Annotated in this window: 56 protein-coding genes and 2 tRNA genes (1 of these 58 running past the window's edge); 13 read left to right on the top strand and 45 right to left on the bottom strand. The window is 44.6% G+C overall.

Going from position 1 to position 57,671, the window contains the following annotated elements; genetic code table 11:
- Positions 1-157: 157 nt before the first annotated feature.
- From QZ998_RS15785 to QZ998_RS15795, 3 genes are all read right to left on the bottom strand, one after another.
- A complete protein-coding gene (locus QZ998_RS15785; protein ID WP_296561792.1) occupies positions 158-3,853 on the bottom strand; it encodes a hypothetical protein in 3,696 nt (1,231 codons plus the stop codon).
- 775 nt (positions 3,854-4,628) lie between these two features.
- Positions 4,629-5,768 carry a hypothetical protein gene (locus QZ998_RS15790; RefSeq protein WP_296561793.1) on the bottom strand — a complete coding sequence of 380 codons (1,140 nt, stop codon included), beginning with the start codon at positions 5,766-5,768 and terminating at the stop codon, positions 4,629-4,631.
- On the bottom strand, positions 5,765-6,358 hold the full coding sequence (locus tag QZ998_RS15795; protein WP_296561794.1) for an RNA polymerase sigma factor: 594 nt from the start codon (positions 6,356-6,358) through the stop codon (positions 5,765-5,767). The genes QZ998_RS15790 and QZ998_RS15795 overlap by 4 nt, the downstream gene beginning before the upstream one ends.
- 456 nt (positions 6,359-6,814) lie before the next feature.
- On the opposite strand from QZ998_RS15795, the gene QZ998_RS15800 reads away from it, so the two are divergent.
- The 5 genes from QZ998_RS15800 (at position 6,815) to QZ998_RS15820 (ending at position 9,838) form a co-directional block, all read left to right on the top strand.
- Positions 6,815-7,870: a PocR ligand-binding domain-containing protein gene (locus tag QZ998_RS15800; RefSeq protein ID WP_296561795.1), complete on the top strand. Its 1,056-nt coding sequence runs from the start codon at positions 6,815-6,817 to the stop codon at positions 7,868-7,870.
- A gap of 140 nt (positions 7,871-8,010) precedes the next feature.
- A complete protein-coding gene (locus QZ998_RS15805; RefSeq protein ID WP_296561796.1) occupies positions 8,011-8,406 on the top strand; it encodes a phage holin family protein in 396 nt (131 codons plus the stop codon).
- Between the two features lie 214 nt (positions 8,407-8,620).
- Complete coding sequence (locus QZ998_RS15810) at positions 8,621-8,845, top strand: DUF1659 domain-containing protein (protein ID WP_296561797.1); 225 nt, start codon at positions 8,621-8,623, stop codon at positions 8,843-8,845.
- Between the two features lie 45 nt (positions 8,846-8,890).
- On the top strand, positions 8,891-9,115 hold the full coding sequence (locus QZ998_RS15815) for a DUF2922 domain-containing protein (RefSeq protein ID WP_296561798.1): 225 nt from the start codon (positions 8,891-8,893) through the stop codon (positions 9,113-9,115).
- A 144-nt stretch (positions 9,116-9,259) separates the two neighbouring features.
- On the top strand, positions 9,260-9,838 hold the full coding sequence (locus QZ998_RS15820) for a sigma-70 family RNA polymerase sigma factor (RefSeq protein WP_296561799.1): 579 nt from the start codon (positions 9,260-9,262) through the stop codon (positions 9,836-9,838).
- A 113-nt stretch (positions 9,839-9,951) separates the two neighbouring features.
- Here the strand turns inward: QZ998_RS15820 and whiA are convergent, their stop codons facing one another.
- The 24 genes from whiA to QZ998_RS15940 form a co-directional block, all read right to left on the bottom strand.
- Positions 9,952-10,950, bottom strand: coding sequence for a DNA-binding protein WhiA (whiA, locus tag QZ998_RS15825; RefSeq protein ID WP_296561800.1), 999 nt, complete (start codon positions 10,948-10,950; stop codon positions 9,952-9,954).
- A 161-nt stretch (positions 10,951-11,111) separates the two neighbouring features.
- Entirely contained in the window at positions 11,112-12,122 is a 1,011-nt protein-coding gene (locus QZ998_RS15830; RefSeq protein ID WP_296561801.1) for a gluconeogenesis factor YvcK family protein, read from the bottom strand.
- Positions 12,123-12,248: 126 nt separating this feature from the next.
- On the bottom strand, positions 12,249-13,121 hold the full coding sequence (gene rapZ, locus QZ998_RS15835; protein WP_296561802.1) for an RNase adapter RapZ: 873 nt from the start codon (positions 13,119-13,121) through the stop codon (positions 12,249-12,251).
- A gap of 9 nt (positions 13,122-13,130) precedes the next feature.
- The gene (locus QZ998_RS15840; protein ID WP_296561803.1) at positions 13,131-13,862 is read right to left on the bottom strand and encodes a PHP domain-containing protein; all 732 of its coding nucleotides are present in this window, start codon (positions 13,860-13,862) and stop codon (positions 13,131-13,133) included.
- A gap of 29 nt (positions 13,863-13,891) precedes the next feature.
- Positions 13,892-14,200: a nucleotidyltransferase domain-containing protein gene (locus QZ998_RS15845; RefSeq protein WP_296561804.1), complete on the bottom strand. Its 309-nt coding sequence runs from the start codon at positions 14,198-14,200 to the stop codon at positions 13,892-13,894.
- 184 nt (positions 14,201-14,384) lie between these two features.
- Positions 14,385-15,299 (bottom strand): UDP-N-acetylmuramate dehydrogenase, encoded by a 915-nt coding sequence (gene murB, locus QZ998_RS15850; protein WP_296561805.1) that lies wholly within the window; start codon positions 15,297-15,299, stop codon positions 14,385-14,387.
- A 121-nt stretch (positions 15,300-15,420) separates the two neighbouring features.
- Positions 15,421-16,170: a ComF family protein gene (locus QZ998_RS15855; protein ID WP_296561806.1), complete on the bottom strand. Its 750-nt coding sequence runs from the start codon at positions 16,168-16,170 to the stop codon at positions 15,421-15,423.
- Between the two features lie 66 nt (positions 16,171-16,236).
- Entirely contained in the window at positions 16,237-18,450 is a 2,214-nt protein-coding gene (locus tag QZ998_RS15860) for an ATP-dependent RecD-like DNA helicase (RefSeq protein ID WP_296561807.1), read from the bottom strand.
- Between the two features lie 207 nt (positions 18,451-18,657).
- Positions 18,658-20,409: an NADH-dependent [FeFe] hydrogenase, group A6 gene (locus tag QZ998_RS15865; RefSeq protein WP_296561808.1), complete on the bottom strand. Its 1,752-nt coding sequence runs from the start codon at positions 20,407-20,409 to the stop codon at positions 18,658-18,660.
- Positions 20,410-20,428: 19 nt separating this feature from the next.
- Positions 20,429-22,228: an NADH-quinone oxidoreductase subunit NuoF gene (nuoF, locus tag QZ998_RS15870; RefSeq protein ID WP_296561809.1), complete on the bottom strand. Its 1,800-nt coding sequence runs from the start codon at positions 22,226-22,228 to the stop codon at positions 20,429-20,431.
- Positions 22,229-22,247: 19 nt separating this feature from the next.
- A complete protein-coding gene (locus QZ998_RS15875; RefSeq protein WP_296561810.1) occupies positions 22,248-22,646 on the bottom strand; it encodes a (2Fe-2S) ferredoxin domain-containing protein in 399 nt (132 codons plus the stop codon).
- The gene (locus QZ998_RS15880; protein WP_296561811.1) at positions 22,631-23,203 is read right to left on the bottom strand and encodes an ATP-binding protein; all 573 of its coding nucleotides are present in this window, start codon (positions 23,201-23,203) and stop codon (positions 22,631-22,633) included. Before QZ998_RS15880 ends, QZ998_RS15875 begins: the two co-directional genes overlap by 16 nt.
- A 9-nt stretch (positions 23,204-23,212) precedes the next feature.
- Positions 23,213-23,683 carry an NAD(P)H-dependent oxidoreductase subunit E gene (locus QZ998_RS15885; protein ID WP_296561812.1) on the bottom strand — a complete coding sequence of 157 codons (471 nt, stop codon included), beginning with the start codon at positions 23,681-23,683 and terminating at the stop codon, positions 23,213-23,215.
- Between the two features lie 268 nt (positions 23,684-23,951).
- Positions 23,952-24,680, bottom strand: a complete 729-nt coding sequence (locus tag QZ998_RS15890; RefSeq protein WP_296561813.1) for a PHP domain-containing protein — start codon at positions 24,678-24,680, stop codon at positions 23,952-23,954.
- Positions 24,681-25,013 carry an AraC family transcriptional regulator gene (locus tag QZ998_RS15895; protein WP_296561814.1) on the bottom strand — a complete coding sequence of 111 codons (333 nt, stop codon included), beginning with the start codon at positions 25,011-25,013 and terminating at the stop codon, positions 24,681-24,683. It abuts the gene before it with no gap.
- A gap of 116 nt (positions 25,014-25,129) precedes the next feature.
- On the bottom strand, positions 25,130-26,473 hold the full coding sequence (locus QZ998_RS15900) for a [Fe-Fe] hydrogenase large subunit C-terminal domain-containing protein (RefSeq protein WP_296561815.1): 1,344 nt from the start codon (positions 26,471-26,473) through the stop codon (positions 25,130-25,132).
- Between the two features lie 18 nt (positions 26,474-26,491).
- Positions 26,492-26,908, bottom strand: a complete 417-nt coding sequence (locus QZ998_RS15905) for an ATP-binding protein (protein WP_296561816.1) — start codon at positions 26,906-26,908, stop codon at positions 26,492-26,494.
- Entirely contained in the window at positions 26,905-27,255 is a 351-nt protein-coding gene (locus QZ998_RS15910) for a hypothetical protein (RefSeq protein ID WP_296561817.1), read from the bottom strand. Before QZ998_RS15910 ends, QZ998_RS15905 begins: the two co-directional genes overlap by 4 nt.
- 177 nt (positions 27,256-27,432) lie before the next feature.
- Positions 27,433-29,739, bottom strand: coding sequence for an AAA family ATPase (locus QZ998_RS15915; RefSeq protein ID WP_296561818.1), 2,307 nt, complete (start codon positions 29,737-29,739; stop codon positions 27,433-27,435).
- A complete protein-coding gene (locus tag QZ998_RS15920) occupies positions 29,739-30,854 on the bottom strand; it encodes a DNA repair exonuclease (RefSeq protein WP_296561819.1) in 1,116 nt (371 codons plus the stop codon). Before QZ998_RS15920 ends, QZ998_RS15915 begins: the two co-directional genes overlap by 1 nt.
- A 260-nt stretch (positions 30,855-31,114) precedes the next feature.
- Positions 31,115-32,284: an SAM-dependent methyltransferase gene (locus tag QZ998_RS15925; protein ID WP_296561820.1), complete on the bottom strand. Its 1,170-nt coding sequence runs from the start codon at positions 32,282-32,284 to the stop codon at positions 31,115-31,117.
- Positions 32,285-32,524: 240 nt separating this feature from the next.
- Positions 32,525-34,237 carry a hydroxylamine reductase gene (gene hcp / locus QZ998_RS15930; RefSeq protein WP_296561821.1) on the bottom strand — a complete coding sequence of 571 codons (1,713 nt, stop codon included), beginning with the start codon at positions 34,235-34,237 and terminating at the stop codon, positions 32,525-32,527.
- 380 nt (positions 34,238-34,617) lie between these two features.
- Complete coding sequence (locus tag QZ998_RS15935; RefSeq protein WP_296561822.1) at positions 34,618-34,845, bottom strand: hypothetical protein; 228 nt, start codon at positions 34,843-34,845, stop codon at positions 34,618-34,620.
- 213 nt (positions 34,846-35,058) lie between these two features.
- A complete protein-coding gene (locus tag QZ998_RS15940) occupies positions 35,059-36,141 on the bottom strand; it encodes a hypothetical protein (RefSeq protein WP_296561823.1) in 1,083 nt (360 codons plus the stop codon).
- A 487-nt stretch (positions 36,142-36,628) separates the two neighbouring features.
- On the opposite strand from QZ998_RS15940, the gene QZ998_RS15945 reads away from it, so the two are divergent.
- The 4 genes from QZ998_RS15945 to QZ998_RS15960 all read left to right on the top strand — a co-directional run bounded on the left by QZ998_RS15945 (position 36,629) and on the right by QZ998_RS15960 (position 38,078).
- A complete protein-coding gene (locus QZ998_RS15945; protein WP_296561824.1) occupies positions 36,629-36,796 on the top strand; it encodes a hypothetical protein in 168 nt (55 codons plus the stop codon).
- Positions 36,797-36,952: 156 nt separating this feature from the next.
- A complete protein-coding gene (locus QZ998_RS15950; protein ID WP_296561825.1) occupies positions 36,953-37,168 on the top strand; it encodes a hypothetical protein in 216 nt (71 codons plus the stop codon).
- A complete protein-coding gene (locus QZ998_RS15955) occupies positions 37,140-37,652 on the top strand; it encodes a DUF2335 domain-containing protein (RefSeq protein WP_296561826.1) in 513 nt (170 codons plus the stop codon). The genes QZ998_RS15950 and QZ998_RS15955 overlap by 29 nt, the downstream gene beginning before the upstream one ends.
- A gap of 225 nt (positions 37,653-37,877) precedes the next feature.
- Positions 37,878-38,078: a tyrosine-type recombinase/integrase gene (locus tag QZ998_RS15960; protein ID WP_296561827.1), complete on the top strand. Its 201-nt coding sequence runs from the start codon at positions 37,878-37,880 to the stop codon at positions 38,076-38,078.
- A 111-nt stretch (positions 38,079-38,189) separates the two neighbouring features.
- Here the strand turns inward: QZ998_RS15960 and QZ998_RS15965 are convergent.
- Both QZ998_RS15965 and QZ998_RS15970 read right to left on the bottom strand, forming a co-directional pair.
- Positions 38,190-38,266 (bottom strand) — tRNA-Lys (locus QZ998_RS15965).
- Between the two features lie 5 nt (positions 38,267-38,271).
- Positions 38,272-38,358: transfer RNA gene (locus QZ998_RS15970), tRNA-Leu, on the bottom strand.
- 650 nt (positions 38,359-39,008) lie between these two features.
- Between QZ998_RS15970 and QZ998_RS15975 the strand changes: the two genes are divergently transcribed.
- Complete coding sequence (locus QZ998_RS15975; protein ID WP_296561828.1) at positions 39,009-39,257, top strand: hypothetical protein; 249 nt, start codon at positions 39,009-39,011, stop codon at positions 39,255-39,257.
- 135 nt (positions 39,258-39,392) lie between these two features.
- Here QZ998_RS15975 and QZ998_RS15980 read toward each other — a convergent pair whose 3' ends face one another.
- Together QZ998_RS15980 and QZ998_RS15985 are read right to left on the bottom strand one after the other, a co-directional pair.
- Entirely contained in the window at positions 39,393-39,920 is a 528-nt protein-coding gene (locus QZ998_RS15980; RefSeq protein ID WP_296561829.1) for a shikimate kinase, read from the bottom strand.
- A gap of 1 nt (position 39,921) precedes the next feature.
- Positions 39,922-40,833 carry a shikimate dehydrogenase gene (locus tag QZ998_RS15985; RefSeq protein ID WP_296561830.1) on the bottom strand — a complete coding sequence of 304 codons (912 nt, stop codon included), beginning with the start codon at positions 40,831-40,833 and terminating at the stop codon, positions 39,922-39,924.
- A gap of 183 nt (positions 40,834-41,016) precedes the next feature.
- On the opposite strand from QZ998_RS15985, the gene uraA reads away from it, so the two are divergent.
- From uraA to QZ998_RS16000, 3 genes are all read left to right on the top strand, one after another.
- Positions 41,017-42,357 (top strand): uracil permease, encoded by a 1,341-nt coding sequence (gene uraA, locus QZ998_RS15990; RefSeq protein ID WP_296561831.1) that lies wholly within the window; start codon positions 41,017-41,019, stop codon positions 42,355-42,357.
- Between the two features lie 324 nt (positions 42,358-42,681).
- Complete coding sequence (locus tag QZ998_RS15995) at positions 42,682-43,452, top strand: NYN domain-containing protein (protein ID WP_296561832.1); 771 nt, start codon at positions 42,682-42,684, stop codon at positions 43,450-43,452.
- Positions 43,376-44,380 (top strand): CorA family divalent cation transporter, encoded by a 1,005-nt coding sequence (locus QZ998_RS16000; protein WP_296561833.1) that lies wholly within the window; start codon positions 43,376-43,378, stop codon positions 44,378-44,380. The genes QZ998_RS15995 and QZ998_RS16000 overlap by 77 nt, the downstream gene beginning before the upstream one ends.
- A 168-nt stretch (positions 44,381-44,548) precedes the next feature.
- Here QZ998_RS16000 and lpdA read toward each other — a convergent pair whose 3' ends face one another.
- From lpdA to amrS, 14 genes are all read right to left on the bottom strand, one after another.
- On the bottom strand, positions 44,549-45,952 hold the full coding sequence (lpdA, locus tag QZ998_RS16005; RefSeq protein WP_296561834.1) for a dihydrolipoyl dehydrogenase: 1,404 nt from the start codon (positions 45,950-45,952) through the stop codon (positions 44,549-44,551).
- A gap of 13 nt (positions 45,953-45,965) precedes the next feature.
- Positions 45,966-47,303 (bottom strand): dihydrolipoamide acetyltransferase family protein, encoded by a 1,338-nt coding sequence (locus tag QZ998_RS16010; protein ID WP_296561835.1) that lies wholly within the window; start codon positions 47,301-47,303, stop codon positions 45,966-45,968.
- Positions 47,304-47,323: 20 nt separating this feature from the next.
- Positions 47,324-48,322: an NAD(+)/NADH kinase gene (locus QZ998_RS16015; protein ID WP_296561836.1), complete on the bottom strand. Its 999-nt coding sequence runs from the start codon at positions 48,320-48,322 to the stop codon at positions 47,324-47,326.
- A 350-nt stretch (positions 48,323-48,672) separates the two neighbouring features.
- The gene (locus tag QZ998_RS16020; protein ID WP_296561837.1) at positions 48,673-49,644 is read right to left on the bottom strand and encodes an alpha-ketoacid dehydrogenase subunit beta; all 972 of its coding nucleotides are present in this window, start codon (positions 49,642-49,644) and stop codon (positions 48,673-48,675) included.
- The gene (locus QZ998_RS16025; protein WP_296561849.1) at positions 49,641-50,630 is read right to left on the bottom strand and encodes a thiamine pyrophosphate-dependent dehydrogenase E1 component subunit alpha; all 990 of its coding nucleotides are present in this window, start codon (positions 50,628-50,630) and stop codon (positions 49,641-49,643) included. The genes QZ998_RS16020 and QZ998_RS16025 overlap by 4 nt, the downstream gene beginning before the upstream one ends.
- Before the next feature lie 55 nt (positions 50,631-50,685).
- The gene (locus tag QZ998_RS16030; RefSeq protein WP_296561838.1) at positions 50,686-51,054 is read right to left on the bottom strand and encodes a Lin0512 family protein; all 369 of its coding nucleotides are present in this window, start codon (positions 51,052-51,054) and stop codon (positions 50,686-50,688) included.
- A gap of 49 nt (positions 51,055-51,103) precedes the next feature.
- Positions 51,104-51,406 carry a DUF6506 family protein gene (locus QZ998_RS16035; RefSeq protein WP_296561839.1) on the bottom strand — a complete coding sequence of 101 codons (303 nt, stop codon included), beginning with the start codon at positions 51,404-51,406 and terminating at the stop codon, positions 51,104-51,106.
- Between the two features lie 333 nt (positions 51,407-51,739).
- Positions 51,740-52,492, bottom strand: coding sequence for an ABC transporter ATP-binding protein (locus tag QZ998_RS16040; RefSeq protein ID WP_296561840.1), 753 nt, complete (start codon positions 52,490-52,492; stop codon positions 51,740-51,742).
- The gene (locus QZ998_RS16045) at positions 52,473-53,444 is read right to left on the bottom strand and encodes an ABC transporter substrate-binding protein (RefSeq protein ID WP_296561841.1); all 972 of its coding nucleotides are present in this window, start codon (positions 53,442-53,444) and stop codon (positions 52,473-52,475) included. The genes QZ998_RS16040 and QZ998_RS16045 overlap by 20 nt, the downstream gene beginning before the upstream one ends.
- Complete coding sequence (locus QZ998_RS16050; RefSeq protein ID WP_296561842.1) at positions 53,441-54,214, bottom strand: ABC transporter permease; 774 nt, start codon at positions 54,212-54,214, stop codon at positions 53,441-53,443. Before QZ998_RS16050 ends, QZ998_RS16045 begins: the two co-directional genes overlap by 4 nt.
- Positions 54,189-54,476 (bottom strand): thiamine-binding protein, encoded by a 288-nt coding sequence (locus QZ998_RS16055; RefSeq protein WP_296561843.1) that lies wholly within the window; start codon positions 54,474-54,476, stop codon positions 54,189-54,191. Before QZ998_RS16055 ends, QZ998_RS16050 begins: the two co-directional genes overlap by 26 nt.
- Positions 54,477-54,608: 132 nt before the next feature.
- Positions 54,609-56,000: a sigma 54-interacting transcriptional regulator gene (locus QZ998_RS16060; protein WP_296561844.1), complete on the bottom strand. Its 1,392-nt coding sequence runs from the start codon at positions 55,998-56,000 to the stop codon at positions 54,609-54,611.
- A 131-nt stretch (positions 56,001-56,131) separates the two neighbouring features.
- A complete protein-coding gene (locus tag QZ998_RS16065) occupies positions 56,132-57,658 on the bottom strand; it encodes a metallophosphoesterase (RefSeq protein ID WP_296561845.1) in 1,527 nt (508 codons plus the stop codon).
- 9 nt (positions 57,659-57,667) lie between these two features.
- A protein-coding gene (gene amrS, locus QZ998_RS16070) for an AmmeMemoRadiSam system radical SAM enzyme (protein WP_296561846.1) crosses the window boundary here: on the bottom strand, positions 57,668-57,671 show its end. The gene runs 827 nt beyond the window's last position; the window shows 4 of its 831 coding nt (coding positions 828-831); the start codon falls outside the window, past its right edge; it ends in the stop codon at positions 57,668-57,670.

Below are 57,671 nucleotides of genomic sequence, written 5' to 3' on the forward strand. Positions count from 1 at the left end.
AGACAGATTCCTCCAGATTTTCCAGCCACTTCAAAAAACTAAAAAAGACGACCCGAGTCCCGAAGAACCCGAATCGTCTCTATTCTCTGTTTCTAAACCTTCCAGCTCAATAAGTTAAGTTGAATAAGTTAAGTGACAGGCTACTGTTTGTCTTCGTTTAGCTAACTACAATACCAGCTAGTGGAGCAGAAGCATAGTTTGAAAGTGTTGCTTTTACTCTTACTGAATAAGTATTAGCACCTGCGACAGTAATTACACCTGCACCATCAGAGGTTACAGTTGTCCATGTTGTACCATCAGTAGATACTTCATAATCAGTGGTGGCTACTCCACCAGTAATAGTAAATGAACCATCAGTTGTACCAGTTAAAACAGGTGTAGCAGCTCTAGCAGGAGCAGCTACTGTTGCTGATGCTACTGATGCGAATGCACTTGCAGTTGCTGTAGTTCTTACAGAGATAGCTTGTGCTGGTGTTAATGCTACACCCGCTCCTGTTCCTGTAGTCCAATCGCCTGCATCAATTTGGTATTCTTGTGTTGTGGCAACAACGCTTGATGTTTCAGTTGCGTTGTTGATAGTCAGAGCTGCTGGTGCTGCTGGTCGAGCTGCAACAACTAAAGTCTGTGTAGCACCTGGTACTGTAGTAGCTGTTTGCTTAACTCGGAAGTACATATCTGTACCTGGAGTTAATGCTACAGCTGCTCCTGTTCCATCAGTAGGAGTAGAGAATGCTGCGTTGTCATCATATTCTACAGTTGCAGGAACAGTTTGGGTAGTTTCTTCTGCAGTGTAGTTAATTGTGTATGTTGGTGCTGCAGCTTGTGTAATTGCTAATGTACCGTTAGTACCATCTTTGTCAGATGTTGTTGGTACATATAAGTTTTGGGTTTCAGCTGCGTCTTTAAGATCTTTAATATCTACTACGGAAGCCGCTTTAACAACAGTTGTTCCTGAAGTTAATGGTGTTCCTAAGTTAAGAACTAAAGTATCATTTGGAACAGTTGTCTGTGTAGCGGTTACAGAACTAATAGTATTAAGTGTACCACCAGACTGTACAGTAAAGTCATTAGCATATAAACCAAGGATAGTATCATCTAATGATTCTGAGAATACTACGTTAATCTGAGTTGTTGAACCATTAACTTTAGCGATTGATAATAATTCTGGTGCAATTAAATCTTCGTAAACAACCTGTCCTGGGATAGCCACGATTGGTGTACCATAAACGTTGGTTGAGGTTTCTGTAGCTGTTGCAAGTGTTGCTCCAACACCAGCAGCTTTAATTGCAGCCATTTTGCCTGCATTTGTGAATTCAAGAACTACTTTTTTACCTGACATATAAGCTGCATCAGCTTGTTGACCGGCAACAGTAAAGTCGGTTCTTACCAAAGTTGTAATTGCTTGATCCATTGAGAACTCAGCAGTTACTTTGCTTGAAGTAGCAGTTAATTTAAAGCTTTCTGCTACATAAGCAGGTCCTGTTGCTGTGTTAGGAGCTGTGATTGACAGTAAGCCTGTAGAGATATTCTGTAATACATTTCCACCAGCGTCTTTAACGTTTGATGTATTTAATAGAATTACTGAATATTGAGTAGTAGCGGTACCATTTACAACATATGATGTTGGGAATGTGATTTCTACTGATTTGTTATCAGCTCCGGCTACAAGAGTTGTACCTGATGGTAAGTTTCTAGTAACAGCTGGAGTTGCATTATCTTGATATTGGTAGTTAGCTGCGTTTGTGATAGTGCTAGCATCCATAGCTTCTGAGAAGTTTACGGCTACTTTTGTAGTAGAACCAGCTACTTCAATTCTAGATAATACTGTAGGTGCTACATCATCAATTCCGCTGAATGATGTTGTATAAGGATCCATAACATTAGGAACCTTAGCTAAGTCAACAACATTTTTAATTGTTAATGAGTAGTTAGATCCTACTAAAGGAGTTGTAAAGTTAATGTCATAGGTATCAGCTGAAGTCGTTGTTGCGATTGCATAATTTGTGTTAGAGATTGTCAAACCAGACGAATCTTTTACCACATAATTTGCTTTGTTTGTTGCGTAAGCAGAATTTACATCTTCACTGAATTTAACTCGTACTTGAGAATTAGTGATTGATGAAACACTGGTTACGGTTGGTTTAGTTGTATCCGTTGTCGCAGTAAAGGCTACTCGTGTATCAGCAGTAGCGTTTAATAAGTTACCATAGCTATCAGCCACAGTATTTTTTACTACAGTTAAAGTGTTAGCACCAGCAGAAACATTTGCAATACTAGCTAGTTTAACAACTGTATCGCCTGTGCCACTCTTGAATGTTCCAACTGTTGATAAAGTTACATCATTAACTTTATAGTTAGCTGCAGTCAAAGCACTTGTAGCCATTGCTCTGTCATATGTTACGTAAATAGTACCATTATCCTGGCCTGTTACGCTTACAATGGTAGGAGCATTAACAACACTTGCAATTGTAAAGCTATTTGCTTGTTCAACTAATGCAAAACCTGCTGCATCTTTAAGGTTGGTTCCATCGCTTGCTAATGTAGTAAGTGAATATGTACCAGCGTTTATTGCTGTTGCAAAGTCAAGAACAAGTTTGTTTGAGTAATTTGATGCTGTCAAGTTCTGCGCTGTTGCAGAAGAGAAACCATAGTTGGTTAAATATTGACCATCAATTTTAAATTTGCTACCAGCAGCTGTTACAAAACCTGGGTTCATAAATACTGGTTCTGAGAATACTACTGTAAGTTGTTTATTTCCTGTAACAGTAATAGATGATACTGTTGGCACTACTGTGTCAGAGAATGTCAAAGTTGTTTCATAAGTAGGTACTGTCTGAGTTGAGCTTCCGCCAAAGATCATATTTCCTTTTACTTTAAATGCAGCTTTAGCAAATTGTACTTGAGCTGTATTTAAATTAATTAAAACTGTTTTCTTATCAGACTGTAATTCTGCTTTATCAGATGCTGTTAAATCAACTCCAGCTAACACATAGTTAGTGATAGTTTCAGCAGAAGTTTTGTCAACTTCTCCAGCAAATGTTACTTTTACCTGATTAAGGTTAATAGCACTTACCGATTCAACCTTAAGCACTTTAACCAAGTTAGCTTGAGCTGCTGTAATAGCTGCTGTCGCTTCATCAACTTCTGTCTGTGTATTATCGACAGTAACAACATTAGCATCTACTACTGCTTTGTATGTTGTCCATGAAGCTGCTGTATAATCAGCTTGTTTTACTGCTGCTAAAGCTGCTTCATAAGCAGTTAAATCAGCTTCAGTCTGTACGATCTTAATCTCAAGCGCTTCTAATCGTAAACCAGAACCAGTGGTTCCTAACTGATCGCCATCAGCATACCATGCGGTATCGCCAATGTTTTGAACGTGTCCACGGTACTCTACTGAATAACCTTCAGCAACTTCGCCTTCATCGTCCACTAAAGCAATCTCAATCGCTTCGATTCTCAGGCCTTCGCCTTCAGTTCCAGCCATTGCACCGTCATTTACAAAGCCCATCCAGCCTTTGTTTTGAACATGTACTTGGTATTCGATGTTAAGTCCTTCTGGAGCATCGTCTGCTAATTTAATCCAGAATGCTTCAAGTCTTAGGCCTTCGCCTACGGTTCCTAATCGGTCAGGTCCTTGAATCCAAGTACCATCCAATGGAAAGTCACCCTTGTTTTCTACGTGACCACGGTACTCAACGCCTACATCAGATGTTTCAGTTGCTTTGACGCCGAATAATCCTAAAAACGAATCCCAAGCCGATACTTTTTCATTGGCTGCGAATACGCTTGAGGAAAATACCATGGAAAGCATTAACAATGTTGTTAAAATGCTAACTGTAATCTTCTTCATACTTTGTTTCCTCCGTTGTTAAATTTTGGTTTTTTATCCGGAACCCCCAGCAAAAACTATTACATTAATCGCCTGGAAATTCCAGAGCTTAATCATGCTCCTTATTTATGTTCTTGATTTACCTTCAACCGCCCCTCTTTCCTCCTTCCTAATATTAAGTTACGCATACCATCCTCCCCTTAAGAAAAGTCTGATCTGCCGATACAGTGAAACGGTAAACCGAGAAAGAGCGTTCTTGTATGATTTTACACCTTCTTCTGATCTTTTGCAATAAATATCGTTGTCAATTTGAATAAAAATCGGGATTTTAACATTTTTGAAATCCTAAAAACTGGTTTTGTCTCATATCTTTGACATATTCTAATCTTTTAGAATAACACGATCGCCAATACTTTCAATTGTGGCCATAGCAAGTGCCGATTTTCGGATAAATGAGGCTTAGTCATGCATGTGACGACCGCGATCAGCTCCCTTCTATCATATACCTTAATATACCTAGCTAAACTACTACATACCACCAATAGACCTTTTTAAACAGAAATTTTGGTACTACAACTGATTAACGTTTGGGGCGGCGGTTTTATTGCATCGGATTTTTATTTTTTTATTTTTATTTTTTTATTTTTACTTTTTTATCGAGTGGCTCGGGCATGACTTGGGGACATTGCGCCTTTTATCGCTTTTTGTTTATTACTGCCTGGCTCGGACATGACATGGGGACATTTCGCCTTTCATCCCTGGCGGGCTGACAGGCGTAACGTCCCCAAGTCATGCCCTACTTGATGTCTTCTTCCGGTTGATCCGGTTCTTTTGGCTCTGTTAGGTTGCTTTCAGCAAGGGGCTTTTTCTCGGCGTCAAGGGCTTCGGTTTCTTTTTCGGTGTCTTTTTCCGGCGGGGTTACTTCGGTCACTGGCGGTTCAGTTGGCGGGCTGGGTGGAACGACCGTAACGGCTGGTGTGACAATCGGAGCCGGGCTAGTGGCCTGCGTTCCCTTGGTTTGACTGTTCGATTCTGACGGCGTTTCTGATAGCGTTTCTGGTATTGTTTCAGTTGCCGGCGGGGTCACCGCTGGGCTTCCCTCATTTGGCGTGGTCGGCTTGCTGAGATCCTTGGTTTCTTTAGTGGGTTCATCGCTTTTGATCACCTTGCTGAGATCAACTGATTTTTCTTTAGAAACTTCAATCAGATCAGTCAGCGACATGGCTGCCAGGGCATCCATTTTCAGCGAGCTGTCGGCAATCACCAGTTCCTTCATGACATTAAACTTACCGGTCGAGACATTATATTGTCCGGCCTCGGTCAGTGCCTGGCTATCTGGGCTGACGGTTTGACTGACGACGGTGGCCGAAATATTTTCAGCGGTGGCGCTGTCCTTAATCACCTGATTTAAGGACGTGGCCAGATCATCGGCCTTGGCTGTGCTCTTATTTTCGACTGTCACCATCACCACACTTTTGCTGTCATCGAGATAACCGTTTTTGATCATCGCGGTGATGATCACCCCCACCGACGCTTCAAGGTTGCTCTGATCGAGGTCTTCTGCGTCTAGCAATGTCTGAACATTCTGATCATAGGCTTTGACCGTTAAGATCTGCCGCTGCTTGTTGGTAACAATCTCAACACTCTGCTTGGCATCCAGAGCGATAATGCTTTCCGGCGATTTAAACTGGCCAAACCAGGTGGTCACACAGACTAGCATCACCAGCGCGCCGGCAAAGGCGATCGAAAAGGGCTTGAAAGACCGCGCCATTTTGCCATTCTTTTTAGTCGAGGGGGCCTGTTGGCGGGTGATTGTGTCGTGTTCAGTCATTTTGATCACCGGGATGGCAGCCAGCTTTTCAAAATCCAGGCCGGGCGCCTGGCTGATGCTGCGCTTGAGGGAGGCTTCAATATTTAGTTTTTTATGATGACTCATTTAATCACCTCCTGTTCGGTGAGATGTTTTTTCAATTTTTTTAAGCCGCGATGGTATTTGGATAAAACCGTCGATAGGTTCATCTCAAGGCTCTTGGCAATTTCCCGGTGGGTAAAGCCAGAAATGGCGTGTAAAAGAATAATTTGGGTTTCTTCATTGTTTAAAATTTTCAGAGCCGTTTGCAGCACCAATCGGTCTTCCTTGTCACTGACATAGGAGAAATTTAGATCGTTTTCTAAATCGGTCAGTGTGAGGCTGTCGTTTTTTTGTTTGCTGCGGATCTTGCTAATGGCCAGATTCCGGGCGATGGTAAAGACCCAGGCCATCGGTTTGCCCATTGGCTGATAAAGATGGGCGGCCGCTCGGATCTTTAGGTAGGTGTCCTGAACGACATCCAGGGCATCGTCATGGTTTTTTAAGGTTGACAAGACAAAGGCGTAGACGGTGCGTTCGGTCAGGCGGTAAAATTCTTCGAAGGCGGCCATATCATTATCGGCAATTCGGGTGAAGATGGCTTCATCGATATTTAGTTTTTGTTTTTCTTCATTGCCGGTCTCAGCTGCTACCACCATAGCAAGGAATAGTTTCATCAGGTAACCCCCAACATTATATTAACGTTCTAAAATCACGTTTTATTGCATTATTTTTAAAATTTTTTTATGACCTGCTTATTATCATCGATAAATGGCGAAAAAGCAAGATGTGGCAGCTTGTGTGCCAGCTTTTTTTATCTTAATCGTTTTCTGCCTTGACATTCTTTTTTATGCTTCTTTAAAGGATAAGCGTATTATAACACAGGTTGATCTTTAGTTTGAATTATTATCGTTACTTTAAGGAAGGTTTTGGGTGAGGCACAGGGGTGAATTTTTATCCCAGGGCTATCACGGTTTATAGGTGACTTTTTTTTCTCCGCGTGATAGAATGTATCTATTATGGGAATAAAGAGATTAGACTTTTAAAATGCACACGATAACAACCCACAATTACAAACAAAGCTTCGTGTTTGAAGGATGACTTGGGATGATTTTTTATGAAGGAGTATTATAATGGAGAAAAATTTAAGCTTCACCGTCGATGAACTCATTGATTTAAATGTCTTGCAGCAGTTTCAGGATAGTTTTGCTAAGGCGCTGGGGATGGCCAGCGTTTCGGTGGACAATATTAAGGGTACCATTACTGAACCCAGTAATTTTACCGATTTTTGCATGAAATACACCCGCGGCTCGGCCGAGGGCAACAAGCGCTGTATTGCCTGTGATATTGATGGCGGAAAAAAATCCGGAAACACTGGTAAGCCGGCGGTTTATTCCTGCCATGCCGGACTGGTCGATTTCGCTGCCCCGATTGTCGTCGATGGCCAGCAGATTGGCGCCATCCTCGGTGGTCAGGTACTCGATGCGCCCCCGGATGAGGATAAGTTTCGCCGCATTGCCCGGGAGATCGGGGTCGATGAAGAAGAATACATTGCCGCCCTCCGTAAGATAACGATTGTGCCGCGGGAAAAAATTAATGCGGCGGCTGATATGCTTTACGTTTTTGCCAATTCAATTTCTAAAATGGGCCATCACAACCGCTTACTGGTTCACGAAACTGAAAAATTCCAGGATATTTCTGAAAATATGTTCGAAAATATCCGTTCGGTTACCGATGTCGTCAATAATTTCTCAGTGCAGATTGAGTCGCTGATTAAGGCCTCGGATGAGCTGCTGGAATCCTCGACCATTTCGAAGAACAAGGTTAAGGAAACCGATTCGATTCTTAAGTTTATTCGCGATGTTGCCACCCAAACCAATCTATTAGGACTCAATGCAGCGATTGAAGCCACCCGCGCCGGTGAATTTGGCCGCGGCTTTAATGTTGTTGCCGATGAGGTCCGGAAACTGGCGGTAATGAGTGTCGATTCCGCTAAGAAAATCGAGAGTATCCTCGACAGCATTGTTGTCAGTATGAACTCAGTCGAATCTCAGGCGGCTAAATCCTACAAGATCATTGGCGAGCATCAGGCGGCCATGGGCGAAATTAATGAAAAGCTCAGTTTGCTTAATGAGATATCCGATAAGCTCAAGGTTGAGGTTAAGAATTTGCAGAATAGTTTGTATTAGAATAGTTAGTACTAGATAAGAGGCGGGGGAACCCGCCTTTTTTTGCTTTTTGGCATCTTTTTTTGTTAGCTTCCATTATATTGGTGTGACACTTTTTTAGTGTGACACCATTTTTATTTAGAAAGGAGGACGTGTATGTGATGAAGACGATTTTAGATCTGCTACCACGGTGTTTCGCGGTTTTGGGCTCTCTGCTGGGCTTTCTTTTGGGCGGCTTTGACGGCTATTTGTATAGCCTGCTGGGGCTGCTGGTGATTGATTATCTGAGTGGGCTGGCGCTGGCAGCCGCGCGGCGGCAGGTGTCGAGCCAAATTGGCTTTGTTGGGATTATCAAAAAAATGCTTGTTTTGATGATGGTGGCAATGGCTCATTTGCTGGATGTTAACCTGCTCGGTGGCGGGGCGGCGCTGCGAACGGCGGTGATTTTCTTTTATGCGGCCAATGAGGGGATCAGTATTACCGAGAACCTGGCGGCGCTGGGCTTTCCGATGCCGGAACAGGTCAAAGGGGTGCTTAGGCAGTTGCGGGAAGATTGAGCTGCCGGGTGGCCCGGGTATGACACGGGGGCGCGCTATGATACTAAACCGATTGGCTCGGGCATGACATGGGGACATTTCATGCCCTACCTGTCCCCGATTCATGCCTACCTATCGCCATTTCATAGCCTAGCTAAATTTTCGAAAATTCATTTGGCACCTTTTTGCCGGATCTTCCATTTATTGGTATACCAGATGAAAGGAGGTAGAAAAAATGCCAGTAACGACAGATTTTATCAGTAACAAACTGCAGGTTCGATCCAATCATGGGATCGTCGATGGTAAGGAAGTGATTAAGTCGCGGACTTATTCCAACCTGAAAGAGACAGCAGCGGATGATGATCTTTATGCTGTGGCTGAGGCGCTTTCCGATTTGCAGGTTCCTGCGATGGAAGAAGTACTCAAAATTGAGACCAGTCTCTTGATTCCCGGTGTCTAGGACAGCGGCTATCTTCTAAAAATATAATGAAAGGAGGTCTTACCTATGGCAGAAATTAAAGCAAGAATGGTCTTTGCTCGGGCGGATGGTAAAAACGCCACCATTACCGTATCGGATGCTGATCCGGCGGTGACGGAGACACAGATGAACGCGGCAATGGATAGTATCCTGACCCGGAATGTCTTTGCACCGGATAATAGCGACCTGGTAAAGAAGGTCAGTGGCAAACTGATTTCCACCACGACCAATGATTTTGAGATGACGGTTTAGGGGCTTGGCGGGGGGTGACCCCCGCCTTTTTCATGCCCTACCTCGTGCTTTTTAAACATTTGTTCTTTTAGGCTTGAAATTTAAAGTGGAATGCGTTATAATAAAAAAGAACTAACGTTCTATCTAATTGAAAGAGGTGACAATGTGGATAATAATGAAATGATTCTTTTGGTTCGGGGTGCCAGAGCGCGGGATACTGAGTGCCAACTGGCTTTAATTGAGGGCTTTCGGCCTTTGATGCTGGCAATGATTCGTCGTTATATTTATGAAGTGGATGCAGTTGATGACTATTTGAGTGAGGGGGCGATTGTGCTGCTTAATGCGGTGCAGACCTTTAATGAAGATCTGGGGGTTCCTTTTTCCGGCTATTTGAAAAAAGAATTGTTCTATTATTTTGTCAATGTCGCCAAGCTTCATCAAAATTTATACTCCCTTGATAGTGGCTCCTCTGAAGGTGAAAGCTTTTCGCTGCTGGATAGCCTGGCTGACGCCGCCGACATTGAGGGCGATTATATTAAGGCTTCCGACCTCTCGGCCTTGCAGGTCTATCTGCCCCGCCTGCGGGAGCGACAGCGCTGGATTATCGAGGAGCATTACTTTAAAAGACGCAGCTTTCGCGAGATTGCTGACAGTATTGGGGTCAGTGCCAACTCACTGGTCAAGCTCCATCGCCGCGCAATTGCCGATTTACGGACATATTTTGGGATGGAGCTGGCCAATTGACGGCTCTTGCCCTACCTTTTAAGATAATAAACTGAGTCGCCCGGGCATGACATGGGGACATTTCGCCTTTCATCCCTAGCGGGCTGACAGGCGTAACGTCCCCAATTCATGCCCTACTTTTTTAGGTCTTCGGCGATTTGGTTGAGTTTTTTTAGCCGATGATAGACGCCCGACTTTCCGACCGGGGGGTCGAGGCGCTCACCTAACTCTTTGATGCTGGCATCGGGGTAGTTGAGGCGGAGTTCGGCGATGTCATAGAGATTTCGGGGTAGATTTTTAAGGCCATAGCGGTCTTTAATCAGCATAATATCGGCGACCTGGTCGTAGGAGGCGGCAATCGTTTTGTTAAGATTGGCGGTTTCGCAATTGACCTGACGGTTGACATCATTACGCATTTCTTTGACAATCCGGATGTTTTCCATTTCCAGCAGTCCCCGATGGGCACCGATCACGCTGAGAAAATCGGCGACGCTGCTGCCTTCCTTTAAATAAAGGACCCAATGGGCTTTTCTGTGGATCAGGTTTGACTTGATCTCATAATGATCCAAAATGGTTTTAATGCTTTGCAGATAGGCGCATTGTTCATTGGTAACGGCGGGACTGCGTTCGCTTTTTTTATTGACCGGTGTTTTCTTGCCCACCAATTCCAAATGATAGGTTTTTTCCGGATTGGATACCGACCCGCATCCTAAAAACACCCCGCGGATATAGGCTTTTGTCTGATTTTGCTGCTTGATAAACGGCTCCGGTACCTGATTGGCAAAAAACGCCTGGCCGTTGGCATTGTAACTTAAAATCTGACAGTCTTCCAAGATTATTTTTGCCGTCCACGGTTGTTCAACCAGCACCCGGTAGGCTCGGTGTTCTTTGAATTTTCGGATTTTTTCGATCTTGATTTTTGGTTTAATCTGATAGAGAGATTTCATCAGCTGATAGCATCTGGCCGCCACCGCGGGGTTTTCGGTTTTGATACTGATGGTCATGGCGCCGGATTGCTCGATGTGGATGGTTCCCACCGCGCCAATCATGCCCGACAGTTCGGCCCGCTGACAAGCTTTGGAGCCGTAGGGAAGCTTGGAAAGATCTTTTTTTAAGATGGCTGAAAATGTCATGGCGGCTCCTTTCTTTCGGTGCGCGTTGCGGGCGAAGGTCTGACCCATTGGTCATCACGGATCGCCCCTAAAAGTTGACAGGCGCACAGGGAGGACGGTTCTTCTTTTGTGTCCTTCGGCTGTGGTGTTTTCATTATATACCGCAATACCTGGGCCTTTTTCTACTTAACGTAGGTTTCGAAGATCCGGCGGGCCAGCAGGTCGGCGTCGTGGCGGACATAGCCGTTTTCCATGACGACGTAATCGTCGAGGATATACTGGTATTCCTTTAGCGGGTTTTTGATTTCGACCACCTTGGATTCGCATTTTTGATACTTTTCTTCGATACTTTTGGGGAGATTGCCGGTATTGGCAACGACATAGTCAAAGAGTCGGCCTTCGGCCTGATCAAGATGGGCTTCGATCGCCCGGATATGATCTTCCTGGGTGTAGCCGTCGGTTTCTCCCGGTTGGGTCATGATATTGCAGATGTAAAAACGGCTGGCGCGACTGTCAAAGATCGCTCTGGCCACGTCCTTTATCAGCAGGTTGGGAATCACGCTGGTATAAAGGCTGCCTGGTCCGAGGACAATCATGTCGGCGTTTTTTATCGCTTCGATGGTTTCTGGCAGCGGTCGGATCTGATCTTGTTTTAAAAAAATTCGGGCAATCGGACACTGCTGTGCCAGCGCTGCTTTCGGAATGGCTGATTCCCCTTCGATGATTTCACCATTTTGCAGGGCTGCCATTAACACCATTTGAGCCAGGGTAACCGGCAACACTTCGCCTTTAATTTGGAGGACATCGGAGGTCCGCCGGACGGCATCATAAAAATCCTGGCTGATCCCATTCATGGCCGCCAGAAAGAGATTGCCAAAGCTCTGCCCTTCCATGCAGCCGCCGGGAAAGCGATAGTTAAACAGCTCCTGCATAACGTTTTCGTCGTCGGCCAGCGCCAGGATACAGCTTCTGATATCGCCGGGGGGGAGGATCCCGAGGTCTTCGCGCAGTTGTCCTGAACCACCACCGTCATCACCAACGGTGACGATCGCGGTGAGATTATTGGTGTATTTTTTTAGTCCCCGGAGAATCACTGATAAACCGGTGCCACCGCCAATCGCGACGACCTTGGGGTTTCTTACTTTGACAATGTCTTTCAAGGTAAACTCCCTTATATATTCTTTCATATCCATGTGATCACTTCCTTTTTGTTCTTACTGATCGGCTCGGCTATGACATGGGGACGCGACGTCTTTCATCCCTACGGGCTGACATCCGTAACGTCCCAAGTCATATCCTACCTCTAACGTCCCCTAATCTTAGTGGTCAAGACGGTTTCTTTTGATGTCGCGGTGTTTGAGGGTGGTTTCAAAGCCTTTATCTCTTAAGGCTTTGTTTAACAGCCAGGCAAAGGTCACCGAGCGGTGCTGGCCGCCGGTGCAGCCGATCGCGATTTCAACGGTATTTTTGGATACCTTGGCAAATTGGGGAATGACAAATTGGATTAAATCTTCCAGTTTATCATAAAAAACCTGGGCTTCCCGGAAGGACATCACGTAATCTCGGACCGGCTGATCTTCGCCGGTTAAATTTCTAAGCTCCTGTTTATAGAAGGGATTAGGCAAAAAGCGGACATCAAAGACAAAATCTGCCCCCATGGGACTGGCATATTTAAAACCAAAGGAATAGATTTTGACCTTTGGTCGGGTGTGATCACGATCTGCTTTTGCTACCTTTAACAATTGTTGCCGCAGTTCTTTGACCTTAATATCGGAGGTATCAATGACCTCATCGGCTATTTCTCTGAAATGTTCGAGGCTTCTGCGTTCCTGCTGGATGGCTTCGATTAGATTGCTGGTCGAATCAGTCAGCGGATGATCCCGCCGGGTTTCCTGATAGCGGGATACCAGTATATCGTCTCTGGCATCTAGAAAGATCAGCCGAATATCATCTTTGGCGGCCTTGTATTCGGCCAGCAGCGTATCTTTACCCTCTAAGAAGACATCACCCCGGACATCAGTGACGAGGGCAATTTTTTCAATTTCAGTGGCCGATTGTTGACACAGGTTAATAAAGGTCACAATCAGTTGCGGCGGGATATTGTCGACACAAAAATAGCCCAGATCTTCAAGGATCTGAATGGCCTGGGATTTTCCTGCTCCGGACATGCCGGTGATGATGATGGTTTTCATGGAGTCTCCTTATTCGGTGATGTTGATGATGCGGCTAATTGGGATGCCGGCGGCTTTGATGATCTCCGGGGCGTTTCTTAGATCGCCCAGGGCGACAATACTGTGGGCATCGCTGTTGATGGCAAAGTCGACCGGGTACTGACTGGCGATTTTTATTTCAGCGGCGCTTAGGTGGCCGTGGCGGGGGTTGATTTCCAGAATGACCTGATGTTTTGCGGCGGCTTTAGCGACGGCTTCGATATCGATCGGCATTTTGTCGCCGGGATGGGTAATCAGCTTGATCTGATAGCGCTCCATCATTTTGATATAGGCCCGGGTGTTCATCCCGATGACTGCTTTTCTTAAAAAGGGCAGCAGCAGGGCGGCGTAATTGGGCAGCGCAAAGACAAAAATATCTTTAATACTGGCGGGAATATAACCATAGTGATAGCCAACTGAGATCCAGTCGCAATATTTCTTTTCTTCATCACCGATGTCAATGCTGCCATCAGCTCCGGTCAGGTTGGATTCGACTGAGAGGTAGATATCAATGTCGTCATATTTTTGATTGAGGGCATCAATTTCAGCCCGCATTTTAGCAAAGTTTTTTTTTCGGACGCCAAACATCGGATGGCTCCGGCCATGGTCGGAAATGGTAATCGCCTCCAGGCCGATTTTGCGAGCCTGCTCAACCATCTCAGCAATGGTATTTTTGCCATGGCTATAGGTTGTGTGGGTGTGCATGTCATGTTTTATTTTCATGGTTTTCCTTATTTTTAAGTCTCTCTTGATCACTTCTTTTCATAAATGCAAAGCCCTTCTGATTTTGCTGATTCATAAAGGGTTGGATTTCTTTTTAATTCTTCGGCATCGAAAAAATCAACTTCTTTATGTAGCGCTTCTCTTAAATCATACAAGATTCCGCACAGCTCGAAAAACGGTTTTTTCTGATCAAACTCTGCATAAATATCAATGTCACTTTTTTCCGTTTCCTTTCCTTTGGCGTAAGAGCCGAAAAGAAAGGCGCGCCTGACATCATTTTCTAAAAATATTTTTCGTGTTTTTCTACCAATCTGTTCAGGTGTATATTCTGGCTTCATTAAAATCCTCCTTTGAACGAGGTTTAGCTACTGCACTCCAACACCGCAAAAGGGATGGTTCGCCTTATAACGCTATTGATTACTGATCGACTCGGTTATGACATGGGGACATTTCGCCTTTCATCCCTAGCGGGCTGACAGACGTAACGTCCCCAAGTCATACCCTACCCTTTTCATACCCTGTCTATTCGTTGCCGATGACGATGACTTCGGTTTTTAAATCAACGCCAAATTTTTCTTTGACGCCAGCTTGAATGGCGCCGATCAGGTTTAAAATATCAGCAGCGGTGGCACCGCCTTTGTTGATCACAAAGCCGCTGTGTTTTTCGGACACCTGGGCGCCGCCAATCGAAAAACCGCCAAAACCGGCGTCTTGAATCAATTTGCCGGCATAGTAACCCTCCGGGCGGCGAAAGGTGCTGCCGGCACTGGGGTATTCGAGCGGTTGTTTGGCCTGCCTTTGGGCATTTAAGTCGCGCATTTTTTCTTCAATGGCCTGATAATCGCCGTTTTTAAGGGCGATTTCGACGCTGACCAGCACCCAGTGGTGGGCTTGAAGGATACTGGTCCGGTAGGAAAAATTGCATTGGTCGCCGGGGATTGTTTTAAGATGACCATCTTCGGTGATGACGGTGATGCTCTTAATGACCCCTTTCATTTCGCCGTCGTAGGCACCGGCGTTCATGGTGACGGCACCGCCCAGGCTACCGGGAATGCCGGAGGCAAATTCAAGGCCGGTCAGTCTTTCTTTAAGAGCGAACTTGGCCAGATCTTTTAAACTGATCCCTGGTTCGGCAATCAGGCTTTCGCCAACTGTTTTTACTTGGCTAAGGGCTTTGGTATTGATAATAATACCGCGATAGCCATTGTCACGGACGATCAGGTTGCTGCCATTGCCCATAATATAGACCGGCTTTTCTGACGCTTTGCAAATTTTTAGGGCAGCGCGTAATTGATCGCGGGACTGGGGCATTACAAAAAGGTCGGCCGGGCCACCGACTTGAAAAGATGTGTGGTTTTTCATCGGTTCATTTTCTTTTATATTTTCTGCTGCCATAACGGCTTTTAGTTTGGTGATTGTATTATTTATAAGATTCATCTGATTACTTCCTTTTATTGCTTGGATTCGCTATTGCTTAGATTAGCTTCATCATACCATTATTTTTTAAGCTTCGCCATAAAAAAAGACCCTAAAGGGGTCTTTTTAAGAATCTTTTATTCTATTCTGCGACGGCGCAGAGGCTGGCGATGCAGACTTTGGCGGCGCCGGCTTCGAGCAGGGTAGCGGCGGTTTCGGCTAGGGTGGCGCCGGTGGTGAGGACGTCATCGACTAGCAGGATGGTTTTGTTTTGGATGGTCTCGATCTGATCGACCGTAAAAGCGCCGGTGAGATTGGACAGCCGTTCTTCGCGACCCTGTCCGATCTGATGGGGGGTATCGCGGCTGCGAACCAGGATTTGAGTTGCCAGTAGCGGCGATATGGAAATATTCTGACTTAACCCTTGCAAAATACCCTCGGCGATCTTTTGACTCTGGTTATAGCCCCGTTCTTGGAGGCGGTTAGGGTGGAGGGGGATCGGGATGATAAAATCGACCGCCTTGATCCAATCAGATTGGGCGATTGCCTCCCCGATTTGCCGACCAACCCAGATGCCCAGGTGGGGGCGGTCTTTGAATTTAATGGCTGCAACCAGTTTTTTTCCGGCGTCTTGATAATTGAGATGGGCATAACCGCCTGAAAAAGGAAGGTTCAGTTTGGCGCAGGGAATACAGACATCCCGATCTGCGGCGAAGATCGGTCTTCCGCATCTGCGACAGGTGGGGTTATTGATGCGCGGGAGATCGTCTTCACATTGATGGCATAAAAAGCGGTTCGTCACAAAAAGCACCTTACCGCAGATGGGGCAGGTTCCGTTTTTGAGAAAGAGGTTGTTTTCGAGGAAGGTCAACAGGGTTTGTTTCAGATTCATGGTTACCTCATTTGGGGCGAAGACGGATCGCCCCTTGGGATGATTTATTATTTATTTTATAAAATATTACACCATTGGGTGTTTGATGTAATTGATGATCCGGGCGCAGAGGGCGGTTTGGCGGTTTTGGGATTCGGTCGATTTGATCATTTGCCGGAAGACGTACTGGTTGCCGATTAAGATCAGCAGCTTTTTGGCACGGGTAACGGCGGTGTAAAGCAGCTTGCGGTTTAAAAACAGTGGCGGGCCGGCGACGATCGGCATGACCACGACCGGGAACTCGCTGCCCTGGCTTTTGTGGACTGTCATCGCATAGGCGTGGGTGATCTCGTCCATCTGGTCAAAGTCGTAGGTGACCTCCTTACCGTCGTTAAAGAGAATCACAAAGGCTTTGTCGCGGCTGCTGATGCTTTTAAGAATCCCGATATCGCCGTTGTAGATGCCTTGACCCTGTTCGGTGGTCAGGGTGTCCTGCCACTTGATCCGATAGTTATTTTTAATCTGCATGACCTTATCGCCTTCCCGGTAGATGACCATCCCAAACTCCCGCTGGGGGCGATCTTGGTGGGGCGGATTAAGGACTGCCTGGATTTCGCGATTGAGGTTGATTACTCCGACCTTGCCGTTTTTCATCGGCGAGATGACCTGGATATCATGGATACTATCAAAGCCCTTGGCTCTCGGCAGCCGGTTTGTGACCAGTTCTAAAATATCACGGAGCAGCTTATCGCCATCGTTTTTGTTAAGAAATAAAAAATCAGACGCGTTATTAATGTCTGGCATTTGGCCGTGGTTGATTTCATAGGCGTTGACAGAGATCATACTTTCTTCGGATTGACGATAGATGCGATCGAGGCTCAGTACCTTAATGGCACCGCTTTCGATGATGTCTTTTAAGACATTGCCGGGGCCGACCGAAGGCAGCTGATCGGCATCGCCAACCAGGATCAGCCGGGTGCCGGGTTGGACGGCCATCAGCAGCGAGTCCATCAGCAGGATATCAATCATCGAGGATTCATCGACGATGATCGCATCGACATCGAGTTGATTGCTTTCGTCCCTGGAAAAGCTGGCAAAGTCATCGTCCTGGCTGTATTCATATTCTAACAGGCGATGAATGGTCTTGGCTTCGTTGCCGGTGGTTTCGGTGATCCGTTTGGCAGCCCGGCCGGTTGGGGCGGCCAGCACCGTTTTTAAGCCCAGAGCTTTAAAGATCCGGACGATCCCGTTGATGATGGTGGTTTTGCCGGTTCCCGGACCACCGGTGATAATGATCACACCGTTATCCATGGCGGCGGCAATCGCCTGGCCTTGTTTATTATCCAGGGTAATTGACATGTCGCGTTCGTAGTCTTTGATCTTTTCTTCGATGTTGACGTTGGCGATCTTATAGGTCATCTGGCTGATTCTGGCCATGGCCAGGGCGGTATTATCTTCGGCTTCGTAGAGGTTGCGGGGATAAAACACCACTTGATCATCGACTTCTTCCTGGATGATTTGTCCCATTAGCACCAGTTCACCTAATTGGGCATTGATCTCGTCTTCGGCGACTCCGAGGATTTTAGCAGCGGTTGCAATCAGCTCGGCTTCGGTCATATAGGTATTGCCACGGTTATAGCATTCCCCCAGTGAATAGTTGATTCCGGCCAGAATCCGACCGGGGCTATTGGCTTCAAAGCCCAGATGGTTGGCAATCTGGTCGGCAATTTTAAAGCCGATCCCACGGATATCTTCAATCATCTGATAGGGATTGTGAAGTAATACCGAAATGGTGTCAAACTTATAGGTTTTATAGAGCTTCATCGCCCAGTTGGCCGATATCCCATAGTCCTGGATCTGGATCATGATCTGCCGGACTTCGCGCTGTTCGTGGTAGACTTCTTTGATGGCAGCCAGGGTTTTCTTGCCGATCCCTTTGATTTCGGATAGCCGTTCGGGGTGATTATCGAGAATATCGAGGGTCTCTTCACCAAAGCGGGCGACGATCGCCTTGGCGGTTTTTTCGCCGATCCCGGGCAAAATGCCTGAGGATAGATAGCGGGTGATGCCTTCGGTTGAAGTGGGGATTTCCATGGCGTAGGTTTCCATGGTGAACTGATCGCCATAGTTTTTATGCTCGGTCCAGTAGCCAGTCAGTTTGAGGTATTCGCCATGATTCAGTTCGTCAAAGTTTCCCACTACGGTGACCAGATCGCCGTCGATGTCGAAATGTGCGACGGTGTAGCCGTTGCTGGTGTTTCTAAAGACGATGTGCTCCACCGTGCCCTTAATGCTTTCCATTGTTTGCTCCTGTTGTTTAAATGATGCCTTATTATAGCACAAAAGTTGGTTGCGGGCGAATACTATTCGCCCCTACCGTTCGCCCCTACAAGGTGAGAGGATAATTACATGGGGGACGGTTCTTTTTCTTAAACAAAAAAAGACCCATTATTGGGCCTTTTTTTGCTTATCATTTTTATTTATCGCTTATTTATTATTTAACAGCAATTAAACCAGTTTTGGTTTTTGGCTGTAAGTTGTGTGTAATAAGTGATGTGATTTATGACCATTGGGTTCTCCCAAATATTCATCATAAATGCGGATAACTGCTGGACTTTGGTGTGATTTACGGTATTTTGTGATTTTTGCATCTGACACATAAAGCGCTTTGGCTCTTTCTGCGCGGATATCAATATCCATTTTGTCTTTTGCTGGCACAATCGATTGGCCACCACCGTTAACACAGCCGCCTGGGCATCCCATTAATTCAATGAAATGCGTATCAGCTAATTCGCCAGCTTTTAATTGTTGCATAACTTTTTCAATGTTGCTTCCGCCACTGGCAACGAGTAGTTTAACTGCCAGATCAGGGGTTACATCAACAGTTGCTGTTTTGATTCCTTGTACACCACGAACCATTTCGTAGTCAATTGCCTGAATATCTTTTTTGTTTAAGATATCAGCCAGTGTTCTTACTGCAGCTTCCATTACACCGCCGGTAGCACCGAAAATAACGGCTGCTCCAGTGTATTCGCCATAATAATCGTCAAATTCTTCTTTTGGAAGTTGATCAAACATAATTCTGGCTTCTTTAATCATCCGTGCAAGTTCACGTGTTGTGATTGAAATATCGACATCAGGAATGCCATCGACTTTTAGTTCTTCTCGTTTAAGCTCGTATTTTTTTGCTGTACATGGCATAACTGAAACAACGACCATGTCTTTCGGATCAATGCCGTTTGTTTCGGCATAATGGCTTTTTAGTAATGCACCGGTAATCTGTTGTGGTGATTTACAGGTTGACAAATGTGGTAAAAATTCTGGGTAGTTGGTTTCGATGTATGAAATCCAACCTGGTGAACAAGATGTGATCATTGGCAGAACACCGCCGTTGGTTACACGACCAAGAAGCTCTGTTCCTTCTTCCATAATGGTAACATCGGCACCGAAGCCAGTATCAAATACCTTATCAAATCCAAGTCGTCTCAGGGCTGCTGCCATTTGGTCGGTAACAGGCGTTCCCATTGGGTATCCGAATTCTTCACCAAGTGATGCTCGAACTGCAGGTGCTGTTTCTACGATAACGGTTTTTGTTGGATCTGCAATTGCATCCCAGACTTCCTGAATGCTTGATTTTTCTTTTAATGCGCCAACCGGACAGTTTACGATACATTGTCCGCATCGGATACATCCGACATCTGCTAACGATCTTCCAAAGACAGGCTGAACCTGAGAGGTAAAGCCACGGCCAACACTGCCAAGAACAGCAACGTTTTGTACGTCTCCACAAACAGCAACACACCGTTTACAAAGAATACATTTGCTTTCATCTCTGACAATTGAGTCTGATTTATCATCAACCAGTGTACCTGACACTTCGCCTTCAAAAGGAACTTCAGAAACGCCTAAATCAGTAGCCAGGGTCTGCAGTTCACAGTTTTCGCTACGAATACAGGTGGTACATTCGCGATTATGGTTTGACAGAATCAGCTCAAGATTAACACGTCGTGCTTCTCTTACATTTGGGGTGTTTGTTAAGACCTCAATGCCATTAGCAACTGGGTAAACACAAGCTGCCTGCAGGGCTCTGGCACCGGCAATTTCAACTAAACACATCCGACATGCACCAATTTCGTTAACATCTTTCAGGTAACAAAGGGTGGGGATGTCAATATTGCATTGTCGTGCAGCTTCTAAAATGGTTGTTCCTTCGGGAACAGTCATTTCCTGTCCGTTTATTTTAAAAGTAACTTCTTTCATTATTCTGATAACCTCCTCATCAAGCCTTGGAAATGGAGCCAAATGGACAGGCTTCAATACAGGCATTACATTTAATACATTTTGCTGTATCAATGGTGTATGGTTTTTTCTTTTCGCCAGTGATCGCATCAGCTGGACATTTTTTAGCACAGATGCCACAACCCTTACAGGTTTCGGGATCAATGGTGAAGTCTAATAAATGTTTACATACGCCGGCTGGACATTTTTTATCATTAATATGTGCTTCATATTCATCTCTGAAATAGCGAATCGTTGAAAGAACAGGGTTAGGCGCGGTTTGTCCCAGTCCACAAAGGGCTGAAGCTTTAATGCCTACTGCTAATTCTTCTAATCGTTCGATATCGCCTTTAACGCCTTTTCCATCACAGATACGTTCTAGAATTTCTAACATTCTTTTGGTACCGATACGGCAAGGTGGGCATTTACCACAGGATTCGTCCTGAGTAAAGTCAAGGAAGAAACGGGCAACGTCAACCATACAGTTGTCTTCATCCATGACGATTAGTCCACCAGAACCCATCATTGAGCCGATGGCAATCAGGTTATCATAATCAATTGGTGTATCTAATAAAGAAGCAGGGATACATCCGCCTGAGGGTCCCCCGGTTTGAGCTGCTTTGAAAGCCTTACCGTTAGGAATACCACCACCGATATCATAGACGATTTCTCTCAGGGTTGTGCCCATTGGGATTTCAAGTAGACCGGTGTTATTGATTTTTCCGCCCAGTGCGAAGACCTTTGTTCCTTTAGATTTTTCGGTACCTACTGACGCAAACCATTCTGCGCCTTTTAAGATAATGGCGGGAATATTTGCATAGGTTTCGACGTTATTTAAAACGGTTGGTTTTCCAAATAAACCTTTATTAGCTGGGAATGGCGGACGTGGACGCGGTTCACCACGTTTACCTTCGATCGAGTTCATTAGCGCGGTTTCTTCACCACATACGAATGCGCCGGCACCGAGACGAATTTCAAGGTCAAAGGCGAAATCGGTGTCGAAAATATTTTCGCCCAGTAAGCCATATTCTTTGGCTTGATCAATAGCGATTTGCAGACGGTTTACGGCAATTGGGTACTCAGCTCGAACATATACATAACCTTTAGCAGCGCCAACTGCAAAACCAGCAATCGCCATCGCTTCGATTAAGGCATGGGGATCTCCTTCAAGTACTGAACGATCCATGAATGCACCAGGGTCACCTTCATCGGCATTACAGGCGACGTATTTTACGCCATCTTCTGATACGGCATCATGGGCAAATTGCCATTTAAGACCGGTAGGGAAACCACCGCCCCCACGACCACGAAGACCGGAAGCTTTTACTTCATTGATAACATCGATTGGGGTCATGGTCAATAATACTTTTTCAAGTGCCATGTAACCATCAAATGCGATATATTCGTCAATGTTTTCAGGATCAATAACACCACAGTTTACCAAAGCAATCCGTTTTTGGGTTTTAAAGAAGCCTAAATCATTAATTGACAGTGGGTGATGTCCATCTCCTTTTTCGGTGTAGATCAGACGATCTAGTGGACGACCCTTTACAAGATGTTCTTCTACTAATTCGGTAATATCTGCTGCTTCAACCCGACTGTAGAATGTGCCTTCTGGGTAAACAATAACGACGGGTCCCAGTTCACATAAACCAAAACAACCAGTTGCAATAACTTCTACTTCATCTAGGATATCATGTTTTACTAACTCTTTTTTTAATTCCTTTACTAGTGTCAGGGAACCAGAGGAACAACATCCTGTGCCACCACAAACCAGTATCTGCGAACGTTTATATGCCATTTGCTCTTCTCCTCCTCAATTAACCCTTAACCGTTGGATCGATGAGTTTACCATCAACCACGGTCATGGTATATTCATCTACAATTTTGCCTTGAGCCAAATGTTCAGCTACAACTCGAGCAACCTTTTCGGCATTCATATGCACATAGGTTACTTTTTCATTGTTGCTATCATAAACTTCTACAATTGGTTCTAAGCGACATGATCCGATACATCCGGTTTGAGCAACGGTAACGTCAACCAAGTTCTTTGCTTCAACCTCTTCCATCAGTTTAACCATTACTGGTCGTGCGCCTGCAGCGATACCACAGGTTGCCATTCCGACTACAACGCGGTAGCCATCTTTGCCGTGTCGTAAATTGATTTCGTTTAATTTTTTCTCGCGAATCGCTTTTAGTTCTGCTAAGGACTTTGCCATAATGCTTCCTCCATCATTTCTTGAATTTCTTTTAAACCCTCTGAAACGTATTCCCGGATCCAATTAAGAATGTCCGGTTCGTTTAACGATTCAACTTCCAGAGTCGCTTTAATTTCTTGTGTATTAAAAACAAATAGTTGATTGTTGTAGTCGTGTTCATAAATAAGATCTGCCGCTCCAAAAGACATGACCATCGTGAGAATTGTATCAGCCATATTCCCCAGCGGGACACGATCGATATGATCGCGCTTAAAGCTTGCAACCACCTTTGTGCCAACCCCTTGGGTTGAGCTTATCTCAAAGTATCCGCCGCAAGCTTCAGCAGCTGCTTTGAACAAGGATAAACCCAGGCCAACCTTGCGGGTTGTTCGGGTCGTTACAAATGGATCGGTGATATTCTCAAGCCGGTCGGCCGGTATTCCGCAGCCATTATCCTTAATGATAATGGTGAGTTCATTGTTTGCCGTGGACTCGACAATAAACAGCTCAACAAGCTTTGCCTGAGCTCTGATGGAGTTTTGGGTGATATCTAAGATATGAAGGGACAACTCTTTCATAATAGCTAACTAGTATTTTTCTATGATACCTGCAATATCATCTAAAACTAAACGTCCGTAAACATCTTCATTAACCGTTAAGACTGGTGCTAAACCACATGCTCCAATACATCGCGTTGCATCAACTGACCATTTGCCATCTTCAGTTGTATCGCCAACCTGGGTTCCCAGAATACTGTTAACCTTGTCAATAATTGGTTGAGCCCCACGTACATAACAAGCGGTTCCCAGACAGATTCCAATTTTGAATTTCCCCTTTGGCGTCAGGTTAAATTGAGAATAAAATGTTGCCACACCGTAGACCTCAGTTAAGGGCATCCCTAACTCATCTGCAATGGTTCCCTGTAGTTCAAGTGGTAAATAGCCGTATTTTTCCTGGGTTTCCTGCAGAATCTGCATTAAACAACCTGGTACTTCTCTGTGCTCGGCCACTATTGCCTTTACTACGTCCAAATTTTCAACTGGTATTAATTCAGCCAATTTTCAAACCTCCTAATTAAATCGTGCAAACCTTTACGCATTTGATTGCATGTTTTCTAACGAAGTCATTATAACATATAACCAAAATTTTCGTTATATTTATAACAGATAAATTTTTACTCATTTTAACCTAAATATTAATGAAAACCTTTAACACGAAGGGTTTTTGAAGTAAAATTTATACTCTTTTGTTTTTATTTTTGTAAAGGTGTAATAATTTTGCACAAAAAAAAACGGGAATTTTTAAAATACCCGTTTTTTTCATCAACTAACCCAGATAGTCAATCAGGGTTTGCCGCCGCATATCCGGCAGTTCCAAAAAGTATTGCCGCTCAGCGATGTCTTCCAATTGATGGGCGTCGGAGCCATGGATAAACTGATAGTCCTTAAAGAAGCGAAAATTTGCAAGAACCTTCTCAAAGCTTTGATTCTTTGATACTTCACAGGTTTTGACGTCCAGTTCCAGCGGAATAAAGCCCAGCGAGGCAATAATGCTATAAGACGTGCGGTCGATATGGGCCGGAACCAGAATCCCGCCCAGATCCGTGACGATTTGCCAAAGCTTTTCGACCCCAATGTCGGTGGCTGATATCAGTAGCTTGTCGATTTCACCGATGATCTGATCATGCTCGTCCATAATGATTTGCGGGCCAAATATTTCCTTTTGATTACTGACATCGGGGAGGTGTTGATAAATAATTTCATCGAGTGCCATCGCCGCTTCAAGGGTCGGCAGATAGGCCAGGATATGGGCCTCTTCTTTGGTCGTCACTTCGATTCCCGGGAGGATACAAAGCCCGATTTCGGTTTCTTTTGCCAATTCTTTTGCCACCGCCATGATTGCCGGTAAATTCTTTGCTGAATTATGATCGGTAACCGCAATAAAATCCAGCTCTTTGATGAGTGCCATATTGACGATGTTATTGGGGGTCATCTCCGCTTGACCACAAGGCGATAAGAGCGAGTGAATGTGTAAATCTATGGCTACCTTTTCCATTTAAATGCCGGCGTTTCCTAAGATCTTACAGACTTCGTAGGCGTTAAGACCGGTAATGATAATCGGGATATCTTCGATAATGGCCCGTTCTAAAGTACTTTCTTCGACTTCGGCACCTTCTGGAATAATCACACAGGTCATTTCTAATAGGGTTGCCACCGCAATGATATTAACATGGGTCTGAATCGTGACCCAGGCACATCCCTTGCCGGCATTGGCCATCACCCAGCTGAGTAAATCGCCGACATAACCACTGTCAATAACCCCTTCAATGCCCACCTGGGGATTGAGACACTTGAATTCCTTGTTGTTTAATAAGTCACTTACCTTCATTCGTTTTCTCCTTTTAATTTTATCTCATTAATCGTTTTTGTCACGTGATGGAGGCGACTATCGCTGAGCAGCGATCAAGCCCTCGTCCGAAAAAGCGTTAAGTTGTTTTTTAGTCTTTATTCTTTCTTGATCAGCGGTTTTTCAGTGGGGTGTTCCACCTGCAGTAATTCATTCGTCAAAACAGAGAGATCCCGGACCCGGTCTTTTAAGACAAAGACACAGTCAATTTCTTTGGCTTTTCCAGCCACGATATCTTCGGCCAGCGCCCGGCAACCGGGCGAACCACAGGATCCGCAATCCAGACCGGGTAATTTGGTTTCGAGGATTTCGATCTGCTTCATTTTTTCGATCGCCTTATTGAGATCCTGATCGAGCGGTTCTGGACTACGGGGATTAATCCGCTCTTTAATGTGCATCATTCCAGAATTATAAATGCTTTTGACGTAGTCATCGGACATGTGCACAATCGAGGTCTGTCTCATTTTTTTGGCACGATCCTGGATGTACATTTTGGCGACATAATTATTCTCAACCGTCAGGCAACCACCAACACAGCCGCCGATACAGGCCAGGCCTTCAAAAAATTCGATCGTATCGAGTTTACCACATTCAATTTCTTCTAAGACATTAATCACGTTTTGAATACCATCGACATGGAGGACGTTTTTATTTTTCAAGTAGTCGCTTTCGCCACCGGTCAAAGCCCAGGTGCAGGATTCGGGGGTGGTATTGTGAATCCCTTCCTGGAGCGGACAAGAGCCGATCTGGCTGGCCAGGTCGCTGTAGATATCTTTGATCGCGATGGCACCATCGATCTGATCGTACTTGTCATATTCGCTGGCGGCCGGATTATTGATCATCGTCGCCTTGGCGGCGCAGGGCGTAATAAAAAACATGCCGACATCGGCGTTTTTGTATACCCCTTCTTCTCTGATCCGCTTTCTGATCAGTCGGGCGGTCATCGCCATCGGCGATTTGAGCCGGCAGATATTGTCGGTAAGCTCCGGAAAGCGCACCTGAATCAGCTTGACAACGGCCGGACAGGCTGACGAAATCAGTGGTTTGGGATAGCGTTTGGCATGGTACTCATATTTTAGCGCCTGACCAACGATCTCGGCGCCATAGGCCACCTCGACGACCTCATCAAAGCCCAGCGCCTTAACCGCTGAGAGAATTTGATCGATCGAATACTTGGGTTTAAACTGGCCAATGATGGCTGGTGCCACCAGGGCGACCCGATATTTAAAACTATCTTTTTTTGAAAGCGGATCGGTTTTTGCCAGTTTGGCATGATGGGGACAGATTCGGATACACTCACCGCAATCAATGCATTTAGACTCATTGATAATCGCCTTGCCACCGCGCACCCGGATCGCCCCGGTCGGACAGCTTCTCAGACAGGTGGTGCAGCCGAGACATTTTTCCTCATCAAGGTATACAGAATGAAGTAATTTTTCCATATCTGACCTTCTTCCTGTTTATACTAAAAATTTCATGATAATTTTTGTACCCTCACCAATTTTTGATGAGATCGCAAAATTATCGGCGTTGTTTTTCATATTGGGCAGACCCATTCCCGCACCAAAGCCCATTTGCCGGACTTCATCCCCGGCGGTTGACCAGCCAGCTGTCATCGCGAAATCGATATTGGCAATACCTGGTCCAATATCTTCAATCGTTAACATCAATTCTTCCTCCCCTACTTGCAGGGTTATTTTTCCGCCATCGGAATGGATCGCTAAATTCATTTCACCTTCGTAACCGGCGATCGACACCTTCCTGATCACCTTATTGGAAACCCCCAATTGCTGCAACGTCCGTTTAATCTTTCTTGATGCTTCGCCGGCAGTATCAAAATCGCCCCGGGCTACTTCAAAGACGAGTTCATAACTCATCTGAGATGAGCTCCTTTAAGACCATTTTTATAAAGAATGCCGCAACATTCAAAAAGAATATACTTGGTCGACATAACCAGAAGATTTCGTTCTTTTGCCATTTCGATCATTTCCTGGCTGGGCATTTTATCCCGGACAAAGATAATGCTGTTCATATTGGCCATGTCGGCGGTGTTGAGTACCTGTTTGTTGACCAAGCCGGTGAGCAAAATGGCATCTTCTTTGGCAAAGCACAGCACATCACTCATCAGATCACAGCCAAATCCCGAATGGACTTCTTCTTCCAGATGGCTCTCGCCGGATAAAACAACCGCATCGAGCAGGTCTCTTACTAGACTTAATTTCATCGAAGGTTCTCCTTTTTAGTTATTGTTATTATTGTAAAGGATTTCTTGTGCATTTAGCAAGGTCTTTAGTCTTTTTTATTCCAATAATTGTCAGGCGAGCCAGCAATGCTCGCCCCGACATAATAATCGCGCTGTTATATTTCTGTTTTATCGGGCTGGGCAAAGCCCTCAGCGGCCTTACAAATTTATTTTATGATAGTCTGCGCCCAATGATTTTAACAGCTTTTCTTCATCCTCGTCACAGGTGAAGAGGATAATCTGACGTTTGCTGCTAAGTTCTGCGAGTAATTTAAGGGCCTCGGTTTTGCGCTGTCGGTCATACCTGACAAAGGGTTCATCCAAAATAAAGGGCATCTGATCACCGATTCGCTGGCCGATTCCATAGCGAAAGGCAAAGTGTACCTGATCCATGGTTCCAGCACTTAATTGCTCGGCATCCTTAAAATCCCCGCCCTTGGGATCGACTACCTTGAGCTTCATCGTTTCATCAATTTTTACCCCCTTATAATGCTGGGTGATGGTCTCCAGGATCGCGCCGATATTTTTGTTGAGCTCCGGCACTGATTCCCGGTGGCTATCCTTCTGGATCCGGGCCAGAACCGCTAGCGCTGCGTTACAGGCTTGGATTTCTAAATCAAAGGCCTGGATTTGAGCATCCAGCGATTTAATCGTTTCTTGAATTTCGACTGGTAGGCCAATGCCTTCGGTGAGGGCACTGTTTTCACCTTCCAGCCGGGCAATCTCTTTTCCCAGACTGAGAAGGTCTGCGGATTTTGGCGAGGCTTTCTGCCAGACCGCTTGTCCGGCATCGGTTTTTCCGCCGTTGACGGTTTCCAGCAGATTTTCAAGTAGGCGGAGGTTACCGTTGAAGCGGATCTTAAGTTCTTCCAACTGCTGTCCTTTTTCACAGCGTTCGGCATATTCGGCAATGTCTTTGACCTGATACTGAGCCAGTTTTTTCTCGAGCTCGCGGATAATGCCGCGACGCTGCTCAAAAAGCACCTCATAACCGGCCTGGTGGCGGGAATGCTGAACAATAATCAATTCCCCTTCGTTTTGCAGCTGTTCCAGTTCTTTCTGGTTGCGGACAATTTTTTTATAATAACTATCCAAACTCGGCGCGTCGGTCAATTGATACTTGGCCAATATTTCGTCTTGAATCGGAATCAGCTTTTTCTCTTTTAAGATCTGCCGCTTTTTAAGCGTTGCCGAGACCCCATAACTGAGACCAACAACACCAGCAATGGCCAGTGCGGCTCCCACCGTTAAGGACAGGTTTTCAATCCCCTGACTGGCTCCCATCAGCCCGATATTGGCCATTCCCACCAGCCCCATCCCCAACAAGGTTACCAGGCTGGCGATGATATTGATGAGAATGTTTGATTTTTTATCGACGGCTTCCACTTCTACCTGTTCTTTTTTAAACAGCTCATAATCTTCAGTGATGCCTTCGACGGTATGTGGCCCCAGGGCGCTACGCTTTGTGGCTTCTTTCTGCCTGATCGCCTTAAGATGTTCGGAGGCATCGGTCATTTCCTTTTCGATGTAATTCATCTGATCAGAGAGCCGTTCAGCCTGATTCTTGATCGCTTTTAAGCCCTCTAAAATCTTGTAACTATAGCCCTCATAGACCTGGTCTTCGCGGATTATTTTAGACAGGCGGTTATTTTCTTTTTCCAGTTTGTTTATTTTTTCATAGCTCAAAAGCAGCTCTTTTTTACGCTTAACCACCGATTCCTGGCTAAGGTACTCATTCTCTGCTTCAATGCGTTTCATCAACTTTTGATTCTGGGTGATTTTTTCCTGGTTTTCAGCCACCTTGGCATAGGCTGCCTCAGCTTCTTTTAATAATCCCTGGAGTTCATCGCGTTCTCTGATGGCGGCACCGATTCTTGATTTACTTTGGCCGGAACGGCCGATCTGGTTCTTTTTTTCTTCTAATCGTCGGGCGATGCCCTTAAAATTAATCTCGATCCCACTGGAATTCTGCATCTCGATGTAGGAATCCCGGACTTCGTCCTGGCCGCGGGATTCCTGGTCGTGGAGGTTCTGACGCATGTTAACGGTGTTATTGTAAATCACCGTGGTCATCCCAGTATCCAGCGGCAGATGCTGGCGAATCACGCCATCGTATTTAAATTGATCGTTGATTATTTTTCCGGTACTGTTATCGTAGATAAATAAGGAATCTTTGGCTCTTAAAAAATTCCGCTCCAGCCGGATTTCCTGGCCACTGTCCTGATAAACCAGGGAACCGCTGTAGTCGAATTGATTCCAGGGCATATATTTTTGATATTCATCGCTGTAGGTTTTCTTTTTGCGGTAGGGCTTGTAAAACCCGAAAAACATCCCCTGAATAAAGGTTTGCAGGGTTGTTTTGCCGGCCTCGTTTTTGCCATAAATCAGGTTAAGCCCCGGTTTGAGCTCGATCGTCTGGTCTTTGAATTTTCCAAAGGCTTTAATTGACAGGGTTTTTATTATCACTATAAAACCCCCTCACCAATCATCGCTTCAATGCTGTAGATGATCGCTTTTTTGCGAATTTCTGCTTCTTCTATTTTCTCCAGTTCTGAAAGAATCTGTCCAATCGGATTATCTTTATTCTCACGGATCAGCAATTCCAGATCAATGTCCGGCTCCAGCCTGGTGGTGTCGGTTTCAATATAATAAAAAGCCTCTTCCAGATCATCGTTGATCCAGTCCATTTGAATTTCCGGGTTGATGTAGCCGCTAAAGCGGATCCGGTAGTAATGCTGCTGGCGGTTTGTTTGACTATCGCAGTCAATCGTTTTCTTGATAATATCCTGATAAGAATCTTCCGGTGTAAGCTGGATTTCGATGGTTTGATATGTTCGTGACTCGATCGGCTTGAAGCCACTGCTAGTAATAAAGACCTGATTGACATAATCGGTATCCACCTGGGAGATTAAAAATCCCCGTTCGCCGCTTTCGCCAAAATTAAGCGGGACCGGTGATCCGCAGTAAGCAATCCCGCCGGGAGTCAGCCCCGGCTTGTGAATATGTCCCAGCGCGATGAAATCAAAGCCCTTCTTTTCAACCAATCTTAAATCAATCGGCAGATAAAGGCTTTGACTGGCCACTTCACCGTGGGCCATTAAGATATTATAGCGGGTATCATTGAGCTTAATGCTGTTAAAAGACCGCTCGGGAAAGGCCCGGTACTCGTTTTTAACCCAGGACATGCCATAGATTTCGGTATTGAGTTCTTTTATGTAAACAGACCGAAAGACATCTTCTTTAAAAATGTAGACATTGCTTCCCCACTCGACCTTTTTGTAGGGTGAGCTGTCACCGTGATAATCGTGATTTCCGGTGATGATGACCACCCAGGTTTTATCGAGACTGGCCAATCCTTCGGCAGCTCTTTTGATATCCATGGTCAGGACATTGACGCTGTCAAATAAATCTCCGGCAATCAGCAGTAGTGGCACTTCTTCTTCTTTGACATAGGCAATCATCTCGTCAAAGGCTTTCCATAATTCTTTTCTTTTATTTTTACCGTAATAGTTTCCTTGTTGTAAAAAGGTAAAGGGGCGACCTAAATGAAAATCTCCGGTATGTACAAAGCGTGTCAGCATCCTCTTTGCCTCCTCATCTATAAATTTTTGCTAATTTTGGGCTTTCGTCTCAGTTACCGGCTTATCCCGACAATTGTTAATCTCTTGTGACCTAGGGGTCAGACCCTTTACGCGCTGGTTCGGACAGGTTTATCAACCTGTTCGCCCAGAGGCAAACAAGATGATCTAACAATTGTCGGTAACGCCTTACTTGAGTTCATTTTAATGTTTATCTCTTCGAACTGATTTTTTATTATATCATCTTTTGGTAAATCTTACATTTAATTTTTATTAGAATTAATGATTTCATCTGTTTCAAGGAGTCCATAGAGGGTAGGGGTTAAGGAGAAAGTCTCGATGGCGCTTTTGACTTCGGTCAGTGCCTGAGCCTTTCTTTTTTGTGTGACGCTGGTTTTTTTGGCTCGGATCAGGATGTTTTTGGGGGTGTGAGCCAGGTCCACGAATTCTAGCAGCTGTACCTTGTAGCCGCAGGCTTCGAGGAGATTGCCGCGGATTGCATCGGTAATCAGGGCGGCAGTCCGTTCTTTGATGATGCCATATTTGGTCAGCAGACTCAGCTGATCCGTTTTTATTTGGCCGTTTAGCTCGTGCTGACAGCAGGGTACTGAAAAAATCAGCCCGGCATTCCATTTTATCGCATTGTAGAGGGCATAATCGGTGGCGGTATCACAGGCGTGCAAGGTGATAATCATATCTACCGCAAAGGGGCTTTGATAGGCATCGATATTGCCCAGTTCAAAGGACAGCTGGTCGTAGCCGTATTTCCTGGCGCTGGCATTACAGCGGTCAATCACATCCGACTTTAAATCGAGGCCGACGATTCGTACTTTCAGGTTTTTTATCTCGCTGAGGTAATAATATAAGATAAAGGTCAGATAGGATTTGCCACAGCCAAAGTCGATCACATTGAGCTGCGCCCCGGGATCAAGATTTTTGATTTCATCGTCGATGATTTCGACAAAACGGTTGATCTGCCTAAATTTATCGTACATTGCCTTGACCACCTTGCCTTCTTTGGTAAAGATCCCCATATCGACAAGCGGTGGGATGAGTGTGCCTTCCTTTAGGATATAGTTTTTCTCACGATTATGGGTTAAGACTTTTGCCGGGGCTGCCGTGACGGCTTTTTTAGTTACCGAGGGCTTCCCCTTTTTACTGATTTGAATGATATATTGATACTGTTCATCCCAGCCATTATACTGCAAAAACGCATGCTCCAGGGCTTGACTGAGAAAATCTTTAAACTGTTGCAAGGAAAGATTTTCATTGAATACCTGGGTGGCCGTGAATTTTTCCAGATGATAGACTTCTTTTATTTGATTGATAACTATTTTTTGATAGTCACTTGTTTTTGTCCTTGGTTTGCTGAGGATGATCTTATAAATTTTTGGATTAAAACAGGTCTCAACTGCGGATATTAAATTGTTCATTGATTTACCTCGTGTTTTTGTTGTTGTCAATATCCTATCACGGGTTGGGAAAAATTTATAGCGGGATTTGATTGAATCGCAAAAAAATACCGGAATATCCTTTTGGATATTCCGGTATGTAAGACGGAGGTCATTGAACTAATTGGCTAGCAACAATTGTCACAACCGCTTAACACGGGTCTGACCGACGGTCATTGGTCGGTACGGTAAGGGGTCGACAACCATTGCATACGATACTTGTTATGCACCCATAAACATGGCCATGTCGGCGTCAACGGTGTCGATACCACCGATACCAAAGGTATCGACTAAGACATTGGCAACATTGGCTGATAAGAATGCCGGCAAGCTTGGTCCCAGATGGATGTTTTTTACACCCAGGTGAAGCAGCGCCAATAACACGATGACGGCTTTTTGTTCGTACCAGGCAATATTGTAGGCGATTGGCAGTTCATTGATGTCATTGAGTTCGAAGACTTCTTTTAATTTCAAGGCGATCAGCGCCAATGAATAGGAATCGTTACATTGTCCAGCATCCAGTAGTCTGGGAATTCCGCCGATATCGCCGAGATCTAACTTATTGTAACGGTATTTTGCGCAGCCAGCGGTTAAGATGACCGTATCTTTGGGTAATTTTTCGGCAAATTCGGTATAGTAATCCCGGGATTTCATCCGACCATCGCAACCAGCCATAACAAAGAACTTTTTGATGGCACCGGATTTAACCGCATCGACAACCTTATCGGCCAAAGCAAATACCTGCTCATGGGCAAAGCCGCCGACAATTTTGCCAGTTTCGATTTCGGTTGGCGCTTTTAGCCGTTTGGCCATTTCGATAATTTTTGAAAAGTCTTTTTTGCCACTTTGATCTGCTTCAATATGGGTGCAGCCGGGATGGCCAGATGCCCCAGTGGTGAAGATTCGGCTGCGAACTTGGTCACTTTTGGGTGGTACAATACAGTTGGTGGTAAACAAAATCGGACCGTTAAAGGATTCAAATTCTTCAAGCTGTTTCCACCAGGCATTGCCGTAGTTTCCAACAAAATTATCATATTTCTTAAAGGCCGGGTAATAATGAGCCGGCAGCATTTCACTATGGGTATAAACATCGACACCGGACCCTTTGGTCTGGTCTAATAGCTGTTCCAGATCGGCCAGGTCATGGCCAGAGATTAAAATGGCGGGATTCTTTTTAACGCCAATATTCACTTCAGTGATTTCGGGATTACCATATTTCCCGGTGTTGGCGCCATCTAGCAGCGCCATCGCGGTGACCCCGAACTGGCCGGTTTTTAAGGTTAAGGCGACCAGATCATCGGCAGACAGTTTATCATCGAGTGTTTTAGCCATGGCCTCATAGATAAAGCCATATAAGCTTAAGTCTTCTTTTCCAAGATTGAGGGCATGCTCGGCATAGGCGGCCAGTCCCTTGACCCCGTAGGTAATCAGTTCTCTCAGTGAGCGGATATCTTCATTTGCGGTGGCCAAGACTCCTACATTTGCTGCTTTTGCAATCATTTCCGCTTTTGTGGCTGTTTCAAATCGGGCGGCGTCATGGAGTGCCAAAACATTTATTTTTTTGGTGGTCTGTTCTTTATTCAAACCCAACAGCTTCTTAAAAAAGCCGGGTGAATTTTTTTTATTGGCAGCATCCACCATATCGCTTAACTGATTTCTCAGCATTATCATTTTCTTTATTTCTTTGACAAAGGCATCCGCATCAAAGTTTGCATTGGTGATGGTCATAAACAGGCTTTTTAACACCTCATGGTTGACCTGGCCCAATTCTTTAGCTTCCAGCTCGCCTTTTATAACGATTTCTGAAATCCCTTTAACCGTATAGATCAGCAGATCCTGAAGCTTGGCAACCTCTTCACTTTTTCCACAAACCCCTTTAACACTACATCCGGCTCCTTTTGCCGCTTCCTGACACTGATAACAAAACATACTCATAATATCGTCCTCCTGAAATTTTATTTCATCATAACCGTTAAGTTTTGAAAGTTTATTCGGTATCGCTACCACCTTGTATGTTGTTATTATATCCGGGGACTGTGATGCATGCCGTTGCAAATGCAACGATATCGGTTTTTTATGTGTTTCTATAAAAAAAAACACCTTTCGGTGTTTTCTTTAAACTGTCAAAAAAAGATTGGTAGTACCGACAATTGTTATATCATGTTGTATGCCTCAAGACGAACAGTTGCAAGGAAACGTTCGTTCTTTTTCGAACTGTAAATGCAACTGTACGAATTGCGCGCATACAACAGATTAACAATTGGTCGGTACGGTAGTCTGTCTCCAACCTCAAACACCTTCCGGTGTTTTCTTTATTACTCGCTTTTGTTACCGTCTGTCTGAATATTCTTATTTTTGTAAAAAATACAGCCGGTCTCTTTGTAGGGATTTTTCAGTACATCCATATCCGGACATTTTCCGCTGACATTAAAACCACACTCTAAATAAGAACATGCATTGCTTTTTGTAGATTCCATTAGCTCTGCTCCCCATTCCTTTTGACACATCAGTGTCTGATTATTTTGTTCTACGTTAATACTCATGCTTGCGAATACTCATGCTTGCATTTAATAGCTTAATATTAATTGCGTGTAATTATATCAGTTGCGCCGTGCCAACTCAAGCGCTTACTGCGCCTTAATTATTTCCGATGCTTAATAAAACCATCGGTTAAGTAAACTGGTGCGATTGGGTACTTAGAAAGTTTTAACGCCATCTGCTTTTTCACAGTATTAATTTTAACCCCGTATTATTCACTAAAACATATTAAAATGGGTTACCGGAAAATGATTAGTGAGCTGCGTGTATCCGTTTGAAATAAACTGCTTAATATAGTCAGCATCCACTGCAATGGAAACTCTCGATAAAGCTGTTTTAATCATTTCCTCATGAAGCACCGGAAGGTAATAGTCAACACCGATTTGCTCAAACAATTCAATGAAATCACGGATAAACAGGTCGTTTTTTCTGGTTTTATCGGATGGATAACCGCGACTGATCAGAGCAATATTATTATCAAAGTTCGGTGCCATACTGATAAAATCACCGGTATTGATATCTCTAAGAAAACCGTAATTCTCGGTATGTCGATCCATATTGAAGCAAACCGTATCCAATAGTAAAATATCCAGATACTCCTTAGCCATATGCGGGCTTAATTTCTTGATTTTATTGTAATTAGTGACGTAATCAATATCATCACCAACCAGACTACGTGCTGGCTCATAATTGACCTTTGCCCCATTTGTAAAATCAAGGCTCTTAATACCCTTCTCCCAAAGTTCACAGTGTGCCATATTAAAGTTCAGCAGCCTCCCCAGCTCACAGATAAACTGTTCCGAAAATCTTTCAAAGGTGTTTCCGTTTTTGTAGAGCCACCAGTCACCATTTTCGATTCGCCAGCATTTCTCAAATGAACCAATATTGGTAAGTTCCGGTGTTCGGCTATGCGTCATCCCTTGATTGTTGACACGATTAAAGCTGTCCGGATCGCCATTTAAGGCCAGGTTGTCGAAGTAGTTCTGACTGAAACGAACATCCCCATAGGTTAGTGTCGGTTCGGAATCTTCACATACCCAGTAGGTGTCGGTGATCGTGGAAGCGTTGACATGCATGGCCACTTCTGCGTCCTCCGCAGTTGTAAGCCGCAACAGACGTTTAAGCAATCTTGAATTAACCCGATGCCTGTCAATGGCTCGACTTTCAAGCCACTCGATCAAATCACCGTTCAAATGCAAATAAAGTGGCAGTAAGCTTGGCTTTATGGATATTATCTTATTATTTTCAATCCGGGCGATTTGCGTATCCTGGCTCATTAAATAACCATTTATACTCTTCATACCTTACTCCTGTCCTATTTATTTTATTGGCTTTATATTTTCTATTATTTTATCACTATCTCTGATTTTTATCACTATAAACCTCCCGTTTTATTTTTATTGACAAATAAATTGTTAATTACGCAATTATCAACTTCAAGCACAGATCCATAAAAATAACTTCATTTGAGATCTTTTCTATATTTCAACATAACCAGAAGCTTCTTCCTTTAGCCAATATATTCGCACCAGGTTAAAAAACAACCATTTTTTCATTCAATTCAGGTGCAGTTCTGGAACCACCACAGCGCAACACAGTAAAATATCAATAAAAACAAACATCAATGCGCATTCACTGAAAGTATCTTCCTTATAGATTTGCAGCCACTGATCAGCCCAGGCTTCAAGCGGAGGAAATCGACAAAACAATTTCAAAAATCTCAAAGTTGGCGATCCCGTTGAAATTTGTATTGGCGATGCACGAAGCGATACTATATTAGTTACAACTATGGGTGATGAAGAGCACGGGGACATTAAAAAAAGCCTTGAGGACAAACTATTTGATTTTGACCTTGAAGATGGCGCATACATTACCGGAGAAGTCAAAGAAATACACACCGATGAGAAAGGCTTAAGTAATGCTACTATAAAAATCTACCTGAGCATGTTTGCTTGAGATCCGCTTTCCAAATTATTTAAAGTTTAACAATTCATTCCTATAATTTTAAGATATTTTGGGTATAATCTGTCCATAGAAGCAATATATTACTCTTTCAGTAAAGTGATAAGCTGTAGTATAATGTATGCTAATCATTGCAAGGAGGTGTTTTAAATGTACAGAACTGATTTTTTGTTTGCAAAGCCAAGCTTTTTGAGAGGTTTTGGTCGAGCTATCGACTTAAGATCCACGCGCAATATCTACAACGATAGCACTTCTGGACAAAAAGCTGATTGCAGAGCATTAAAGTCCGATTGGGGCGTGACGGGAAAAGATCTCAGAGAGGCGATTGATCAATACAATGGAAGAATCAAAAGAAAAAAAGACTGATCTAGTTAACCATCAAAACGAAACCGAGACAATCGACTGTATTGATCTTTCTGAATTAGAGACAAAGTCGAAGGAAGAACTGCTTTCGATAATGATGCGGATGGAAATGAGCATGGAGGAGTATTACTCCGGACCATTACCACACCCACGAATTCTTAAAGGCTATGAAGAAATCGTCCCCGGAGCAGCCGAACGAATATTAACAATGGCAGAAAACCAGGCATCGCATCGGCAGGATCTCGAAAAAACAGCGATTCATTCAAATGTCAAAGATAGTCGCCTAGGCGTTATTTTCGCTTTTATTATTGGCATGACAGGAACGCTTGGCGGTATTTATGCAATTGTCCAAGGTGCTGTTGTTGCTGGAACATTTATCACCGGTGCGAGCCTGGCATCCATCGTGACATCATTTATTTACGGCACCCGTTCAGAACGAACAGAAAGAACAGAGAAATCACAGGATACAAAATCTAGTGTTGAATAATTTAAAGCCGGTATTAATACCGGCTTTTCTTTTTTATCTTCTAAATCACCTTACGCGCAACACATTTTCTTAACACTTGTTAATAAATGGTGATTTTCATTAACTTATATTGGTCAATGTTAAAATTTTACTCTCCTTAATCATTTCAACGCTATACATTAAGTAGTATAATCAAATTATTAATGAAAAGAGGAGGTTCTTCATTACAGTGTTTTCTTGTCTGACTTGAAAGCTAAACACCCAGAGATCCCTCAGCTGGCACCGCATGAGCTTAGGCATACCTATGGCACGTTACTCTACAAAACCGGCACCGATGTTTTTACACTCCAAAAATTATTGGGTCACGCTTCCATCGAAACAACGACAAAAATTTACGTTCACGACGACATTAGTGATGTCGAAAAGAACATAAAACGGCCGGAATAAATCGCCACTTTGATCGCCACTTAATGTCTATAACGCACCGTAAATGGCCTGTATTCTAAATTAGGAATAAAAAAAACAGAGTCGATAAACGACTCTGTTATGCGCTATTATTGGTGCTCCCTCAGAGACTCGAACTCTGGACACCCTGATTAAGAGTCAGGTGCTCTAGCCAACTGAGCTAAGGGAGCGATAGTGGTGCCGAAGGCGGGACTCGAACCCGCACGTGATTGCTCACAACGGATTTTGAGTCCGTCACGTCTGCCAATTCCATCACTTCGGCGTAAAATAAAAGTATATTTTGTTGTTTGTAAAGATTTCCGACACATGAGTCATAACTAAGCGATTCACACCAAATCAAAGATTTGGGTTCTCTGCTTATGCCAATTCCATCACTTCGGCGTAAATAAAAGTATATTTTGTTGTTTATAAAGATTTCCGACACTTGAGTCATAACTAAGCGATTCACACCAAATCATTCGGATCGTATTTTTATTAAAAACTCTTTTCATCCTTAGTGGATGAGTTTTTAATAAAAATGCGTTAGCTTTATCACTGTCGTTTCGCTTTCGCTCAACTTCCGACCGATTTCTGCTTAGAAATCGGGATAAAGCGTCATTTGGGTTCTCTGCTTATGCCAATTCCATCACTTCGGCGTAAAATAAAAGTATATTTTGTTGTTTGTAAAGATTTCCGATACATGCGTCATAACTAAGCGATTCACAAGACACTGCTATAAATGATAACACAGCTTAAAAAAAATATCAAATGTTTTTTTTAATTTTGAATTATTTTCTAAAAATGAAAACACGACAAAATTTTACCTTGTTTTTTTGTATTTATGGGGTACTATTAGGTTAATAATGGATTGGTTATAAATCGAGAACCTCCTACCCTTTCCAATAATCTATTTCCAGAAAGCAAGGTGAAGTGATGAGCATGTTTGAAAACCATAAAACAATCGCTTATAAGGAATTCAGAGAATTTGTAAATGAGTCGGTCCTGGAATTAATTAAAAAAACGCGCGATAAAAAATGTAACGGCTGTATTGATTTTGTATTTGATGAAGCAACCTCTATGGGGCATTGCGAGGCACTTGAAACCACCTGGCCGGTTAAAAATCCCGAAGCCGTTCAGCGACTGACCGATTGCTATATTTGTGATCTCAAGGCTATGAAATAATCGCGCAACACCGATCAGATGATCGGTGTTTTTTTGTCCAGGTTTGCCGATCCTTTATTTTGATTAAACCATCATCTCCAGAACAATGATTCAATTTTCATGATCCTTCATTCACTATGCTTCAATCACTACACTTCACTCATTATACTTCAAATAAAAAGCTGCTTTAATTTTCTGACAACAATCTTCAGCCGACCAGTTTTCGGTTGAAATCTTAAAATCACACGCGTCGTAATAATGCTGCCGCTCGGCCAGCATTTGTCTGATTCGCAAGAGTGGATCTTGACATTTAAGTAAGGGCCTGGTGTCATCATCTTTGACCCGTTGATAGATGGTTTCTGGCTGGGCTGACAGACTGACCACAAATGCCTGGTCAGCCAATAATTTACGATTCCTTTTAAAGAGAATCATCCCGCCGCCAGTAGAAATCACTCGATTTTTGATACTCAAGGCCTTTTTTAGCGCCTGATGTTCGGCATCGCGAAAGGCCTCTTCGCCTAACTGGCTAAAAATGTCAGCTACCGACATGCCGATCTCGGCTTCTACCAGCGCATCGGTGTCAATCAATTCAAATTCCAGTTCCTGCGCCAGCAGCGGGCCGATGGTCGATTTTCCGGTTGCCATAAAACCAATCAGGGCAATCGATTGTTTAGCACTTGACATCTTATTTTATTCCTTCTTTCAACAATTTTTGCTCTGAATTTCCCTCTGAATTTTCCTCTGAATTTTCCTCCAATAATTTTTTGCCTGCTGACGGATCGGGAAAAATTCCGGTCCATAATTCAAAGGCCAGCAGACCCTGGTACAAGAGCATATCCAATCCATTCTGGGTTTGGGCACCAATTTCTTTGGCATCTTTTAACAGTTGTGTGACCGGCGGGCTATAGATCATATCATATACCAACAACTCTTTTTTTAGCAATGCTTTAGCTAGCGGCGATTGCAAAGCGCTATCGGCCATCCCGACACTGGTACCGTTAACCACCACCGCGGCGGCATCGACAGCTTTTTTTAGCGCCTCTGGTGCCATTGAAATCGCCTCCGCTTTCCCAGGCCAACTCTTATTAATCAGCTTTACCAGCGCCTCGGCTTTTGCTGCTGTTCGGTTGGCAATGATGACTTTTTTGATCCCCCAATCGGCCAAAGCCATGGCCACCGATTTGACCGCTCCACCACAGCCTAAAATCAGAATCGTCAACCTTTCTTTGGGGATTTCACTAATTTTTTCCTCAATCGATTTAATAAAGCCAAAGCCGTCGGTATTGTAACCGATCATTTGTTTGTCCTGATAAACGACCGTATTCACCGCACCAATTTTCTCAGCGAGCGGATCTAAACGATCCAGATACTCGATAATCTCCATTTTATGGGGTTTGGTGATGTTGAAGCCGCCAAAATTCATCAGTCTGAAGCCATCTAGCAGTTTTTTTAAATCCTCCGATTTGACCGCAATCGGCAGGTATAGGGCATCGACTGCGTTTGCTTTGAATAATCCGTTGTGCAGTTGCGGGGATAAGCTTTGGCCAATGGGGTCGCCGATGACGGCATATATTTTTGTTTCAACTGAAATTCTCATGTGCACTCCTTAAATTTTATCACGATATCTGCATTGTAACATAGCATGGGTAGCTGGTAAATAATCTCAAAGACCCTTCTGATATTTTTTTATAATTATCCATTTAATTGGATAAAGTCTTTGCTCCACATCATTCCTGTGTTATAATTTCAAAGGAAAATGAATAGAATGGAGGAAATTTTTTTGGAAAGTCGAAGAATTATACAAGTGGAGGAGAAGGTGCCATTAAATATGCTCGTGCCGCTAAGCTTGCAGCATATGTTTGCGATGTTTGGCGCATCAGTTTTAGTGCCCTTCCTCTTTGGCATCAACCCGGCCATCGTACTCTTTATGAATGGTGTCGGTACCTTATTATTTATGTTTATTACCAAGGGTAAGGCGCCTGCTTATCTGGGTTCCAGTTTTGCCTTCTTAGCTCCCGCCGGTATTGTTATTGCCACCTGGGGCTATTCTTATGCGCTCGGCGGTTTTGTGGTGGTTGGTTTGTGCGGCTGTATCCTGGCCGGGATCATTTATAAATTTGGGATTGAATGGATCAACGTGGTGCTCCCACCAGCGGCGATGGGTCCGGTGGTCGCGCTAATTGGTCTTGAATTGGCTCATACGGCTGCTAGTACCGCTGGGATTGTCAGCAGCACCACTTATGTCCTGGATACCGCCACTGGCTTATATGAGCAGGTCGTCACCGCGATCGTTCCTGAAAATGTAATTGTTTTTCTGGTCACCCTGGCCTTTGCCGTTTTTGGCTCGGTTATGTTTAGAAAATTTCTGGCGGTGATTCCGATCCTGATCGCGATTGTAGCCGGTTACCTGACCGCCCTGATTACCGGTGTGGTTGGCCCGACTACCTTTGCTGCCGTGGCTGAAGCGCCCTGGTTTTCACTGCCAAACTTCCAATTGCCACAATTTAATTTAGAAGCGATTATTATCATTTTACCGGTTCTTTTGGTTATTGCTTCTGAGCACATTGGTCACCAGATTGTTACGAGCAAGGTGGTCGAACGGGATCTCTTAAAAGACCCCGGTTTGCACCGATCCTTGTTTGCCGATAATTTTTCGACGATGTTGTCTGGTTTAATTGGCTCTGTACCAACCACTACCTATGGTGAAAATATTGGCGTTATGGCCGTTACTAAGGTTTACTCGGTTCAAGTTATTGCCGGGGCTGCGATCATTTCGATTGTTTGTTCCTTTGTCGGTAAATTATCGATGTTGATTTCGACCATTCCTGGCCCAGTCATCGGTGGGATTTCCTTCCTTTTATATGGGATGATCGGCGCTGCCGGTATCCGGATTCTAGTTGATGCCCAGGTTGATTATGGTAAATCCCGCAATCTGGCTCTGACTTCGGTAGTCTTTGTCGTGGGATTATCCGGCATTGCCGTAACCCTTGGCAGTATTCAGCTAAAAGGGATGGTGCTGGCGGCCGTCGTCGGGATGATTCTAAGCCTGATCTTCTTTGTTTTGGACAAACTAAAGCTAACCAACGACCGCGAAGAAGAACATCTTTACGACCAACCTTAGGTCGCTGCTAGTTACTGATTAGGGGCGGGTACTACCCGCCCCTACGAACCTGTTAATTGAAAAACTAACCCAGTACCGACAATTGTTACATCATGTTGTTTGCATCGGGGCGAACAGGTCGTAGACCTGTCCGAGCCCGCAGCAAACAACAGATTAACAATTGATCGGTACGGCAAGTTTATCACTAACCTGAATAACTGATCAATTTTGATCAGTTATTTTTTTGTGGCGGCTGTCGGTTGTAAAAAAGCGTAATTTCTATTATACTGGTAGTAACAGATCGTTCGAAAAAAACAAATTGCTTTAGAAATAGAAGGGTGACCGATGAAAAATGATATGAAAATTGCCGTCTTAATTGATGCTGATAATGTCTCGGATAAATATATCAAGTATATATTTGATGAAATCTCCAACCTGGGCATGCCCACCTTTAAACGCATCTACGGTGACTGGACCAAACCCCAGCTGGGTTCCTGGAAAACGGTACTACTTAACTATTCCATTACCCCGATTCAGCAATACAGCTACACTACCGGAAAAAATGCCACCGATGCGGCACTGATAATTGATGCCATGGATATTCTTTATTCCAATAACGTTGATGGCTTCTGTATTGTCTCAAGTGATAGTGACTTCACCCGGCTGGCGACGCGACTGCGGGAAGCCGGGATGTATGTCGTCGGAATGGGCGAAAAGAAAACCCCGACCCCCTTTATCTCGGCCTGTGAAAAATTCAAATACCTGGAAGTCCTGGCCAGTGATCCGGAAACTACTGCTGCCGAGGCCGAACAAGCTGAGAGTATTCCCAATGGCAAACAAAGCATTCATAAAGAAGGCATGGCCAATAAAAAGGAACTGATTCAGTCACTCAAAACGATCATCACCGAAAGCTCCGATGAAGACGGCTGGGCCAATCTCGGCGAGGTCGGCTCCCGGCTCAATAATCGCTATCCCGATTTTGATACCCGGAACTATGGGCACTCAAAGCTGCGACCGCTAATTTTATCCCTGAATCAATTTGAAATTGAAGCGCGCCGAACCAGCAAAAATCAGAATTCCCATTACGTTGTCCGAAACAAAGCAAAGCAACGGTAGTGCTATGCGGGTTTATCGACTTGAAAATGACGCTTTTACAAGAGCTTCGCTTGAACAGCTTGACCCAGACAACAATCAAATCCACCTCTGTATTTTAGACTTCGCCGAGCTGGCAGCAGTCGGCGGCAAGCTGGGAATCGGCGAGCGACAAGTTGACGAATGTCTGAACAGCCGCTCATCAAAATTCGACAGCTATGATGGCTTTGATTTTATTACCATTATTCTTCCCGAAGCCATCTCCCAGGATCTCAAACCGCAGCGGATCTCTATCTATTTCCGGGCTGATTTGCTTGTTTTTGTGTCAGATCGCAGCCACTTTATCGATGATATTGTCCGCAACACCCAAACCGAAGGGATTAAGGTTCACAGCCTGGGGAAATTTTTTCATTTGTTTTTTGATAAACTGACCTTTGATGATCGAGAAGTATTGGTTGCGATTGAAGAGGAAATCTCCAGTCTGGAAGAAGAATTTATTGTCTCGATCAAAAATGATCTGGCGGATTACCTGATCACCTTCCGCAAGCGTCTGCTGCGTCTGAAGCAATATTATGAACAGCTTTTTGAAATTTCTGAGGCCATCGAAGAAAATGAAAATAACCTGATTGATAAAAAGGAACTGCGCTATTTTAAAATTCTCACCAATCGGATCAATCGATTGTTTACCAATGTGCTGAACCTCCGGGATTATGGCACTCAGGTGAGGGAAGCCTACCAGGCTCAGCTGGACATTAACCTCAATAAGGTCATGAAGATTTTTACCGTGGTGACTTCCATTTTCCTGCCGCTGACCCTGATTGTCGGCTGGTACGGCATGAACATCATGATGCCCGAGTTTCATTGGGAGTACGGTTATCCCTTTGTGATTGTTTTATGCATTGTGGTTGCCGCCGGTACACTGCTTTATTTCAAAAAAAACAAGTGGTTTTAACCCCACTTGTTAAGACAATTGCCCAGTGTGCGGGCGAGGGTCTGACCCCTTGGTCATCACGGATCGCCCCTTGTTAAATCTTTAATTGAACCTATATAGCAAAGAAAAACGAAAAAAGGCTGATCGCGCTCGTTTTAGAGCGTGATCAGCCTCGTTTTGCTGTCCTACTTATCTCATCACATGAATCGCTTCGCCTTTGACAGCATGGGCGGCTTCCATTAGGGCTTCGCCGACGGTCGGGTGGGCATGGATGGTCGACATCAGTTCGTCTACGGTCGCTTCCAGGCGAATCGCCAGGGCTCCTTCGACAATCAGATCGGTGGCTCTTGGTCCGGCCATGTGCAGTCCCAGGATTTCGCCGGTGGCCGCATCGGTTACGTATTTGACCACTCCGGTGGTTTCGCCCATGATCATCGCTTTACCATTGATCGCGACTGGAAAATTACCGACCTTTACTTGATAGCCAGCTTCCCTGGCCTGAGCCTCGGTGAGCCCGACACTGGCCAGTTCCGGTTTGGTATAGACACAATAGGGGATCGTTTTAAAATCAATTTGGGATCGCTTCCCGAAAATCGTCTCAACCGCAAAGATCCCTTCAGCCGATGCCACATGGGCCAGCATCACCCCACCATTGCAATCACCGACTGCATAGATGTTTGGGACATTGGTCTGCATTTTGTGGTTGACTTTAATCGCTCCGCTTACGGTTTCAAGGCCGACCTGATTGAGTTCTAAGCTATCAATCACTGGTTTTCGACCGACCGAAAGCAGCACTTTTTGAGCAGTAATAATTCTTTCGCCCGCTTTTGAACTGGTCGTGACCGCTAGACCTTGGGGGTCTTCCTGGATTGATTCGACCCTGGTGTTGGTAAAGATTTCGACGCCATCTTTAATTAATTTGTCTTTTAGCGGCTTGACAATGTCCTGATCCATATTGGCAACAATCTCCGGTAACATTTCAATGATCGTGACCTTGCAACCAAAAGCATTGTAGACGCTGGCAAATTCACAACCGATAACGCCACCGCCAATGATACACATACTTTTGGGAACAGCTTCCAATGACAGCGCCGTATCACTGGTAATCACATCCGGATGATTAGAGCCCGGTATCGGCGGAATCACCGGGGTTGACCCGCTGGCAATGATCGCAAAATCAAAATCGATCAGTGTTGCTGCGGTGCCCGATGCGTCTTGATTTTCAGTGATCACTTTAATTTGATGGTTGTTAACAAAAACACCGGTACCCATTATTTTGGTAACGCTGTTATTTTTTAATAAACCATTGACACCGCCAACCAATTTTTTAATAATTTTGTTTTTTCTTTTCTGGAGTTTTGTCCAGTCAGCTTCATAGCCAGAAATTGTAATGCCCAGTTCTTTAGCATCATTTTCCAGCGCATCAATCAGTTCGGTGGTATGGAGCAGCACCTTGGTGGGAATACAGCCGACATTGAGGCAAGTTCCACCGAGAAATTTGTTTTCAACCAGGGTTACCTCAGCGCCTAACTGAGCCGCCCGGATGGCTGCTACATAGCCGCCCGGACCGCCTCCTAAAATTACAATCTTCATCGTTTCGCCTCCATTACAATAACAACAATCCGGGTTTTTCAATCAGCTCTTTGAGTCTGGCCACAAAGGCAGCCGCTACCGAACCATCAACCACCCGATGATCAGCGGTCAAACTGAGGTTCATCATCGGTTTAATGACCACCTGGCCATCCACCACCATCGGCGTATCGATGATCGTATTAACGCCCAATATGGCAACCTCCGGCTGATTGATAATCGGCGTGAAGGATTCCATCCCAAACATCCCAATATTGGTCAGGGTAAAGGTTCCTCCGCTTATTTGATCGGTTTCCAGTTCATTGTTTCGGGCTTTTTCCGCTAAGGCTTTGATTTCTGCCGAAATCTGACCCAGATCTAATTTATTAACAAATTTGACCACCGGTACAATCAGTCCATCTGGCAGGGCTACCGCTACACCCATATTGACATAATTTCGGGTGACAATGTCGGTGCCGACAATTGAGCTATTTAAAAGTGGAAACTCCAACAGCGCCCGCGATAATATCTTCACCAGAATGTCGGTATAGGTTATTTTTGCAGTGCCTTTTAATTCTTCTCTAAGCTGTTTCATGGCCGTCGTATCGACCCGCTGGTTGTAGTTAACGGTGGCCGAGGTTTCCTGACTGGCTGACATCCGACTGGCAATAATTTTTCGCATTGCTGACATCGGCTTGGTGAATTCCTGGGGATCGGCATATTTAAGGAAATCGGCATTTTGTTTAAAAGCCAGCACATCAGCCTTCATAATCCGGCCATCCTTATTAATCTGACCGGGATCGACGCCCAAACCGGCGGCAACCACTCCGGCTGTCGGGGAAATTTTCGGCTGCACGGTTTTTGCCTTTTCGGCAAACTCGGCGACATCTTTTTCGGTAATGGCTCCCTGCGGACCAGTGCCGGTTACCTGGGAAATGTCAATGTTTAGGTCGGCGGCGATTTTCTTGGTTCGGGCAGACGCTTTAACCCGCCCACCGACTGCCGGTGCGGGCGATTGATAATCGCCCCTACTGGATGATGCTGCGGCGACCTGATCCGGCTCTGATGCTGGCTTAACTTCAGCAGCAGGGCTGTCGCCGGCCTTTTCCGCTTCAGCCAGCAGGGCTGAAATATCTTCATCAGCTTTTCCGATAATGGCAATCGGCTTTAGCACCTCGACGGTGCCCTCGGTTACCAATATCTTTTTAATGACTCCTTCTCCCGGTGATTCAAACTCTTTAGTTATTTTATCGGTTTCCACATCGAAAATAATTTCACCCATCGCGACGCTATCGCCTTCTTTTTTTCGCCAATTGGCAATATTCCCTTCAGTCATCGTCAATCCGAGCTTGGGCATTACTAAAAACTTAGCCATAATGCAATCCTCCTGTTATTTTACAAAACTTTAAAAAATCCGTTTTTCTGTCCCACTTCGATGGCTTTTTTAACATCGACATGCCACGGCCCGTTGCGGCTGATTTTAAAGGTAAAGTCCTGGTTTTGATGGAATTCAATTTCTCGTTCACCATCGAGTGCAATGGTTCCCCGGCAATAGGTGGTAAATGTATATTTTTCGTTAAAATTTAAAATCACCGGTTCACTGGTACCAATCGCCAGAACAATCCCCGCTGACATCGGTATTTTTATTTTAGGGGCATCTTTATCAATGCTGACATAGGCGCCATAATCGTCTGCTTCGGTGATAATGGTTTTTCCTCCCACCACAGCTGAAAAACCGATCGAGGCGGGATGACTTCGGGCTACGAAGATCTTTTCGATATCTTCAACTCGCCAAATCGCCCGGGAACCGACAAAGATATCCCGGGAAATCACCGCATCGATCAGCGCAATATCCCGAAGCTGCCCATCGGTGTAAATTTCTATAATCTTATCTCTATTAGAATAGACATTTTTGTCAAATTTATGGGAAGCCACTACTGCCGCGGCGATGCCGGCAATCGTACCTTCAATCATATCTGGATAGACATTGTTGGTGCCGGTGGAGATCGAAATCATCGGAATCTCGCCGATGTCTTTGGCCACCGCCCGATTGGTGCCATCACCCCCCAGGGTGACAATACAACCCGCGTTTTTTTGATTCATCAATTGAACCGCTTTATAGGTATCTTCGACCGTGTCCTCCTTATAAAAATCGAACACTTCAATTTGACATTGCAACTCGCCGGAAGTTTTAAGCTTATCCTCCACGCGATAACCCATATTGTAAGGATCTGGCATCATATAAACCCGATCCACCCCATTTTGCTGGGCACCCAGGATGATCCGCTCAACAATATTTATTTTTTCATTATTATCAATCACCGTTGCATGAGCAACCAGTCGTCTGATGTCCTTTCCTGAAGCAGGATTGGCAATTATTCCGATTGAATTCATAAGTCCACCACCTTTTTCTGTCTTTAAAACGCATTAATAATTAGCCCATAACGTAGTACCGACAATTGTTACATCATATTGTTTGCATCGGGGCGAACAGGTTGATAAACCTGTCCGATCCTGCGCGAAGGCAACGAGCCAATCACAAGCTTTGCTTGTAGTTGGCGACTGCCCGCGACTTACACGAAATAAGCGTAGCGGATTTCGTGTAGCGCAGCAAACAATAGATTAACAATTGGTCGGTACGGCAGGCATCTTGTAACTCTTAAAAAAATTCTGGAAATAATTTCATCGTTTTCACTCCATTATTTCCAGAACCATGGCCTTTTACCATGTTAATATGTTATTGGTTAAAACAAGGATTTAACCGCCTGAACCACGTCGTCGGCATTTGGCAACACATAAGCTTCCAGATTTCCGGAAAAGGGAATTGGGGTATTGAGGGCACAAACCCGTTTGATCGGGGCATCACATTCGTAGAAGCATTCATCAGCAATAATAGCGGCCACTTCTCCCGCATAGCTGCCGCGTTTGGCTTCTTCCGAGACAATCACAACCTTATGGGTTTTCTTAACTGATTCAAAGATCGCTTCGGTATCCAGTGGATAGAGGGATCGCAAATCGACAACTTCGACATCAATGCCATCTTTTTCTAACATTTCGGCTGCTTTTAAGGAATCGTACACCTGTTTACCATAGGTGATAATCGTAACGTCACTACCTTCCCGTTTGATATTCGCTTTTCCCAACGGAATCGGTTTGACCTCATCTTCGACTTGGCTGGCAACGGCATACAAGGTTTTATTTTCCAGATAGATAACCGGATTATCATCATCGATGGCTGAGAGCATTAAACCGATGGCGTCCTGAGCATTGGAGGGATAAACTACCTTCAGGCCAGGTACATGGGTAAACCAGGCTTCTAGCGATTGGGAATGCTGGGCAGCAGCTGCGACACCGCCACCGGATGGCAAACGCACCACCATCGGTAGTTTTAGTTTACCGCCAAACATGTAGCGCATTTTAGCGGCCTGATTGACCAACTGATCCATCCCTACGGTGGCAAAGTCAACAAACATCAGCTCTGGAATCGGCCGTAAGCCAACGGCGGCAGCACCAACAGCGGCACCGATAATGGCACCTTCAGAGATGGGGGTGTCCCGGACGCGTTTTTCGCCGAATTCTTCAAATAATCCTGCTGTTACTCCAAAGCATCCGCCAAAGAGACCAACGTCTTCTCCAAAAATAAATACGTCAGGATTTTCCAGCATTTTGATCCGCATTCCTTCTTTGATTCCTTGACCATAAGTGAGCTCTCTCATCTTGATCGTCCCTCCTCTATTATATCGGTGTATACATCTTCAACAGCGGATGATACATCGGGGAATTTACTTGCTTGAGCAAAATCAACGGCTTCTTCAACCAGAGCGTCAATTTTCTCGTTAAGTTTATCCATCTCTTCTTGAGTCATAACCTGGTTTTCAAGCATGTATTTTTCTAGCCTGGGAATCGGATCTTTTTTCTTCCATTGTTCCAATTCGCCTTCTGGCCGGTAAACCGTGGGATCACCTTCGAAATGACCACGCCAGCGATAGGTTTTGCATTCAATAAGGGTTGGTCCCTGACCTTTCCGGGCTCTGGCAACCGCTTCTGAAACAGCTTCAAAGACCGCAAAGACATCATTTCCATCGACCGTAATGCCAGGAATATTGTATGAAACAGCGCGCTGCGAGATGTCGGTGATGTTTTGATGTCTGGCCTGACTGACGGATATTCCGTAGCCGTTATTTTCGCAAATAAAGACAACCGGCAATTTCCAGGTACTGGCTAGATTTAAGCCTTCATGGAAGGTACTCTGGTTGGTTGAGGCATCACCAAAGAAGCAGGCACAAACCTGATCGGTGCCCTTGTACTGAATCCCCAGTGCCGCTCCAGTAGCAATGTTATGGCCAGCACCAACGATCCCATTGGCACCGAGGATGCCCTTGGTTGCATCCGCAATATGCATTGATCCGCCCTTGCCTTTACAATAACCGGTATCTTTGCCATAAAGCTCGGCCATCATGTATTTTAAATCGCCGCCTTTGGCAATAATATGTCCATGACCACGATGGGTAGAGGTGATAAAGTCATCTTCCCGCAAACTTTCACATACCCCCGTTGCAACTGCTTCTTCACCAATATAAAGGTGAACGAATCCGCCAAACTGACCTTCAGCAAAAAGATTCAGCGCCCGATTTTCGAACTTCCTGATTTTTACCATTTTTTCATACATTTCAATGATCGTTTCGTTTGAAATTTTCAAAATAGTTCCTCCTTTTTTATCTGCTTCGCTTATGCGGCATCTGATTCACACGAGTTATTTACACACTTACGGTTACACATACTATCGCTGCTTCAATGGTATTATTGGTATCACCAAAACCGGGAAAGAAAAGACCGGCGGTTGTTAATCCTCCTTTCTCTGCTTTAATGGTCACCGTTCCTACCGGAAAGAGTTTTTTAAGCTCCTCGATCTTTAAATCTTCTGGCCGGGATACGCCAATAATAGCCTCAATCATCATTTTTTCATTCAAATTTTCTTCGGTCAAGCCGTGGATCTCACTCAGCCCAATCAGACAGCTGCGAGAAATTGCGTCTTTAATGGCTTTTGCTGCCGCCTTATTAACATCCTGTCCATGAAAATCCATTCCCATTCCAAATTCAATGATGAACTTTTTAATAAGAGTCACCTCCTTCGTTTTTACCACCTGCTAATCATGGCCGGTGCTAGCACTGCTGCTAAAAAATATCATCTCCGCTTTTATTCTCCAGCCCGGGATGGATATCAAAGCGAACCACACCGACTGCGGCTTTTCCTTTAACGGCTTCACTGATCATCGCCGTTCCCCGATTTCCGAACCCACCGCAGAGTTCGAAGGCGACTACCCCTTCAGCGACTAGCTTCAGGGCTGCATCCACCGCCGATTCGTAGGATGAAACCCCTACTGAGATCAGGGTGACTGCTTCGGTTTCGACCACTGACCGGTGAATCGCCGGATCAGCATTGGGGGCAATAAAAATAAATGCTGCCTTTAACGCCATAAGCAAACCTCCTTGTTTTGATGTTAGTTATATGTCAAGCAATTTTCGTGCCAAACCTGACAAACTTTCTTTTTAAGTAAACATTTATTTAAACGTTTACTAAAACGGCCTTAACTTCCATTTTTACAAGCCATTGAGGGCAGGTCTCGACCAATTATCATCTGATTTTTTCTCTTTTTGAGAATTGAATTCTCAAAAAGAGAAAAGCAGTCTCAATTATGAGACTGCTTTGATTGCGGGCGGTTAATTACCGCCCCGACACACTACCCTACTGTTTGTCGTGATTGATCTATCTGGCCCGGTTGCTAGGGGCGCGCAGGCTGACCGGCTGTTTCACAATTGTCTTAAAATATTGCTGCGCAGTTGGCGCAATTCTGGCGATGTCATCATCAGCTCAGGACTGGCATGTTTAACTGGCACGGCTATTTCTTCGACAATATGAGCTGGCGATCCGTTAATGATATAGATCCGATCCGACAGAAAGATGGCTTCGTCGATATCATGGGTAATAAACAAGACCGAACCCTTGATTTTTTTTAATATTTCCAGCAGGTATTCCTGCATTTTCAGCCGGGTAATGGCATCGAGCCCCCCGAAGGGTTCATCGAGTAGCATGATTTCCCTGGAAAACATGGTCGTCCGCAGCAGTGAAACCCGTTGTTTCATCCCGCCGGACAACTGGATCGGATACTTTTTTCCATCTTCTTCCAGTTGAAAAACCGCCAGCATCTCCTTTACCTTTTCGCGGGCTTCTTTTTTAGGTATGCCGCGAATTTCCAGTGGTAAAATGCCGTTATCAATGACGTTACGCCAGGGCAGCAGCAAATCCTTCTGGTACATATAGCTGACCACCCCGGTTTTTCCGGTCACCTCGGTGCCGTTGACAATGACCTTTCCCGCTTCTGGCTTCAGCAACCCGGCAATGACGTTAAACAGCGTGCTTTTACCGCAGCCGCTAGGACCCAGGACTGAGACAAATTCGCCCTGATTCAGGTAAATATCAATATCTTCAACGATATTTTTATGGTTATACTCCTTGGTTACCCCCATAACCTTAAGTACACAATTATTCTGGTAGGTATTCATTGGTAAAGGCCTCATTGGCATTTAACTGATTTTCCAGCAAGCCCTGATCATTCATCCACTTGCCATAGTTTTCCCAAATTTCAGTACGCATGAGTCCCCATTTTGGGGCATCGCTCTGATATTCACCAGCCAGATACTGCTGCGACGCGACCGCCAGCTCGCGGTCAATTTCGGGGTTATCGATCAATAATAAATCGGCAGCTGCTTCAGGATTTTCAATCGCGTATTGATAGCCTTTGGTCACTGCCCGTAAGAACTTTTTAGCCGTTTCGGGATTCTTTTTTAGATAATCTTCACTGGCAATAATCACCGGGGTATAGTAATCGAGATTTTTGTCGACATCCTGAAGTTTGATAAAATTGATCGGCTCATTCTTCAGCTCGGCCGAAACGCCATCCCAACCATAGAAAATCCAGGTGAAATCAACGTGGTCTTTAACCGCTGTAAAATAGTCCATCGCTCCCACATCGACAATTTCAAGTTTACTAAAATCAGCATTGCTGCCTTCCATTAGCCCCTTTAAAGTCGCTACTTCCATCGGGGAACCCCAGCCGCCATATTTTTTTCCTTCAAAATCTTTGGGGCTGACAATATTACGCCCAACCGGTGAGGCAAAGCCGGAAGTGTTATGCTGGATAATCGCGGCAATGGCCTTTATCGGCAAGGGATTAGCGGCGGTTCTGGCATAGCTTACCTGTTCCTGATAACTGACCCCAAATTCGCCCTGTCCGGCGGCAATCAGATCAGCACTGCCACCTTCGCTGGGTTGAATGATCTCAACCTCGAGGCCTTCTGCTTCAAAATAGCCCAGTTCCTTGGCCACATACAAGCCCGTATGATTGGTATTGGGCACCCAGTCCAGAACCACGGTAATTTCCGCTTCGCTTTTTGGTGTACACCCCGTTAATGTAATCAGAATAATTCCGATCAGTAGTAATAACCGCTTTTTCATTCCTCTTCCTCCTTTAATTTCTCCCAGGGCATCAGCGCCCTTTGAATCCCGGCAATGCCATAAAATAAAATGATCGACAAGACAACAATCACCAGGATCGACGCAAAAACCAGATCCAGGGCAAAGGCATGCCGTGCTCTTAACATGTATACCCCAAGCCCGGCTTTGCCACCTAGCCATTCGCCAATGACCGCTCCCATGATGCTATAGGTTGCGGCAATTTTAAGACCCGAAAAAAAATAAGGCAGGGCGCTGGGAAACTTGATTTTGGCAAAAATCTGACCCTTGCTGGCGCCCATCGAGCGGACCAGATTAATCAGTTCTCCATCAACACTTTGGAGGCCTTCAATCAGGTTTACGGTAATTGGGAAAAAACAGACCAGCACGACCACGAATATTTTTGGGGCGATCCCAAAGCCAAACCACATCGCCAGTAACGGCGCAATCACGATAATCGGCACCGTTTGCGAGATCACCAGCACCGGATAGATCGCTTTTTTGACGATCGGAAACTGATCCATCACAATTGCCATAAGCAGTGATAATAAAACCGCCACCAGCAGGCCGGTCATTCCTTCGAAAAAGGTTACCCCGGTGTGCATTATGATATCCGAGCCGTTTGCGATTAACGCATCGACAATATCGGTGGGGGCTGGGAGGATGTAGCGGGCTACGATAGCTAGGTTAACAACCAACTCCCAGACGACCAGAATGGCGAGAATAAACAGAATCGGGATAAGCTTGTCACTGATATTTTGATACTTTCTCATCAATTGTGACGCCTTCTTCCTTGTAATCAATTTTCACGATTGAAATTACCCGCTGGGCCCCATGTTGGGTGCAGATCGTCTGGGCGCGCTTAACAATCTCCAGGAGTTCATCGAGTTCGCCCTCAATTGACGTCTCAAAAGGACCGACCAGATACTTGAGGCCGGTCTGACTGATCATCTCAATCACCTGATCCACCACGTAATAAATCTCACTGTCCGGTACCACCGGTAAAACCTGTAAGCTTAGATTCACTTTTGCCAAAATTCTCACCTCCATGTTCTGTGATTTTTTCCATTTTATAATTGTAGCATGTTTCATGCCAAAAAAAACCCTTTGAAAAAACATTTAGAACTTTTTCAACGGGCTTATGCTTTATGCGATCTTTAAATTCAATTATATGCTATGGTGATGAATATCATAGGCTTTTATTTTTCGATAGATGGTCGCCTTGCTGATACAGAGCTCTTCAGCTGCTTTTACGGCATTTCCTTTATTAATTAACAGGGCATGCTCAATACTATTTTTTTCCAGATCTTTGAGGGTTTCGCCTTCAATTTGACTGTAAATGGTATGATCATCCTTTTCTTTTTCCAGCGCTTGGATATCATCAATCTGATCACCCATTGACATATAGTAACCGCGCTGAACGATGTTTTTTAGTTCTCGCACATTTCCTTCCCATTTATATTCCTGAAGGTTTCTTATGAATTTTTCAGAAAAGTACTTTTTACCACCACTGTTTTCCTGGTTTAATTGTTCAAGGAAATATTGACCCAATACCAAAATATCTTCGCGTCTTCTTTTTAGTGGCAGCAATCTCAGGTTGATCACATTGAGCCTGAAATACAGATCCTGCCTGAAGGCATCCTTTGACATTTCATTGAGCAAATTCCGATTGGTTGCTGCAATAATTCGAACATCGAGCTTCCGTTCATAGTTCCCGCCAATTCGCATCACCTTATTCTCATCCAAAACTCTTAATAACTTTGGCTGCATCTCGATGGGAATTTCACCGATTTCATCGAGAAACAGGGTGCCGCCATTGGCTAACTCAAATTTGCCGGGCATTCCCCCCTTAACGGCGCCAGTAAACGATCCGGTTTCGTAACCAAAAAATTCACTCTCGACCAGCTCCTTGGGAATGGCCGCACAATTAATCGCAATAAAGGGGCCGTTTCGCCGCTGGCTTTCATTGTGAATCGATTGCGCAAATAATTCTTTGCCAGTACCACTTTCTCCTTCGATCAGCACCGAGCAATCTGTCTTAGAAATTCTCTTGGCCGTATTGATCAGCTCCAGCATCGTCTTGTTTTTGGTAATAATCTTGTCAAAGGTATAGTTTGCCCGGAAACCTGCCAGTTTGTTGATCTCTTTACGCACCTGTTTAGACTCCCGAATCACCAGCACCGCTCCCATCACTTTCTCGTTAAAAGCGACCGGGGTAATATCTAAAAAACAGTCAATTTTTCTTGAACCAATAAAGAGGGTGATATCAGAATAAGAAAATTTTCGTTTGTTAATCAGAATATTGTCGACCACATCAATGTCTTTTAAGACATCGCTCATATCGAGCTTTAAAATATCTTCTTCAGTCATTTGAAACAACTCAGAAATTTTATGATTTAATTTTTTTACGCGCAGCTCGGTATCAATAATCATTAATCCATTGAGAATTGAATCCAGTGCTACATCCATCAATTTGTACGAGTCAACAATCTCTGTTCGCATTTCCTGGCTTAGCCGATCACCGTTTTTCAATTTTTCCATTAAGGTCACTATTTCCATGAATTTTACCTCCAATTGAATCACCAGTTCTAATTAATAATTCCATGTTAAACCCTAACAAAGGTTTCCCGACCGTACTCAATTGATTGGCATGGTGCAAGCACTTTTTTGATGGCAAAAGAAGCTTAGCGCTAGCCAAGTTTTTCTGCCATGGTTTTTGTCAGTTTGACTAGTAATTCGCCATTATATGAGCCGCTCGGCAAATGTTCGGTGCGGCCATTAAAGATTTGCTGGGCAGCCACCGCATAAGACCGGGCAATACTGGCAAAAGATCCTTCTTTGATGGTTGGATTAATATTTTTGGCAACAATTGAAATGGTGCTATCACGATTTAACAGGATTTCAAAGGCGCGAAAATTCTGCGGAAAATCCCGCAGCGATGCCGTTTCAACCACCCAGAAACTACGCTCCGGCTGATCCGGATCCGGCGATATTACAGGGGTTATGGTGTTGCGGTGACGATGCCCCGAGACCCAGAGAATCAGATTGGGATAGGATTGCAGTTTTTTTATCAGTTGCTGTTCCGATACCGGAGAAATCGTGCTCCAGGACATAAACGGCTTAGTCAATGGTTCCTGATATTTTACTCCAATCGGGATATGGGCGGCGATAATCATCAGTTTTCGCTCTTGCTGACCGCTCTCAAGTTCCTCCACCAGCCAATCAAAACGCTCCTGATCAAGGGAGCCATGGGCATAACCGAGGACGTTGGGTTCGTCTTCCCGTTGGGTATTATCCAGTACAATCACCTTAATCGGAACCCCTTCTTTGGGCTCAAAGCTGTAGCAGGCAAAACCGCTTTTTAGCTGTTCTGTCTTAAAGCCATGACCAACTGGCTGGGTTTGAGTATCGAAAAATTCCTTCATCCATTCGATCCGCGACAGAAACCGCCGATTGGGATCCTCAGTCAGCGGTTTTTGCGGTTTATCCGGCCAGCTATGATCATGATTGCCAATAATCTGATACCAGGGGATTTGCCGATTTAGTCCGACTGCCATAAAATCGTCGTAAAAGGCTTTTCGAGGACCGACCCGGGGATTGGCATTAACCCCGAAATCCAAATTTATTTCTTTGCCGTCAAAAACATCAATCGACCAGCGCAGTTCGTTATACTGAGCATTGTTGGTATTATCACCCATCGATAAGCCAAAATCGAGCGGGTTTTGATGATGGATGGCATTAACCGAATGAATCGCACCATCTAGTACGTGGCTGCTATAGTGCATCATTTCCGAATACACTGAGACGATTCCACCACCATGTTTTGAATAGATGCCGTGACCCGGAAACTCGCCATCGGTAAGATGGATATCGGTTATGGTAAAGAAATGGAGCAATTGTTTTTGCTGATTCTGATCCTGAACCGGTTTTTGATCCTGATAGTCAGCCGGCATCAGATCCAACCGTATTTCCGGTTCCTGATTGGGCTCTGCCCGCCATCCGCCATAGCCGTCTTTGGCATAGCAGACAATTTCAGTATCCGTTACCCGCGGTGAGGTGGCCAGTACTGGATCTAAATAAAAGGTATAGGCTTTTTTTTCGGAGTTGAAATCGCTTTGGGTCTCATTGACTGGCACCGCAACGGGAATGATCCGCTGTTCTATTTCTTTTAGTTGCTTTGTTAGGCGATTAGATTTTTTTGATCGTTTATTTCCCATTTATTCGCCTCAA

The sequence above is a fragment of the uncultured Acetobacterium sp. genome (assembly GCF_927416815.1).
Classification (GTDB): Bacteria; Bacillota; Clostridia; order Eubacteriales; family Eubacteriaceae; genus Acetobacterium.

What these genes read in the sequence shown, in the direction of transcription:
- QZ998_RS15785 (WP_296561792.1), bottom strand. Translation starts at nt 3,853, where the DNA reads ATGAAGAAGATTACAGTTAGCATTTTAACAACATTGTTAATGCTTTCC.
- QZ998_RS15790 (WP_296561793.1), bottom strand. Translation starts at nt 5,768, where the DNA reads ATGAGTCATCATAAAAAACTAAATATTGAAGCCTCCCTCAAGCGCAGC.
- QZ998_RS15795 (WP_296561794.1), bottom strand. Translation starts at nt 6,358, where the DNA reads ATGAAACTATTCCTTGCTATGGTGGTAGCAGCTGAGACCGGCAATGAA.
- QZ998_RS15800 (WP_296561795.1), top strand. Translation starts at nt 6,815, where the DNA reads ATGGAGAAAAATTTAAGCTTCACCGTCGATGAACTCATTGATTTAAAT.
- QZ998_RS15805 (WP_296561796.1), top strand. Translation starts at nt 8,011, where the DNA reads ATGAAGACGATTTTAGATCTGCTACCACGGTGTTTCGCGGTTTTGGGC.
- QZ998_RS15810 (WP_296561797.1), top strand. Translation starts at nt 8,621, where the DNA reads ATGCCAGTAACGACAGATTTTATCAGTAACAAACTGCAGGTTCGATCC.
- QZ998_RS15815 (WP_296561798.1), top strand. Translation starts at nt 8,891, where the DNA reads ATGGCAGAAATTAAAGCAAGAATGGTCTTTGCTCGGGCGGATGGTAAA.
- whiA (WP_296561800.1), bottom strand. Translation starts at nt 10,950, where the DNA reads ATGACATTTTCAGCCATCTTAAAAAAAGATCTTTCCAAGCTTCCCTAC.
- QZ998_RS15830 (WP_296561801.1), bottom strand. Translation starts at nt 12,122, where the DNA reads ATGGATATGAAAGAATATATAAGGGAGTTTACCTTGAAAGACATTGTC.
- rapZ (WP_296561802.1), bottom strand. Translation starts at nt 13,121, where the DNA reads ATGAAAACCATCATCATCACCGGCATGTCCGGAGCAGGAAAATCCCAG.
- QZ998_RS15840 (WP_296561803.1), bottom strand. Translation starts at nt 13,862, where the DNA reads ATGAAAATAAAACATGACATGCACACCCACACAACCTATAGCCATGGC.
- QZ998_RS15845 (WP_296561804.1), bottom strand. Translation starts at nt 14,200, where the DNA reads ATGAAGCCAGAATATACACCTGAACAGATTGGTAGAAAAACACGAAAA.
- murB (WP_296561805.1), bottom strand. Translation starts at nt 15,299, where the DNA reads ATGAATCTTATAAATAATACAATCACCAAACTAAAAGCCGTTATGGCA.
- QZ998_RS15855 (WP_296561806.1), bottom strand. Translation starts at nt 16,170, where the DNA reads ATGAATCTGAAACAAACCCTGTTGACCTTCCTCGAAAACAACCTCTTT.
- QZ998_RS15860 (WP_296561807.1), bottom strand. Translation starts at nt 18,450, where the DNA reads ATGGAAAGCATTAAGGGCACGGTGGAGCACATCGTCTTTAGAAACACC.
- QZ998_RS15865 (WP_296561808.1), bottom strand. Translation starts at nt 20,409, where the DNA reads ATGAAAGAAGTTACTTTTAAAATAAACGGACAGGAAATGACTGTTCCC.
- nuoF (WP_296561809.1), bottom strand. Translation starts at nt 22,228, where the DNA reads ATGGCATATAAACGTTCGCAGATACTGGTTTGTGGTGGCACAGGATGT.
- QZ998_RS15875 (WP_296561810.1), bottom strand. Translation starts at nt 22,646, where the DNA reads ATGGCAAAGTCCTTAGCAGAACTAAAAGCGATTCGCGAGAAAAAATTA.
- QZ998_RS15880 (WP_296561811.1), bottom strand. Translation starts at nt 23,203, where the DNA reads ATGAAAGAGTTGTCCCTTCATATCTTAGATATCACCCAAAACTCCATC.
- QZ998_RS15890 (WP_296561813.1), bottom strand. Translation starts at nt 24,680, where the DNA reads ATGGAAAAGGTAGCCATAGATTTACACATTCACTCGCTCTTATCGCCT.
- QZ998_RS15895 (WP_296561814.1), bottom strand. Translation starts at nt 25,013, where the DNA reads ATGAAGGTAAGTGACTTATTAAACAACAAGGAATTCAAGTGTCTCAAT.
- QZ998_RS15900 (WP_296561815.1), bottom strand. Translation starts at nt 26,473, where the DNA reads ATGGAAAAATTACTTCATTCTGTATACCTTGATGAGGAAAAATGTCTC.
- QZ998_RS15905 (WP_296561816.1), bottom strand. Translation starts at nt 26,908, where the DNA reads ATGAGTTATGAACTCGTCTTTGAAGTAGCCCGGGGCGATTTTGATACT.
- QZ998_RS15910 (WP_296561817.1), bottom strand. Translation starts at nt 27,255, where the DNA reads ATGAAATTAAGTCTAGTAAGAGACCTGCTCGATGCGGTTGTTTTATCC.
- QZ998_RS15920 (WP_296561819.1), bottom strand. Translation starts at nt 30,854, where the DNA reads ATGCTGACACGCTTTGTACATACCGGAGATTTTCATTTAGGTCGCCCC.
- QZ998_RS15925 (WP_296561820.1), bottom strand. Translation starts at nt 32,284, where the DNA reads ATGAACAATTTAATATCCGCAGTTGAGACCTGTTTTAATCCAAAAATT.
- hcp (WP_296561821.1), bottom strand. Translation starts at nt 34,237, where the DNA reads ATGAGTATGTTTTGTTATCAGTGTCAGGAAGCGGCAAAAGGAGCCGGA.
- QZ998_RS15935 (WP_296561822.1), bottom strand. Translation starts at nt 34,845, where the DNA reads ATGAGTATTAACGTAGAACAAAATAATCAGACACTGATGTGTCAAAAG.
- QZ998_RS15940 (WP_296561823.1), bottom strand. Translation starts at nt 36,141, where the DNA reads ATGAAGAGTATAAATGGTTATTTAATGAGCCAGGATACGCAAATCGCC.
- QZ998_RS15945 (WP_296561824.1), top strand. Translation starts at nt 36,629, where the DNA reads ATGGGTGATGAAGAGCACGGGGACATTAAAAAAAGCCTTGAGGACAAA.
- QZ998_RS15950 (WP_296561825.1), top strand. Translation starts at nt 36,953, where the DNA reads ATGTACAGAACTGATTTTTTGTTTGCAAAGCCAAGCTTTTTGAGAGGT.
- QZ998_RS15955 (WP_296561826.1), top strand. Translation starts at nt 37,140, where the DNA reads ATGGAAGAATCAAAAGAAAAAAAGACTGATCTAGTTAACCATCAAAAC.
- QZ998_RS15975 (WP_296561828.1), top strand. Translation starts at nt 39,009, where the DNA reads ATGAGCATGTTTGAAAACCATAAAACAATCGCTTATAAGGAATTCAGA.
- QZ998_RS15980 (WP_296561829.1), bottom strand. Translation starts at nt 39,920, where the DNA reads ATGTCAAGTGCTAAACAATCGATTGCCCTGATTGGTTTTATGGCAACC.
- QZ998_RS15985 (WP_296561830.1), bottom strand. Translation starts at nt 40,833, where the DNA reads ATGAGAATTTCAGTTGAAACAAAAATATATGCCGTCATCGGCGACCCC.
- QZ998_RS15995 (WP_296561832.1), top strand. Translation starts at nt 42,682, where the DNA reads ATGAAAAATGATATGAAAATTGCCGTCTTAATTGATGCTGATAATGTC.
- lpdA (WP_296561834.1), bottom strand. Translation starts at nt 45,952, where the DNA reads ATGAAGATTGTAATTTTAGGAGGCGGTCCGGGCGGCTATGTAGCAGCC.
- QZ998_RS16010 (WP_296561835.1), bottom strand. Translation starts at nt 47,303, where the DNA reads ATGGCTAAGTTTTTAGTAATGCCCAAGCTCGGATTGACGATGACTGAA.
- QZ998_RS16015 (WP_296561836.1), bottom strand. Translation starts at nt 48,322, where the DNA reads ATGAATTCAATCGGAATAATTGCCAATCCTGCTTCAGGAAAGGACATC.
- QZ998_RS16020 (WP_296561837.1), bottom strand. Translation starts at nt 49,644, where the DNA reads ATGAGAGAGCTCACTTATGGTCAAGGAATCAAAGAAGGAATGCGGATC.
- QZ998_RS16035 (WP_296561839.1), bottom strand. Translation starts at nt 51,406, where the DNA reads ATGGCGTTAAAGGCAGCATTTATTTTTATTGCCCCCAATGCTGATCCG.
- QZ998_RS16040 (WP_296561840.1), bottom strand. Translation starts at nt 52,492, where the DNA reads ATGAATACCTACCAGAATAATTGTGTACTTAAGGTTATGGGGGTAACC.
- QZ998_RS16045 (WP_296561841.1), bottom strand. Translation starts at nt 53,444, where the DNA reads ATGAAAAAGCGGTTATTACTACTGATCGGAATTATTCTGATTACATTA.
- QZ998_RS16050 (WP_296561842.1), bottom strand. Translation starts at nt 54,214, where the DNA reads ATGAGAAAGTATCAAAATATCAGTGACAAGCTTATCCCGATTCTGTTT.
- QZ998_RS16060 (WP_296561844.1), bottom strand. Translation starts at nt 56,000, where the DNA reads ATGGAAATAGTGACCTTAATGGAAAAATTGAAAAACGGTGATCGGCTA.
- QZ998_RS16065 (WP_296561845.1), bottom strand. Translation starts at nt 57,658, where the DNA reads ATGGGAAATAAACGATCAAAAAAATCTAATCGCCTAACAAAGCAACTA.